General features: G+C 62.7%; 55 protein-coding genes and 1 tRNA gene (2 of these 56 cut by a window edge). 37 read left to right on the plus strand and 19 right to left on the minus strand.

Translation table 11 applies throughout. The features are described from left to right. Positions 1 to 682, minus strand: partial view of a CbtA family protein gene (locus ACL9RJ_RS25615; RefSeq protein WP_422765795.1) — the 5' portion only. It extends 47 nt beyond the left edge of the window; 682 of the gene's 729 nt are visible here — the first part of the coding sequence; it begins with the start codon at positions 680 to 682; its stop codon lies beyond the left edge, outside the window. 15 nt (positions 683 to 697) lie between these two features. Next, positions 698 to 916 carry a CbtB domain-containing protein gene (locus tag ACL9RJ_RS25620; protein WP_017126430.1) on the minus strand — a complete coding sequence of 73 codons (219 nt, stop codon included), beginning with the start codon at positions 914 to 916 and terminating at the stop codon, positions 698 to 700. 261 nt (positions 917 to 1,177) lie between these two features. On the opposite strand from ACL9RJ_RS25620, the gene ACL9RJ_RS25625 reads away from it, so the two are divergent. Next, positions 1,178 to 1,723 (plus strand): histidine phosphatase family protein, encoded by a 546-nt coding sequence (locus ACL9RJ_RS25625; protein ID WP_422765796.1) that lies wholly within the window; start codon positions 1,178 to 1,180, stop codon positions 1,721 to 1,723. 44 nt (positions 1,724 to 1,767) lie between these two features. Here the strand turns inward: ACL9RJ_RS25625 and ACL9RJ_RS25630 are convergent, their stop codons facing one another. The 6 genes from ACL9RJ_RS25630 to ACL9RJ_RS25655 form a co-directional block, all read right to left on the minus strand. Then, the gene (locus ACL9RJ_RS25630; RefSeq protein WP_042935401.1) at positions 1,768 to 2,847 is read right to left on the minus strand and encodes a nucleoside hydrolase; all 1,080 of its coding nucleotides are present in this window, start codon (positions 2,845 to 2,847) and stop codon (positions 1,768 to 1,770) included. A 90-nt stretch (positions 2,848 to 2,937) separates the two neighbouring features. Then, the gene (locus ACL9RJ_RS25635) at positions 2,938 to 4,248 is read right to left on the minus strand and encodes an MFS transporter (protein ID WP_017126433.1); all 1,311 of its coding nucleotides are present in this window, start codon (positions 4,246 to 4,248) and stop codon (positions 2,938 to 2,940) included. Between the two features lie 350 nt (positions 4,249 to 4,598). Further along, positions 4,599 to 5,231 (minus strand): N-carbamoylsarcosine amidohydrolase, encoded by a 633-nt coding sequence (locus tag ACL9RJ_RS25640; RefSeq protein ID WP_017126434.1) that lies wholly within the window; start codon positions 5,229 to 5,231, stop codon positions 4,599 to 4,601. A gap of 14 nt (positions 5,232 to 5,245) precedes the next feature. Then, on the minus strand, positions 5,246 to 5,998 hold the full coding sequence (locus ACL9RJ_RS25645) for a maleate cis-trans isomerase family protein (RefSeq protein WP_017126435.1): 753 nt from the start codon (positions 5,996 to 5,998) through the stop codon (positions 5,246 to 5,248). Between the two features lie 72 nt (positions 5,999 to 6,070). Further along, positions 6,071 to 6,880, minus strand: a complete 810-nt coding sequence (locus tag ACL9RJ_RS25650; RefSeq protein ID WP_177119045.1) for an alpha/beta fold hydrolase — start codon at positions 6,878 to 6,880, stop codon at positions 6,071 to 6,073. Continuing rightward, on the minus strand, positions 6,877 to 8,025 hold the full coding sequence (locus ACL9RJ_RS25655; RefSeq protein ID WP_017126437.1) for an FAD-dependent monooxygenase: 1,149 nt from the start codon (positions 8,023 to 8,025) through the stop codon (positions 6,877 to 6,879). The genes ACL9RJ_RS25650 and ACL9RJ_RS25655 overlap by 4 nt, the downstream gene beginning before the upstream one ends. A gap of 312 nt (positions 8,026 to 8,337) precedes the next feature. On the opposite strand from ACL9RJ_RS25655, the gene ACL9RJ_RS25660 reads away from it, so the two are divergent. The 4 genes from ACL9RJ_RS25660 to ACL9RJ_RS25675 all read left to right on the plus strand — a co-directional run bounded on the left by ACL9RJ_RS25660 (position 8,338) and on the right by ACL9RJ_RS25675 (position 14,637). Beyond that, complete coding sequence (locus tag ACL9RJ_RS25660) at positions 8,338 to 9,390, plus strand: 2,5-dihydroxypyridine 5,6-dioxygenase (RefSeq protein ID WP_177119046.1); 1,053 nt, start codon at positions 8,338 to 8,340, stop codon at positions 9,388 to 9,390. Positions 9,391 to 9,645: 255 nt separating this feature from the next. Further along, entirely contained in the window at positions 9,646 to 10,095 is a 450-nt protein-coding gene (locus ACL9RJ_RS25665) for a MarR family winged helix-turn-helix transcriptional regulator (RefSeq protein WP_017126439.1), read from the plus strand. A 494-nt stretch (positions 10,096 to 10,589) separates the two neighbouring features. Beyond that, a complete protein-coding gene (locus tag ACL9RJ_RS25670) occupies positions 10,590 to 11,066 on the plus strand; it encodes a (2Fe-2S)-binding protein (protein WP_017126440.1) in 477 nt (158 codons plus the stop codon). Between the two features lie 16 nt (positions 11,067 to 11,082). Then, positions 11,083 to 14,637, plus strand: coding sequence for a molybdopterin cofactor-binding domain-containing protein (locus ACL9RJ_RS25675; RefSeq protein ID WP_177119047.1), 3,555 nt, complete (start codon positions 11,083 to 11,085; stop codon positions 14,635 to 14,637). 261 nt (positions 14,638 to 14,898) lie between these two features. Here ACL9RJ_RS25675 and ACL9RJ_RS25680 read toward each other — a convergent pair whose 3' ends face one another. Next, entirely contained in the window at positions 14,899 to 15,540 is a 642-nt protein-coding gene (locus ACL9RJ_RS25680) for a TetR/AcrR family transcriptional regulator (RefSeq protein ID WP_177109658.1), read from the minus strand. Positions 15,541 to 15,822: 282 nt separating this feature from the next. On the opposite strand from ACL9RJ_RS25680, the gene ACL9RJ_RS25685 reads away from it, so the two are divergent. The 9 genes from ACL9RJ_RS25685 (at position 15,823) to ACL9RJ_RS25725 (ending at position 25,759) form a co-directional block, all read left to right on the plus strand. After that, positions 15,823 to 16,794 carry a 2-dehydro-3-deoxygalactonokinase gene (locus ACL9RJ_RS25685; protein WP_177085095.1) on the plus strand — a complete coding sequence of 324 codons (972 nt, stop codon included), beginning with the start codon at positions 15,823 to 15,825 and terminating at the stop codon, positions 16,792 to 16,794. A gap of 31 nt (positions 16,795 to 16,825) precedes the next feature. Then, positions 16,826 to 17,446 (plus strand): 2-dehydro-3-deoxy-6-phosphogalactonate aldolase, encoded by a 621-nt coding sequence (locus ACL9RJ_RS25690; protein ID WP_017123922.1) that lies wholly within the window; start codon positions 16,826 to 16,828, stop codon positions 17,444 to 17,446. A 55-nt stretch (positions 17,447 to 17,501) separates the two neighbouring features. Then, the gene (dgoD, locus tag ACL9RJ_RS25695; RefSeq protein WP_017123921.1) at positions 17,502 to 18,650 is read left to right on the plus strand and encodes a galactonate dehydratase; all 1,149 of its coding nucleotides are present in this window, start codon (positions 17,502 to 17,504) and stop codon (positions 18,648 to 18,650) included. 177 nt (positions 18,651 to 18,827) lie between these two features. Then, positions 18,828 to 20,138: an MFS transporter gene (locus tag ACL9RJ_RS25700; protein ID WP_103033036.1), complete on the plus strand. Its 1,311-nt coding sequence runs from the start codon at positions 18,828 to 18,830 to the stop codon at positions 20,136 to 20,138. 43 nt (positions 20,139 to 20,181) lie between these two features. Next, positions 20,182 to 21,000: an SDR family oxidoreductase gene (locus ACL9RJ_RS25705; protein ID WP_103033037.1), complete on the plus strand. Its 819-nt coding sequence runs from the start codon at positions 20,182 to 20,184 to the stop codon at positions 20,998 to 21,000. Between the two features lie 83 nt (positions 21,001 to 21,083). Then, positions 21,084 to 22,085 carry a substrate-binding domain-containing protein gene (locus tag ACL9RJ_RS25710; RefSeq protein ID WP_422765797.1) on the plus strand — a complete coding sequence of 334 codons (1,002 nt, stop codon included), beginning with the start codon at positions 21,084 to 21,086 and terminating at the stop codon, positions 22,083 to 22,085. Positions 22,086 to 22,229: 144 nt separating this feature from the next. Further along, positions 22,230 to 23,750, plus strand: a complete 1,521-nt coding sequence (araG, locus tag ACL9RJ_RS25715; RefSeq protein ID WP_177117713.1) for an L-arabinose ABC transporter ATP-binding protein AraG — start codon at positions 22,230 to 22,232, stop codon at positions 23,748 to 23,750. Positions 23,751 to 23,875: 125 nt separating this feature from the next. Continuing rightward, positions 23,876 to 24,841: an L-arabinose ABC transporter permease AraH gene (gene araH, locus ACL9RJ_RS25720; RefSeq protein WP_042934472.1), complete on the plus strand. Its 966-nt coding sequence runs from the start codon at positions 23,876 to 23,878 to the stop codon at positions 24,839 to 24,841. A gap of 108 nt (positions 24,842 to 24,949) precedes the next feature. Then, positions 24,950 to 25,759 carry an IclR family transcriptional regulator gene (locus ACL9RJ_RS25725; protein WP_177106748.1) on the plus strand — a complete coding sequence of 270 codons (810 nt, stop codon included), beginning with the start codon at positions 24,950 to 24,952 and terminating at the stop codon, positions 25,757 to 25,759. 131 nt (positions 25,760 to 25,890) lie between these two features. Here ACL9RJ_RS25725 and ACL9RJ_RS25730 read toward each other — a convergent pair whose 3' ends face one another. Next, on the minus strand, positions 25,891 to 26,943 hold the full coding sequence (locus tag ACL9RJ_RS25730) for an NAD(P)-dependent alcohol dehydrogenase (RefSeq protein ID WP_422765798.1): 1,053 nt from the start codon (positions 26,941 to 26,943) through the stop codon (positions 25,891 to 25,893). A gap of 180 nt (positions 26,944 to 27,123) precedes the next feature. Here ACL9RJ_RS25730 and ACL9RJ_RS25735 point away from each other — a divergent pair, with 180 nt between their 5' ends. Then, complete coding sequence (locus ACL9RJ_RS25735) at positions 27,124 to 28,023, plus strand: AraC family transcriptional regulator (RefSeq protein WP_017123914.1); 900 nt, start codon at positions 27,124 to 27,126, stop codon at positions 28,021 to 28,023. A 137-nt stretch (positions 28,024 to 28,160) separates the two neighbouring features. Here ACL9RJ_RS25735 and ACL9RJ_RS25740 read toward each other — a convergent pair whose 3' ends face one another. After that, positions 28,161 to 29,825: an electron transfer flavoprotein-ubiquinone oxidoreductase gene (locus tag ACL9RJ_RS25740; protein WP_017123913.1), complete on the minus strand. Its 1,665-nt coding sequence runs from the start codon at positions 29,823 to 29,825 to the stop codon at positions 28,161 to 28,163. Between the two features lie 541 nt (positions 29,826 to 30,366). Between ACL9RJ_RS25740 and ACL9RJ_RS25745 the strand changes: the two genes are divergently transcribed. The 14 genes from ACL9RJ_RS25745 (at position 30,367) to ACL9RJ_RS25810 (ending at position 42,138) form a co-directional block, all read left to right on the plus strand. Beyond that, positions 30,367 to 31,116, plus strand: coding sequence for an electron transfer flavoprotein subunit beta/FixA family protein (locus tag ACL9RJ_RS25745; protein ID WP_017123912.1), 750 nt, complete (start codon positions 30,367 to 30,369; stop codon positions 31,114 to 31,116). Between the two features lie 2 nt (positions 31,117 to 31,118). Next, the gene (locus ACL9RJ_RS25750; RefSeq protein WP_017123911.1) at positions 31,119 to 32,048 is read left to right on the plus strand and encodes an electron transfer flavoprotein subunit alpha/FixB family protein; all 930 of its coding nucleotides are present in this window, start codon (positions 31,119 to 31,121) and stop codon (positions 32,046 to 32,048) included. 130 nt (positions 32,049 to 32,178) lie between these two features. Next, a complete protein-coding gene (locus tag ACL9RJ_RS25755) occupies positions 32,179 to 33,000 on the plus strand; it encodes a substrate-binding periplasmic protein (RefSeq protein ID WP_422765799.1) in 822 nt (273 codons plus the stop codon). A 9-nt stretch (positions 33,001 to 33,009) separates the two neighbouring features. Further along, positions 33,010 to 33,366 carry a DUF4398 domain-containing protein gene (locus ACL9RJ_RS25760; RefSeq protein WP_422765800.1) on the plus strand — a complete coding sequence of 119 codons (357 nt, stop codon included), beginning with the start codon at positions 33,010 to 33,012 and terminating at the stop codon, positions 33,364 to 33,366. Beyond that, a complete protein-coding gene (locus ACL9RJ_RS25765; protein WP_212810702.1) occupies positions 33,363 to 34,178 on the plus strand; it encodes an OmpA family protein in 816 nt (271 codons plus the stop codon). Before ACL9RJ_RS25760 ends, ACL9RJ_RS25765 begins: the two co-directional genes overlap by 4 nt. 298 nt (positions 34,179 to 34,476) lie before the next feature. Further along, positions 34,477 to 35,919, plus strand: coding sequence for a PLP-dependent aminotransferase family protein (locus tag ACL9RJ_RS25770; protein ID WP_017123907.1), 1,443 nt, complete (start codon positions 34,477 to 34,479; stop codon positions 35,917 to 35,919). Between the two features lie 138 nt (positions 35,920 to 36,057). Further along, positions 36,058 to 36,576, plus strand: coding sequence for a hypothetical protein (locus ACL9RJ_RS25775; RefSeq protein WP_017123906.1), 519 nt, complete (start codon positions 36,058 to 36,060; stop codon positions 36,574 to 36,576). Positions 36,577 to 36,725: 149 nt separating this feature from the next. Continuing rightward, on the plus strand, positions 36,726 to 36,980 hold the full coding sequence (locus tag ACL9RJ_RS25780) for a YkgJ family cysteine cluster protein (protein WP_017123905.1): 255 nt from the start codon (positions 36,726 to 36,728) through the stop codon (positions 36,978 to 36,980). Positions 36,981 to 37,023: 43 nt separating this feature from the next. Beyond that, the gene (locus ACL9RJ_RS25785) at positions 37,024 to 37,632 is read left to right on the plus strand and encodes an START domain-containing protein (RefSeq protein WP_017123904.1); all 609 of its coding nucleotides are present in this window, start codon (positions 37,024 to 37,026) and stop codon (positions 37,630 to 37,632) included. Positions 37,633 to 37,886: 254 nt separating this feature from the next. Beyond that, the gene (locus ACL9RJ_RS25790; RefSeq protein ID WP_017123925.1) at positions 37,887 to 38,123 is read left to right on the plus strand and encodes a hypothetical protein; all 237 of its coding nucleotides are present in this window, start codon (positions 37,887 to 37,889) and stop codon (positions 38,121 to 38,123) included. 214 nt (positions 38,124 to 38,337) lie between these two features. Then, a complete protein-coding gene (locus ACL9RJ_RS25795) occupies positions 38,338 to 38,676 on the plus strand; it encodes a ribonuclease E inhibitor RraB (RefSeq protein WP_017123926.1) in 339 nt (112 codons plus the stop codon). 290 nt (positions 38,677 to 38,966) lie between these two features. After that, entirely contained in the window at positions 38,967 to 40,376 is a 1,410-nt protein-coding gene (locus ACL9RJ_RS25800; protein WP_017123927.1) for a circularly permuted type 2 ATP-grasp protein, read from the plus strand. An 11-nt stretch (positions 40,377 to 40,387) separates the two neighbouring features. Beyond that, the gene (locus tag ACL9RJ_RS25805) at positions 40,388 to 41,338 is read left to right on the plus strand and encodes an alpha-E domain-containing protein (RefSeq protein WP_042934473.1); all 951 of its coding nucleotides are present in this window, start codon (positions 40,388 to 40,390) and stop codon (positions 41,336 to 41,338) included. After that, positions 41,335 to 42,138, plus strand: a complete 804-nt coding sequence (locus tag ACL9RJ_RS25810) for a transglutaminase family protein (RefSeq protein ID WP_017123929.1) — start codon at positions 41,335 to 41,337, stop codon at positions 42,136 to 42,138. The genes ACL9RJ_RS25805 and ACL9RJ_RS25810 overlap by 4 nt, the downstream gene beginning before the upstream one ends. Positions 42,139 to 42,183: 45 nt before the next feature. On the opposite strand, the gene ACL9RJ_RS25815 is transcribed toward ACL9RJ_RS25810, so the two are convergent. Together ACL9RJ_RS25815 and ACL9RJ_RS25820 are read right to left on the minus strand one after the other, a co-directional pair. Beyond that, positions 42,184 to 43,008 carry a cytochrome c gene (locus ACL9RJ_RS25815; RefSeq protein ID WP_017123930.1) on the minus strand — a complete coding sequence of 275 codons (825 nt, stop codon included), beginning with the start codon at positions 43,006 to 43,008 and terminating at the stop codon, positions 42,184 to 42,186. Positions 43,009 to 43,017: 9 nt separating this feature from the next. Then, entirely contained in the window at positions 43,018 to 43,494 is a 477-nt protein-coding gene (locus tag ACL9RJ_RS25820) for a rhodanese-like domain-containing protein (protein ID WP_017123931.1), read from the minus strand. Between the two features lie 566 nt (positions 43,495 to 44,060). On the opposite strand from ACL9RJ_RS25820, the gene ACL9RJ_RS25825 reads away from it, so the two are divergent. From ACL9RJ_RS25825 to ACL9RJ_RS25835, 3 genes are all read left to right on the plus strand, one after another. Continuing rightward, entirely contained in the window at positions 44,061 to 45,266 is a 1,206-nt protein-coding gene (locus ACL9RJ_RS25825) for an acetyl-CoA C-acetyltransferase (protein WP_042934474.1), read from the plus strand. A gap of 19 nt (positions 45,267 to 45,285) precedes the next feature. Beyond that, on the plus strand, positions 45,286 to 47,427 hold the full coding sequence (locus tag ACL9RJ_RS25830) for a 3-hydroxyacyl-CoA dehydrogenase NAD-binding domain-containing protein (RefSeq protein ID WP_422765801.1): 2,142 nt from the start codon (positions 45,286 to 45,288) through the stop codon (positions 47,425 to 47,427). 142 nt (positions 47,428 to 47,569) lie between these two features. Further along, positions 47,570 to 48,298, plus strand: a complete 729-nt coding sequence (locus ACL9RJ_RS25835) for an amidotransferase (protein ID WP_017123935.1) — start codon at positions 47,570 to 47,572, stop codon at positions 48,296 to 48,298. 131 nt (positions 48,299 to 48,429) lie between these two features. On the opposite strand, the gene ACL9RJ_RS25840 is transcribed toward ACL9RJ_RS25835, so the two are convergent. From ACL9RJ_RS25840 to ACL9RJ_RS25850, 3 genes are all read right to left on the minus strand, one after another. Further along, positions 48,430 to 49,401: a magnesium and cobalt transport protein CorA gene (locus ACL9RJ_RS25840; protein ID WP_103033038.1), complete on the minus strand. Its 972-nt coding sequence runs from the start codon at positions 49,399 to 49,401 to the stop codon at positions 48,430 to 48,432. A 177-nt stretch (positions 49,402 to 49,578) separates the two neighbouring features. Continuing rightward, a complete protein-coding gene (locus ACL9RJ_RS25845) occupies positions 49,579 to 50,301 on the minus strand; it encodes a lysophospholipid acyltransferase family protein (protein WP_177085061.1) in 723 nt (240 codons plus the stop codon). Positions 50,302 to 50,517: 216 nt separating this feature from the next. Then, the gene (locus tag ACL9RJ_RS25850) at positions 50,518 to 51,207 is read right to left on the minus strand and encodes a crotonase/enoyl-CoA hydratase family protein (protein ID WP_103033039.1); all 690 of its coding nucleotides are present in this window, start codon (positions 51,205 to 51,207) and stop codon (positions 50,518 to 50,520) included. Between the two features lie 320 nt (positions 51,208 to 51,527). Between ACL9RJ_RS25850 and ACL9RJ_RS25855 the strand changes: the two genes are divergently transcribed. From ACL9RJ_RS25855 to ACL9RJ_RS25875, 5 genes are all read left to right on the plus strand, one after another. Continuing rightward, positions 51,528 to 51,617 (plus strand) — tRNA-Ser (locus ACL9RJ_RS25855). A gap of 392 nt (positions 51,618 to 52,009) precedes the next feature. Further along, the gene (locus tag ACL9RJ_RS25860) at positions 52,010 to 52,897 is read left to right on the plus strand and encodes an RES domain-containing protein (protein WP_146049231.1); all 888 of its coding nucleotides are present in this window, start codon (positions 52,010 to 52,012) and stop codon (positions 52,895 to 52,897) included. Positions 52,898 to 53,261: 364 nt separating this feature from the next. Further along, the gene (locus ACL9RJ_RS25865) at positions 53,262 to 53,546 is read left to right on the plus strand and encodes a hypothetical protein (protein WP_017123938.1); all 285 of its coding nucleotides are present in this window, start codon (positions 53,262 to 53,264) and stop codon (positions 53,544 to 53,546) included. A gap of 51 nt (positions 53,547 to 53,597) precedes the next feature. Continuing rightward, positions 53,598 to 53,843, plus strand: a complete 246-nt coding sequence (locus ACL9RJ_RS25870; RefSeq protein ID WP_017123939.1) for a hypothetical protein — start codon at positions 53,598 to 53,600, stop codon at positions 53,841 to 53,843. Beyond that, positions 53,840 to 54,091 (plus strand): hypothetical protein, encoded by a 252-nt coding sequence (locus tag ACL9RJ_RS25875; RefSeq protein WP_422765802.1) that lies wholly within the window; start codon positions 53,840 to 53,842, stop codon positions 54,089 to 54,091. The genes ACL9RJ_RS25870 and ACL9RJ_RS25875 overlap by 4 nt, the downstream gene beginning before the upstream one ends. Here the strand turns inward: ACL9RJ_RS25875 and ACL9RJ_RS25880 are convergent. The 3 genes from ACL9RJ_RS25880 to ACL9RJ_RS25890 form a co-directional block, all read right to left on the minus strand. Continuing rightward, positions 54,075 to 55,259, minus strand: a complete 1,185-nt coding sequence (locus ACL9RJ_RS25880) for an Arm DNA-binding domain-containing protein (RefSeq protein WP_017123941.1) — start codon at positions 55,257 to 55,259, stop codon at positions 54,075 to 54,077. The two genes, ACL9RJ_RS25875 and ACL9RJ_RS25880, sit on opposite strands and share 17 nt — an antisense overlap. A 109-nt stretch (positions 55,260 to 55,368) precedes the next feature. Next, positions 55,369 to 55,536 (minus strand): hypothetical protein, encoded by a 168-nt coding sequence (locus ACL9RJ_RS25885; protein WP_177116414.1) that lies wholly within the window; start codon positions 55,534 to 55,536, stop codon positions 55,369 to 55,371. Then, positions 55,529 to 55,644: the 3' portion of a hypothetical protein gene (locus ACL9RJ_RS25890; RefSeq protein WP_017123960.1), read on the minus strand. 151 nt of this gene lie beyond the right edge of the window; only the last 116 of its 267 coding nucleotides appear in the window; its start codon lies beyond the right edge, outside the window; it ends in the stop codon at positions 55,529 to 55,531. Before ACL9RJ_RS25890 ends, ACL9RJ_RS25885 begins: the two co-directional genes overlap by 8 nt.

Raw genomic sequence — 55,644 nt, forward strand, 5'->3', positions numbered from 1 at the left:
ACCAGCCGAACAGCAGGCCGAGGGTGGTCCACAGCACCAGCTGGATACCCAGGGCGGCGACGCGGAACTGCCACAGCACCACGGCCGAGAAGTCCGCCGGCACTTCATTGATTTCCGGGAACGCGTAATGGGCCACGGCGGCGATCACGATATACAGCGCGGCACCGGCCAGGGTGGCCGTCCAGGCACCGTGACGGGCGATCAGTTTGCGACCGAGGTTGATCGCGATCACCATCGCCGCGATCGACACCGCCAGCATCAGGAAGAACAGCTTGGTGCGCTGCTTGATGGTATCCGGGTCGCCCACCGACGGCGGGTTGGCCGGGTACTTGAGTTCCGGCACGAAAATCACCGCGATAAAGGCGGCCAGTGCCAGCAGGGCGGACAGGCCACGCGGCCCCATGCGACCGACGCGGCCCAGGGAATAGGCGAACACGAGGGCGAACAGGCCACCCATGGACGCGCTGTAGACCAGCACGCCGGTCAGCAGGCCGATGCTGCTCTGGGTTTCGCGGCTGACCAGCTCGGGTTCAGGCGCCTCGCCCTTCATGGCGTCCATTTTTTCTTCGAAGGCAATGGCCTTGTCGACCTGCGGCTCGCCAAAGACCTTGGCAAAGCCAAACGCCAGCAAGCCGGCTACGAGCCCCACGAGCATGCCGCGCAGCAGAAGTGATCCAGTCATGATGAGTTCTCGTGATCAGTGGCAGGGAAAGCCGAGCAAATGACGGCCATCGTGTACGAACTCATGCACGTACATGCCGGAGATCAGCGAGGTCGCGCCCTGTTCCGCGCCGACGAAGTAAATCGCCAGCATCAGCAGCAGGCCGCCGAAGATTGCCCAGGGCAGCAGTTCGCCGAGGGGAATGGTGGGGATCGATATGGAGCCGGGAGTATCGTATGTTGCGGTACTGGCCATCTGAAAAATCTCCAGGGATTGTGCGTCCGGTCTGAGAAGTGGAGTGTGCGTGGAAGGGTCTGACTCTCGGCATCTATGCTCTGTACGATAATCGCCTGTGCGACCCTCAGGCCGCCTTGCGAGTACTCGTACAGACCGTTTGAATGCGATTACAGTGGCGCAACCGTGCCGGGTTTCCACCGGCTTCCTTCCTTGTAACAAATTGATACAAGTGCTCGCGGAGTGTAATCCCCCGCGAGGCGTAACGGGAGAAAATTCCATATGCCGATCCGGCTCAGTGTTGTCTGCCATGCCCGCACCGAGGCCCAGCGCCTGGGGCGTTTTCCGCTGGATGAGCCGGTGGAACCCAAGGGCCTGGCCAAGGCTGCCGAGCTGGCGGCGCGGCTGAAAAAGCCGGTGCGGATTCTCAGTGCGCCGGAGACCCGCGCCTGGCAGACGGCCGAGGCCCTGGGCAGCGAGATCGAGATCGTTCCGGAACTGGGGGATTACGACTTTGGCGAATGGCAGGGCCTGGCCCTGGCGGATCTGCAGGAAAGCGATCCTGAGGCGCTGGCGGCCTGGGTCAGCCAGCCGCTGGTGGCAGCGCCGGCGGGCGAATCGGTGGAGGCGCTGTGTGCGAGGGTCGGAGCCTGGCTCGACGGTTTTCACGAGGACGGGCATTTTGTCGTCGTGACCCATCCCTTCGTGATCCGCGCGGCCATCCTGCATGCACTGCAGGCTGGCCCGGCTTCGTTCAACGCGATCGATATCGAGCCCTTGTCAGTGGTCGACCTGCGTCGCAACGGACGCTGGCGTCTGCGTTTCTGAGCGCAGGCCCGTTCCCACGCCGTGCGTGGGAACGAGTGTGTCGACTAGGGCTTTTTCACCGGCGTCGGCAGGGTCACCAGCGACACGTAGTCGTTCCAGAATTTCTTCTGGTCCACCGCGAACACCACCTTGGCTTTCTGCGTCCCCACCGGCGGGTTCTTCTTGTAACCCAGGGCACGCCCGTAGTCCGGACCGAAATGGGTGTCGACATCGACCCACATATCGCGCGATTCGGTGACGATTCCAGGCTCGGTCAGGAACAGCGCCGGCAGGCTGTCCCAGGTAAAGCTGTGGTAGCCGGGGTCCTTGGCGAACTCCGGCCCGAACACGCTCTTGTACAGTTCCGGCACCGCGCCCTTGGCGGCGATCACCCGCTTGTAGACCGAGGCGTCGAAGGTGACTTTCTCGCAGACATCGTTCGGGAAGATCACATGTTCGATCGGCGAGCGCAGGACGATCCGCGCCGCTTCCGGGTCGAACCACCAGTTGAACTCGGCGGCCGGGGTGGTATTGCCCGGGATCTCGATGGCACCGCCCATGTACACGATGCGCTTGATCAGCGGCACGATATCCGGCGCCTGGCGGATCGCCAGGGCCAGGTTGGTCAACGGGCCGATGGCCAGCAGGGTCACTTCGTGAGGATTCTTGCGCACGCTGTCGATAATGAACTGCGGGGCGGTTTCGCTGCGCAGTTGGGTGTGGGTCGCCATGCCATCGGGTGGCGCCACCAGTTGCGTGGCCGAGGTCGGTCGCGGGTTCTTGAACGCGCCGGGCCAGCCGGCGCCGAACATCGCCTTCTCCTGTGGATAAGTCGCGAAGTCATGCAGCAGCGGATACGCCGCGCCGGAGTAGACGCCGATTTCCTTTTCCACACCCATGCGCTCGACGGCCTTCAGTGCATCGACCTGTTCCTGGTCGACCCACGCATTGCCGCTGACCAGGGTCATCCCCAGCAGGTCGATCTTCTTCTGCGCGTGCAGTTGCGCCAGCATGATAAAGGCCTGGCCGTCGTCGTTGAGGACGTTGAAATCGGTGTCGAGAATGACTTTTTCAGCCGCCTGCAGCGAACCGGCCGACAAGCCGACAGCCAGCGCCAGCGCGCAGCCCTTGAGAAAGCGTTGCATGTTGATTTGCCCCAATGAGTTGTTGTTGTCTTGCGGTAGTCCAGCATGCCTGCCGACGCCTGGAAACGCCATCGGCAGGTAAGTGACTACTTAACGATTGACCAGTTTGGCCGGCAGTGCGATCACCAGGAAACTGCTCAGGATCAGGCAGCCGGCGAAGAACCAGAGCGCACCGGCACTGCTGCCGGTCAGGTCGATCGCCACGCCCATCAGCGAGTTGCTCACCAGTCCGGCGATGTTCGCCACCGAGCAGGCCAGGGCAAAGCCGGTGGCCGCCGCGGTGCCCTTGAGGAAGGTCGCCGGCAGGCTGAAGAACACCGGCACCGCGCCGATGATTGCCGCCGAGGCGATGGCGAACAGCGCCACGGTCGCCACCACGTTATGGGTGAAGAACGTACTGGTGGCCATGGCGGCGGCACCGATGAAGAACGGCACGATGATGTGCCAGCGGCGCTCGCGGTGGCGGTCGGAACTGGCGCCGATCAGCAGCATGCCCAGCAGTGCGGCGACACTCGGCAAGGCGGTCAGTACGCCGATATGGAAGGTGTCGGTGATGCCCGCGTTGCGAATGAACGTCGGCATCCAGAAACCCATGGCATAGGCGCTGAGCAGGATCGAGAAATCGATGCCGCCGAGCATCCACACCTTCAGGTTGAAGAAACCGTCGCGGAAATGCTGCTTGCTGTCCGGGCTGCTGGCCTCATCGGCCCGCAGCTCGTTTTCCAGTACATTTTTCTCGTCTTCGCTCAGCCATTTGGCCTGGCGGAAGTGGTTCGGCAGCGCCCAGAACGTCAGGATGCCGAGCAGCACGCTGGGAATCGCTTCGATCAGGAACAGCCACTGCCAGCCGCGCAGGCCGCTGACCTGGTCGAAATGGCCCATCACCCAGCCGGACAGCGGGCCGCCGATCACGCTGGAGAGCGGCAGGCCGATCATGAACAGGGCGATGATCCGTCCCCGTCGGTGGGTCGGGAACCAGGTGGTCAGGTAGAACAGCACGCCTGGCAGGAAACCGGCCTCCGCGGCGCCGAGCAGGAAACGCAGGATGTAGAACTGCGTGGTGGACGTGACCAGCATGGTGCAGGCCGAGAGCAGGCCCCAGGTGATCATGATCCGCGCGATCCAGATTTTCGCCCCGACCCGTTCCAGCACCAGGTTGCTCGGCACCTCGAACAGGATATAACCGACGAAAAACAGGCCGGCACCCAGGCCGAAGGCGGTTTCGCTGAAGTGCAACTGGTCGAGCATCTGCAGTTTGGCGAAACCGATATTGATCCGGTCGAGGTACGCGGCCAGATAGCAGAAGCACAGGAACGGGATCAGTTTCCAGGTGATCTTGTGGTAGAGCGCTTGGGTCGGGTCGGCGACCGAAGTCGCTGATGTTGCATTCGCAATGGGCATTGGTTGTCTCCTGGCGGTGACTTATTCGTGCCCCGTGAAAACTGCCGCGCTCGAAAATACTGCGTTGAAGACAGGTTCGGACTGCTCATTTACAACGTGTAAACTCCGCGTCCTCGCCTGTCTTCGCCTGGTATTGACTTCGCTCGCTACGTTTTCACGCGGCCCTCTTTGGTTTTTATTACAGCCGCTTTTGTTCCAGCACTTCGGAGTGCTGTGAAAGCGACTTCCAAAGGCAGTGTCAGAAGACTGGGAGCTCCCATAGTTGACCGGCTCTATTCAACAAGCCGTATGCCAAAGTGGGCTCTCAGTTTTTCAAGACCACGCTCTATGGCGCGGTTCTTCGTAAAACCTTATTGCTCCTTGAACTTCGAGATCGCTTCCTGTTTGCTGACGACATCGCCGTACTTGCTGTCGATGTCGAACAGATTCGCTTCATGGGGCGCTGGATGCCGGTCGCCCACGCATTCGCGTACCACGATGGTGCGAAATCCATGCTGGACGGCATCCACCGCCGTTGCGCGGATGCAGCCGCTGGTGGAACAGCCGGCCAGGACCACGGTATCGATACCCTGGGCGTGCAACTGCGAGGCCAGGCTGGTGCCGAAAAACGCACTGGCGTACTGCTTGCTGATCACCACTTCCGACGGCAGCGGCAGCACCGCTTCGCAGAAGGCCGCGAGCGGATTGCCCTCGACCATGTCCTTCATCACCGGGGCCTTGCGCACCCAGACGCCACCGTCGGCGAAGTGTCCCGGATGGTAGCGAATATTGGTGTGCACCACCGCAATCCCGTGACGCCTGGCGCTGTCGAGCAGGGCCACGCTTTCGGCCACCGCGCTGACCACGCCCGGAGCGAACAGCGGTGCACCCTCGGTGGTGTAGCCCTGCATGAAATCGATCATCAGCAGTGCCGGTTTGCGTCCGAAGCCGATGCGCTGGCCCCAGACTCCCTGGTAATTGTCATTGGCGCTTTGTTCGCTCATCTCGCGGACCCCGCTCAGTAGGCGCCGGACAACAGGGCACCGGCACCGGGCACGATCGGCTCCAGGTCCAGGGCCTTGAGCATGGCGTAGGTGGTGGCGATGGCGGCCGTCAGCACCGGCTTGCCGGTCTGTGCCTCGACCTTGGCGACGGCCGGCAGCGACTGCATCTGCACGCAGGCCGAGAGCACGATCACGTCGACGCCTTCGAGGTTCATCCCGGCGACGATGCCCGGCAGGTTGGCCGGATCGTGACGGGCCACTTCGAGGTTGTCGGGGATCTCCAGGGCGCGCCAGTCGACGACCTCGAAACCTTCCTCGCGGATGTAGTTCACCACCAGTTCGGTCAGCGGCTTCATGTAGGGCGCGACAATGGCGATGCGCTTGGCACCCATGACTTTCAGGCCCTCGATCAGGGCACCGGCGCTGGTGATCACCGGGGCATTGCCGTCGTTGTCGGCGGTGGCCTTGCGCAGGCGCGCCTCGGACTGGCGGTGATAGCCCAGGCCCATGGCCATGATCGCCACCAGGCAGGCGTAGCCGAGTACATCGACCTTGGCGTCGGACAGCTCGACGGCGCAGCGATCGGACTCGCCGTCCATCGCCGCCAGTTCTTCCTTGCGCACCTGCTTCATGCGCATGCGGCTGGAGTGAAAGGTGAAGCGTTCCGGACGGATCGCCTGGCGGGCGTTGAGCATCGCCGGGATCTCGGTTTCCATGGTGGTGTTCGAGCTCGGTACGATCTGACCGATGCGGTAAGGCTTGAGCATGCTTGTCTCCTTAAATCGATAATTCAGCCGATACATCAACCTGTGGGAGCCGGCTTGCCGGCTCCCACAGATTCAAGAGGTCAGGTGCGCGCCGAGGAAATCGCCGAAGGCGGCGAAGAAGCCGTCCAGGTCATCCCAGGGAATCATGTGCCCGGCATCGGCGACATGGGCGATGCGGATCGTCGGTTGCAGTTCGCGGATCTCGGCTTCGTCCTCGGGCTGGATCACGCCGCCGCGCCCGGCCACCAGCAGCAGGGCTGGCGCCTCGAGGCGCGGCAGGTCCTGGTGGAAGTCGACGTCATGGAAATCGTTGAAGGCCCGGACAATCGCCGGCTCGTAGCAGGTGTGCAGCCATTCGGCGCGCAGTTGCAGTTGTTCTTCGGTCCAGGTGGTGCAGAAGGCGCGCATCGCCTCGGCGTCCATCCCGACCAGCGACTGGCGGATCGAGTCGACGTACCACGGCAACTTGCTCGGGTACTCGCGACGGCCCGGGCCGGATACCGGCGGGTCGATCAGCACCAGGCTTTTCACTCCGGCGGGGCTGAGCACCGCACTGCGCACGGCAAAGCGTGCGCCCATGGAGTGGCCCACCAGGTGGTAGCTGTCCAGGCCCAGGGCCGCGGCAAACGCGGCGATATCGCTGGCGCAGGTCTCGGCGCTGTAGTCCAGTTCCGGGCCGCTGGAGGACAGGCCGCGGCCACGCACATCCAGCACATAGGTGTCGAAATACTTGCCGAAGCGCTCGGCGACGAATCCCCAGGTGATCGCCGGACTGGTGATGCCGGGGATCAGGATCAGCGCCGCGCCCTTGCCGCCGTAGCGCAGGTAGTGCTGGCGAATGCCGTTGGCCTGGACGTTGCCGCCATGGACGAAGGTGCTCACGCCGCCACCCCCGATTTCAGCTGTTGGGCATAGAGGTCGTAGCCGTAGACCCAGGCCGGATCTTCCTGGGTGCGCAGCCAGGTGTTGGCGTTGGATACCGATTGCACGCGGGACGCGCGGTCCTTGCGGTTGGCTTCATAGAGCTCGAAGGCGGTGCGGTAGTCGCCCAGACCGGTTTCCTGCAGGCAGCGGGTCAGCATCGCCGCGTCTTCGATGGCCATGCCGGCGCCCTGGGCCATGTGCGGCTTCATCGGGTGGCAGGCATCGCCCAGCAGCACCAGGCGCCCGCGGCTCCACAGCGGCAGTGGGTTGCGGTTGCGCAACGGCCATTTGGTCACGGTATCGGTGGATTCGATCAGCGCCTGCACGGTGGGGTGGTAGCCCTGGAAGGCTGCGAACATCTCTTCGCGGCTGCTGTCGACGAACGGACCGTCGAAGTCCAGTTCCGGGTGCGGCACGCCGGTGACGTAGTAGTACTCGTCGCGCTTGCCGGTGGTGTAGTAGACCATCATGTGTCGGTCCTCGCTCCACCACTTGATGCAGTCTTCGAAGTTCAGGTCGTAGCGGGCCAGCTTGTCGCGGGTGATCAGCGCGCGGTGGGCGACCCAGCCGCTGTACAGCGGTGCTTCCTGGCCCAGCAGCTCTTCACGGATCTTCGAGTTGATGCCGTCGGCACCGATGACGATATCGGCGCTGGCGTGGGTGCCGTCGGTGAACGTCAGGTGCACCTGGTCACCGCGGTCCTCGATGGTTTCCAGGCGCTTGTTGAAGTGCAGGGTGCCCGGCTTGATGGTGGACATCTGCAAGGCGTGCAGGTCGCCACGGTGCACAGTGATATAGGAAGCGCCGTATTCCTTGCGGGCGAACTCGCCCAGGGGAATGCGCGACAGGTAGTCGCCGCTCATGCCGTCCCGGCTGAACCAGTGGTCCGGGTGCGAACCCATCTGGTCGAGCTGCTGCTCGATGCCCATGCGCCGGAAGATCTTCATGATATTCGGGCCCATGTGGATCCCGGCACCCAGGCGGGAGAACTCCGGCGCCTGCTCGTAGATCGTCACGTCGAATCCCGCCTGTTGCAACAGGGTGGCGGCGGCCGCGCCACCCAGGCCCGCGCCGACGATGGCGATTTTTTGTGTGCTTGCCATGGGCATGCTCCTCGTTCCGAGTGAAGGTTGGCGGGGACGACCCGCAAGGTTTTTAAAGTGTATACGCTCTTTTTTTGAAAAGAGAAGATCCTCCGTAAAAATTAAAATTTTGCCGATATTTGGCTGCTGTAACGCTAAGTAACCTTATTTTGTTGGGTTTGTGTGGGTTGGTAACGTTTTGGTCTGGCTCTTGCAGAATGTCTTCAATTCGGGTCTTATCGGATTTAAATGGCGTATACGCTATAAAAATGCACTAGAGTGAAGCGCGACGCTTCTACTTGGTGCGTCGTGGGCGAATCGAGGAGAGAGGAAATGCCGGTAAGTGATTGCGAACTGACGCAGATGTTCGAGCACGTGTTGAAACTGTCGAAGGTCGACTCGACCCAGAGTGTCGCGGTGCTCAAGAGCCATTACTCCGACCCGCGCACCGTGCGTTCGGCGATGGAGGCTTCGCAACGCCTGGGGGCCAAGGTGTACGCGGTGGAATTGCCGTCCTTCAACCACCCGATGGCCATGGGCAATGACATGACCGCCTACTGCGGCGACACCGCGCTGACAGGCAATATCGCCGCCCAGCGGGCGCTGGAGGCGGCGGACCTGATCGTCGATACCATGATGCTGCTGCACTCGCCGGAGCAGGAGCAGATCCTCAAGACCGGCACGCGCATCCTGCTGGCGGTCGAGCCGCCGGAAGTGCTGGCGCGCATGCTGCCGACCGAGGCCGACAAGGTGCGGGTGCTGGCGGCGGAAGCACTGTTGAAGAAGGCGCTCTCGATCCATGTGAAGTCCCGTGCCGGCAGCGATTTCCGCGCGGCGCTGGGGCAGTATCCGTCGGTGACCGAGTACGGTTTCGCCGATGAGCCGGGGCGTTGGGACCACTGGCCGAGCGGCTTCCTGTTTTCCTGGCCGAACGAGGAAACCGCCGAGGGCGTGCTGGTGCTGGATATCGGCGACATCCTCCTGCCGTTCAAGACCTATACCCGGGAGAAGATTACCCTGGAGATCGAGAAGGGCTTCATTACCTCGATCCACGGCGGTTTCGAGGCCGAATACCTGCGCGACTACATGAAGTACTTCAACGATCCCGAGGTCTACGGCATCTCCCATATCGGCTGGGGCCTGCAGCCGAAGGCGCAGTGGACCGCCATGGGCCTGCACGACAAGAACGACGGCATGTGCATGGACGCACGGGCGTTCTATGGCAACTTCCTGTTCTCCACCGGGCCCAATACCGAAGTCGGCGGCACCCGCAAGACGCCGTGCCACATGGACATTCCGCTGCGCAATTGCGATGTCTACCTGGATGACCAGGCGGTGGTGATCGGCGGCGACGTGGTGGCCCCCGAGGCCTCGCGGGCCCGTTGAGTGGCGACCAGGATCGTTCCCACGCTCCGCGTGGGAATGCCTCTCTGGACGCTCTGCGTCCGCTGTAGATCTGTGACGCGGAGCGTCACGGGGTGCATTCCCACGCGGAGCGTGGGAACGATCTGGTGAGTGACAGAGGACTGCAGGAGCCGGGCTTGCCTGCAAAGGGGTCGGCCCGGACGACCTCACACTTGAGTCCGCCTCGCAACCTGTCCATCATGCCAGCCCATTCTCCATTGCCTTTTCGAGCCTGCCGTGCCGGATACTCCTGATTCCAATTCCTACGTCTTCTCCGAACAGGTCGGCCACCTGCTGCGCAAGGCCTACCAGCGACATATGGCGATCTTCCAGCAGAATGTCGGCGATTCGCAGCTGACGGCCGTGCAGTTCGTCACCCTGTGCGCGGTGCGTGACCACGGCCCCAGTTCCCTGACCGAGCTGGTCAAGGCGACCGCCGTCGACCAGGCCACCATCCGTGGCATCGTCGAGCGACTCAAGGCCCGCGAGCTGATCAGCCTGGAGCCTGACCCCGAGGACCGGCGCAAGGTCATCGTCGGCCTGACCGACGAAGGCGCCCGCCTGGTGCAGCAGACCGTGCCCTGTGCCGCGCGGATCAGCGAGCTGACCATGAGCAACCTCAACCCCGCCGAGCAGGTGGCGGTGCTGTTCCTGCTGCGCAAGATGATCGACGACCGCGACGAATAACCCATCCTGCACCGATGCTTGGGAGGGATCCCAGGGTGCAGGGCAACGGGTCCTGCCTTACCTGTGCCAACCTCGTCACCAGCAAGCGCAGCGTCGCCTGGCTGTCTCTCACAAATATCGCACCGCAAGCACTAACCCCGTAGGAGCGGGCTTGCCCGCGAAGGCGTCCGCCCAGTCGCTGCAGGACCACAAGAGCGCTGCAAGCCTCAAGGCCCTCTTCGTGGGCAAGCCCACTCCCACAGGGGTGTGTTTGATCGTTCCCACGCTCCGCGTGGGAACGCCTCTCCGGACGCTCTGCGTCCGCTGCGGACCCGTGACGCGGAGCGTGGGAATGATCGTGATCACCCGAACCCACGCCGCTGGCATCCTTCTTGCTCTCTGTTCATGTAGTAACCACTTCATCAGAAAAAGTGTGTCGTCAGGAGACACTGACGGCGTAGAGCCATGGCTTTTTCATGTAGTGATCACTTCATCAAATGAACTGAGCGCAGCCCATGACGACGCAGGAAATCACGGTAGCCCTTGAGGTCAACGGCAGCACCACTTCGGTCACCGCCATGGCGGACACGCCGCTGTTGCTGATCCTGCGCAACGACCTGCGGCTCAACGGCCCCAAGTACGGCTGTGGCCTCGGCGAATGCGGGGCGTGCACGGTGATCATCGATGGGGTGGCCGCGCGCTCCTGCGTGTTTCCCCTGGCCGGTGCGGTGGATCGGCAGATCGTCACCCTTGAGGGCCTCGGCAGCCGCGAGGCGCCGCACCCGGTGCAGCAGGCCTTTATCGACGAGCAGGCGGCCCAGTGCGGTTATTGCCTGAACGGCATGATCATGACCGCCAAGGCCCTGCTCGACCGCAATCCGCACCCCAGCGAGGCACAGATCCGCAACGAACTGTCCGCCAATCTCTGCCGCTGCGGCACCCATATCGAAATCCTTCGCGCGGTGCTGCGTGCCGCCCGTCAAACGCCTTGAACGTGGACCGACGACCATGACCGATGCCATCCCCACCCGTGATCAATTGCTGGCCAAGACCGGCGTCCTGCTGATTGTCGACGATATCCTGCCGCCCTCCGGCCCGGTGGCCAAGGGCGGTTCGCCGGTGGTCAAGCCCAAGGAGCTGGGGCTGTTCATCGCGGTCAGCGATGACGGCTGGGTCTATGCCTTCAACGGCCATGTCGACCTCGGCACTGGCATCCGCACCTCGCTGTCGCAGATCGTCGCCGAAGAGCTGGACCTGGAAGTGGCGCAGGTGCGCATGGTGCTCGGCGACACCGAGCGGGCACCGAACCAGGGCGCGACCATCGCCAGTGCGACCCTGCAGATTTCCGCGGTGCCCCTGCGCAACGCGGCGGCCGAGGCGCGGCGTTTCCTGCTGGCGCGGGCGGCGCGGCGTTGGGGGCTGACAGCGCAGGAACTGCGGGTCGAGCGCGGTATCGTCAAGGCGCCGGACGGCCGGGCCCTGAGCTACACCGAACTGGTGGCGGGCGAACACGATCAATTGCGCATCAGCGGTGACGCACCACTCAAGCCGGCCGCCGACTATCGGCTGGTGGGCAAGGGCGCGGCGCGGGTCGATATCCCGGCCAAGGCCACCGGCGAGCTGACCTATGTCCACGATATGCGCGTGCCGGACATGCTCCATGGCCGGGTGGTGCGGCCGCCCTATGCCGGGTTCGACAGCGGCGACTTTGTCGGCAACAGCCTGCTGGAGGTGGATGAGTCGTCCATCGCCCATATTCCCGGGATTGTCCGGGTGGTGGTGATCCGTGACTTTGTCGGGGTGGTGGCGCTGCGCGAGGAACAGGCGGCGAAGGCGGCCCAGGAACTGCGGGTGCGCTGGAAGGACTGGCGGCAGAAGCTGCCGGACCTGAGCGACGTCGAGCAGGCGATCCGCGACAACCCGCGGATCAAGCGCACGGTGCATGACCAGGGCCAGGTCGACGAAGCCCTGGCCGGTGCCAGCCAGCGCATGCCGCGCACCTACCTGTGGCCCTACCAGATGCATGCCTCGATCGGCCCGTCCTGCGGGCTGGCGGATTACCAGGCGGGCGGCATCCGGGTCTGGTCCGGCAGCCAGAACCCGCACCTGTTGCGGGCCGACCTGGCCTGGTTGCTGGAGTGCCCCGAGGAACATATCGAGATCATCCGCATGGAGGCCGCCGGCTGCTACGGGCGCAACTGTGCCGACGATGTCTGCGCCGACGCGCTGCTGTTGTCCCGGGCTGTCGGCAAGCCGGTGCGGGTACAACTGACCCGGGACCAGGAACACGTCTGGGAGCCCAAGGGCACGGCGCAACTGATGGATGTCGATGGCGGCCTGAATGCCGACGGCAGCGTCGCCGCCTATGACTTCCAGACCAGCTACCCGTCCAACGGCGCGCCGACCCTGGCTTTGTTGCTCACCGGGCGCGTCGAGCCGGTGGCGGCGATGTTCGAGATGGGCGACCGGACCTCGATCCCGCCCTACGACTACGAACATATGCGGGTCAGCATCAATGATATGTCGCCGATTGTCCGGGCCTCGTGGATGCGCGGGGTCTCGGCCTTGCCCAACACCTTCGCCCACGAATCCTATATCGACGAACTGGCCTTTGCCGCCGGCGTCGATCCGGTGGAATACCGCCTGCGCTACCTGCATGACGAGCGCGCCGTGGACCTGGTGAAATCCACCGCCGAGCGCGCCGCCTGGACCCCGCGCACCGCGCCGATGCAGACCCCCAACGACGACCATCTGTTGCGCGGGCGTGGCTTTGCCTACGCGCGTTACATCCACAGCAAGTTTCCCGGGTTCGGCGCGGCCTGGGCCGCCTGGGTCGCGGACGTGGCGATCGACCGACAGACCGGCGATGTCTCGGTGACCCGGGTGGTAATCGGCCATGACTCGGGGATGATGATCAACCCCGACGGCGTGCGGCACCAGATCCACGGCAATGTGATCCAGTCCACCAGCCGGGTGCTCAAGGAGCGGGTGACCTTCGAGGAATCGACGGTGGCGAGCAAGGAGTGGGGCGGCTACCCGATCCTGACCTTTCCCGAAGTGCCGAAGATCGACGTGCTGATGATGCCGCGCCAGAGCGAGCCGCCCATGGGTGCGGGGGAATCGGCCTCGGTGCCGAGCGCGGCGGCGATTGCCAACGCGATCTTCGATGCCACCGGGATCCGCTTTCGCGAACTGCCGATCACCCCGGAGCGGGTGTTGCAGGCGCTCAATGCTGGTACCGAGCAGGATCCGCCGAAGTCCCCGGCCAAGCGCTCGAAATGGTTGTTCGGTTCCTTGTTCGCCGCCTTTGGCGCGTTGCTGGGCATGGCTGCCACTGCCTGGCCCTGGCACGGCGAGATCGCCCCCATCGCGCCACCGAGCGCCGGCACCTGGTCGGCGGCCACCCTGGAACGTGGACGCCTGTTGGCAGCGGTCGGCGATTGCGCGGTCTGCCATACGGCGCCGGGCGGGGCGACCAATGCCGGAGGGCTGGCGATGGAGACGCCATTCGGCACCTTGTACAGCAGCAATATCACCCCGGATGTACAGACCGGCATCGGCAGTTGGTCGTATCCGGCCTTCGAGCGGGCGATGCGCGAGGGTATCGGGCGCGACGGGCGCAATCTGTATCCGGCGTTTCCCTACACGGCGTTTCGCAATATCAACGATGCCGACATGCAGGCGCTGTACGCCTACCTGATGTCCCAGGCACCGGTCAGTCAGCCGGCCAGGGCCAACGCCATGCGCTTTCCGTTCAACCAGCGGCCGTTGATGGCAGGGTGGAATGCGTTGTTCCTGCGCAAGGGGGAAATCCAGGTGCAGCCGCAACGCAGCGAGCAGTGGAATCGCGGGGCTTATCTGGTCAACGGCCTGGGGCACTGCGCGGCCTGTCATTCGCCGCGCAACCTGATGGGCGCGGAGAAGGGCGGCGCGGCGTTTCTGTCCGGCGGGCTGGTCGATGGCTGGGAGGCGCCGGCCCTCACCGGCTTGTCGAAGGCGCCGACGCCCTGGACCGAGGATCAGTTGTTCACCTACCTGAGCAGCGGCTATTCCGATGCCCATGGCGTGGCGGCGGGGCCGATGGGGCCGGTGGTCAGCGAACTGGCGAAGTTGCCGAAGGAAGACGTGCGGGCGATGGCGGTGTACCTGGCCTCGCTCAACGGCGCGCAGGACGAGGCGCGGGTGGTGGAGCGGGCAACCCGCCCGGCAGCGGTTGAAGCGTTGTCCCTGAGCAACGGGCAGCGGGTGTTCGAAGGCTCGTGCCAGGGCTGCCATGCCGATGGCCTGGGGCCGAAGCTGTTCGGGGTCAGCCCGTCGCTGGCGAGCAATACCAATGTGCACAGCGACCTGCCGGACAATCTGATCAAGGTGATCCTGCAAGGGATTGCGACGCCGGCGACCCGCGACCTGGGCTATATGCCGGGCTTCAAGGACAGCCTGTCCAATACCCAGGTGGCGGAACTGGCGGCGTACCTGCGCAGCCGCTTTGCCGGCGATGCGCCGCCATGGCAGGGGCTGGAAAAGACCGTGGCCCATGTACGCGCGAATCCGGGAACCCACTGATGGGCACTGTTGGTTGCCGCACCGCGAACCTGTAGGAGCTGGCTTGCCAGCGATGGCGGCCGGATGAGCGCTGCAGGACCACAAGAGTGCTGCAAGCCTCAAGGCCCTCTTCGTGGGCAAGCCCACTCCCACAGGGGGGGCCGTATATCCGCGGCTGAGCCGGTGATTGTGGGAGCGGGCTTGCCCGCGAAGGCGGCCGGATGAGCGCTGCAAGGCTTGATGGCCTTATCGCTGGCAAGCCGGCTCCCACAGGTTCTGCGTTTACGGCAGGCGCAATACCCCGCGAACCACCAGGTCGCTGATAAACGCCAGCCAGTCCTGCTGCTGGTGTTTCTCCGCCAGCGGCTCGCCGAGGAATGAACTCAGGGTGTGCTGGTTGGAATTATAGAAATAGCAGAGCGAGGCGATCATCAGGTACACGTGCTTGAGGTCCAGGTCCTCGCGAAAGATCCCCCGGGCCTGGCCCGCCTCGATGATCGGCCGCAACACGCCGACCGCTTCCCCCGACAGCCGCCGCAGTTCCCCGGACTGCTGGGCGTGCCTGCCCTTGTGCAGGTTCTCGATGCTCAGGATGGCCACGAATTCCGGGTGCTTGACGTAGTAGTTCCAGACGAAGGCCACCAGTTCCCGCAGGGCTTCCAGGGGCTGGTCCAGGTCCAGGCGCAGTTTGCTTTCGGCCTTGTTGAACTGCTCGTAGGTGTGTTCCAGCACGCAGATGAACAGCCGCTCCTTGCTGCCGAAGTAGTAGTAGAGCATGCGGTCGTTGGATTCGGCTTCGCGGGAAATGCTTTCCACCCGACCGCCGGAATAGCCGTCGCGGGTGAAAACCTTGACCGCCGCCTTGAGGATACGGGCGCGTGTCTGGTCGGCTTGCTGGGCTCTGATGCCGATTTTCTTGTTCACCGTCGGGCATTCCTTCGACAGGGCGGGGTGGGGCGCGAATATACCACGGCTGCCGTGACGGCCCCTTGTGGGAGCCGGCTTGCCGGTAAGGGGGGCCTCCTTGTCTGGCGCCGACCGTACGGCCGCCATCGCTGGCAAGCCAGCTCCTACAAGGTCGGTGTTGTTCTTAAGAGTTTAGTTTTTCCCACTATATGGGATTGATATTTATATATTGAGATTTTAAACGCGCCGGGTTTATAGTTCATCGCACTCACTGCCCAGAAAAACAAAACAGGTGAAGCGATGCAGGCGCAATTGATCGCGCTCGACTGGGGAACCACTTCCCTTCGTGCCTACAAGCTCGGTCCCCAGGGCCTGGTGCTGGAACAGCGCGCGCTGGCTTGCGGCATCATGCAATTGCCCAAGGTGCCACGGCTGGTAGCCGGCCAGTGGTGCAGCGACGGTTTTGAACTGGCATTCGATGAGGCCTGTGGTGACTGGCTCGATGCCTGTCCGCAACTGCCGGTGATCGCCTGTGGCATGGTCGGCAGCGCCCAGGGCTGGCGCGAAGCGGTCTATCGGGAAACCCCGGCCAGCCTTGCGGGCCTGGGCTCCAGTCTGCAAAGGGTCGCCACCTTGCGCGGTAGCGACCTGCATATCGTTCCCGGGGTCATCCAGCGCTCCCGCCTGCCCAACGTGATGCGCGGCGAGGAAACCCAGGTGCTCGGTGCCCTCGATGTGCTGGGCGACGACAGCCGGGTGCTGATCGGCCTGCCCGGCAGCCATTCGAAATGGGTCCAGGTGGTCGCCGGCAACCTCGTGCACTTCGACACCTTCATGACCGGCGAGCTCTTCGGTGCCTTGAGCGAGCACACCATCCTCGGCCGCACCCAGCAACGCAATGCGCCGTTCGACGCGCACGCCTTCGATCGTGGCGTGCAGGTGGCCTTGTCCGCCGAGGGCGAGATCGGCCCCTTGTCGACCCTGTTCAGTGCCCGCACCCTGGGCCTGACCGGCGAGCTGAGTCCTGCCGAGCAACCCAACTACCTGTCCGGCCTGCTGATCGGCCATGAACTCGTGGCGCTGCGCGCGTTGCTGCTCCAGCGCCACACCGGCAGCGAGCTGCCGGCAATCCTGCTGATCGGCAACGAACAACTCTGTGTCCGTTACCGGCGGGCCCTGGAGGCCTGCGGCTTTGCCTCGGTGAGCCTGGCCGAGCAGGCCACCGAACGGGGTTTATGGCAACTGGCCCAGGCGGCCGGCTTGCTCGACTGAAGCTTTCGACGATTCCTTTCAGAGGTTTGAGATGCTCAAGCAAGCGCTGGCAAAAAACGGTCTGATCGCCATCCTTCGCGGCCTGCGCCCGGAGGAGGCGAAGGCCATCGGCCGGGTGTTGTACGACGCCGGGTTCCGTACCCTGGAAGTGCCGCTCAACTCCCCGCAACCCTATGACAGCATCCGTATCCTGCGCGACAGCCTGCCCGCCGATTGCCTGGTGGGCGCCGGTACCGTGCTGACGCCGGAGCAGGTCGGGCAGGTGAAGGCGGCGGGCGGCCAGGTGATCGTCATGCCCCACAGCGACCCTGTGGTCCTGCGCGCGGCCAAGGCCGCCGGCCTGTACCTGTCGCCGGGTGTCGCCACGCCCACCGAAGCCTTTGCCGCCCTCGCCGAAGGTGCCGACGTGCTGAAGATGTTCCCCGCCGAGCAGATGGGCCCGGCCGTGGTCAAGGCCTGGCTCGCGGTGTTGCCGGCCGGGACCCTGTTGCTCCCGGTGGGCGGTATCACGCCGGACAACATGGCGGTATTCCTCGAGGCCGGCGTCGGCGGCTTCGGCCTTGGCTCGGGGCTGTTCAAGCCGGGCCTGAGCCCCGATGAGGTGGCGGTTCGCGCCAAGGCCTACATGACGGCCTGGAACACCTTTCGTTAAGACTGCCGGCGCCCAGGGCGTCCATCGACAAGCCCCATTACAAGAGAGATAAGCGATGAAAATCACCCAGCTCACCACCTACATCGTTCCACCGCGCTGGTGCTTCCTCAAGATCGAAACCGACGAGGGCGTCACCGGCTGGGGCGAGCCCGTCGTGGAAGGCCGTGCCCACACGGTGGCGGCGGCGGTCGAGGAATTGTCCGATTACCTGATCGGCAAGGACCCACGCAATATCGAGGATATCTGGACGGTGCTCTACCGCGGCGGCTTCTATCGTGGCGGGGCGATCCACATGAGTGCCCTGGCCGGGATCGACCAGGCGCTCTGGGATATCAAGGGCAAGGCCCTGGGGGTGTCGGTCAGCGATCTGCTGGGCGGTCAGGTGCGGGACAAGATCCGTGTGTATTCGTGGATCGGCGGCGATCGTCCGGCCGACACCGCGCGGGCGGCGAAGGAAGCGGTCAGCCGTGGCTTCACCGCGGTGAAGATGAACGGCACCGAGGAACTGCAATTTCTCGATACCCACGACAAGGTCGACCTGGCCCTGGCGAACGTCGCCGCGGTGCGCGATGCGGTGGGTCCGGATATCGGCATCGGCGTGGACTTCCATGGCCGGGTGCACAAGCCCATGGCCAAGGTGCTGATGAAGGAACTCGATCCCTACAAGCTGATGTTTATCGAGGAGCCGGTGCTCAGCGAGAACTACGAAGCCCTCAAGGAGCTGGCGCCGTTGACCAGTACGCCGATCGCCCTCGGCGAACGGCTGTTCTCGCGCTGGGATTTCAAGCGGGTGCTCAGTGAAGGTTATGTCGACATCATCCAGCCGGATGCTTCCCATGCCGGCGGCATCACCGAAACCCGCAAGATCGCCAACATGGCCGAGGCCTATGACGTCGCCCTGGCCCTGCATTGCCCGCTGGGGCCGATTGCCCTGGCGGCCTGCCTGCAACTGGATGCGGTTTGCTACAACGCCTTTATCCAGGAACAGAGCTTGGGCATCCACTACAACGAAAGCAACGACCTGCTGGATTACGTCAAGGATCCACGGGTGTTCGACTATGAGAAAGGCTTCGTGAAGATCCCCAACGGTCCGGGCCTGGGGATCGAGATCAACGAGGAATACGTGATCGAGCGGGCCGCCATCGGCCATCGCTGGCGCAATCCGATCTGGCGCCACGCCGATGGCAGCTTCGCCGAGTGGTGAAGCCTGATCGTTGCTTGATCGTTCACACGCTCCGCGTGGTAACGCTGCTCAGGACGCTCTGCGTCCGCTGTTGGAGGTGACGCGGAGCGTCACTGGATGCATTCCCACGCGGAGCGTGGGAACGATCATCAGGGATAGGCAAGCAGTCCTCAATAATCATAAGAAGAGGCACGCTCCATGCAATTCGAACGGCCCCAGGCCGCGGCGTCCCTGGTGACGCCCAGCCGCAAGCGATTCTTCATCATGGTGCTGTTGTTCATCACCGTGGTGATCAACTACCTGGACCGCAGCAACCTGTCGATTGCCGCGCCGGCCCTGACCAGCGACCTGGGCATCGACCCGATCCATGTCGGGCTGATCTTCTCGGCCTTCGGCTGGACCTACGCCGCCATGCAGATTCCCGGCGGCTGGCTGGTGGACCGGGTGCCGCCGCGGATTCTCTACAGCGTGGCGCTGCTGCTGTGGTCGGTGGCGACGGTGATGCTCGGTTTCGCCGCCAGCTTTATCGCCCTGTTCGTCCTGCGCATGGCGGTCGGCGCCCTGGAGGCCCCGGCCTATCCGATCAACAGCCGGGTCGTCACCACCTGGTTCCCGGAGCGTGAGCGGGCGACGGCCATCGGCTTCTACACCTCCGGACAGTTTGTCGGCCTGGCCTTTCTCACCCCGGTCCTGGCCTGGTTGCAGCACCGCTACGGCTGGCACATGGTGTTTGTCAGCACCGGCGTGGTGGGGATTCTCTGGGCGGTGGTCTGGTACGCGGTGTATCGCGAACCCCGGGACTTCAAGGGGGCGAATGTCGCCGAGATCGAACTGATCCGCGAAGGCGGCGGCCTGGTGGATATCCAGGCGCAAACGGCCCGGCGCAAGGCGCCGTTCAGCTGGACGGACCTGGGCATCGTGCTCAGCAAGCGCAAGCTGTGGGGCATCTACCTGGGGCAGTTCTGCCTGAACTCGACCCTGTGGTTCTTCCTGACCTGGTTCCCGACCTACCTGGTGAAGTATCGCGGCATGGACTTTATCAAGTCCGGTTTCCTCGCCTCGCTGCCGTTTCTCGCGGCCTTTGTCGGCGTGCTCTGCTCCGGGCTGTTCTCCGACTGGCTGATCCGCCGCGGTGTCGGCATCGGCCTGGCGCGCAAGCTGCCGATCATTGGCGGGCTGCTGATTTCCACCTCGATCATCGGCGCCAATTTCGTCGACTCCACGGCCCTGGTGATCGCCTTCCTCGCCCTGGCGTTCTTCGGCAACGGTCTGGCCTCCATCACCTGGTCGCTGGTCTCAACTCTGGCCCCGGCGCGTCTGCTGGGGCTGACCGGCGGGGTGTTCAATTTCATCGGCAACCTGTCGGCGATCACCACGCCGATCGTCATCGGTTTTCTCGCCAGCGGCGACTCGTTCGCCCCGGCCATTACCTATATCGCCGTGCTGGCGTTGATCGGCGCGCTGTCCTACGGGCTGTTGGTGGGCAAGGTCGAGCGGATCGAGCTGTAGCGCGCGTCACGGATTCATTCGATTTCATTCAGGAGTGTTTGAAATGGCAAAACCGCTGTCGTTACCCGAAGTCCCCGAGCCGAAGTACGGCGATCGCCTGAAAGACAAGGTGGTGGTGATCACCGGCGCGGCCCAGGGCATTGGCGAGGCGATCGTCGCCTGCTTCCAGGCGCAGCAGGCGAAGCTGGTGATCGGCGATATCCAGGCCGAAAAGGTCGAGCAGGTCGCCGCGCGCTGGCGTGGGCAGGGCGCGCAGATTCACGCGCAGGCCATCGACATCACCTCGCAGACGCAATGGCGCGCCCTGGTCGACCTGGCCATCGAACGCTTCGGCCGGGTCGACGTGCTGGTCAACTGCGCCGGCGTGAACGTGTTTCGCGATCCGCTGGAGATGACCGACGAGGATTGGCGGCGCTGTTTCGCCATCGACCTGGACGGGGCCTGGTTCGGCTGTCGCACCGTGTTGCCGCACATGATCGAACAGGGCATCGGCAACATCATCAATATCGCCTCGACCCATTCCAGCCACATCATCCCCGGCTGCTTCCCTTATCCGGTGGCCAAGCATGGCCTGCTCGGCCTGACCCGGGCACTGGGCATCGAGTACGCGCCCAAGGGCATCCGGGTCAACGCGATTGCCCCGGGGTATATCGAGACCCAGCTCAATGTCGACTACTGGAACGGTTTCGCCGATCCCGGGGCCGAACGCCAGCGGGCCTTCGACCTGCATCCGCCACGACGTATCGGCCAGCCGGTCGAGGTGGCGATGACGGCCTTGTTCCTGGCCACCGACGAAGCACCGTTCATCAACGCCACCTGCCTGATGATCGATGGCGGGCGCTCGGTGATGTACCACGACTGATCTGCGCGCCGGCCTTCGGGGCGACGTTTGTTGCACGCAGCGATTCAACAAGAACCGGTCAAACAAGAACAAGAGGGTTACCCATGCTTATTCAACGCAAGCTCCGTTCCCTGGCCTGTGCGGTCGCGGTAGTCGCCGCCGGTGGTCTTACCCATCTGGCAGCGGCCGAAGAAGTGAAAATCGGCTTTCTCGTCAAGCAGGCCGAGGAGCCCTGGTTCCAGACCGAGTGGGCCTTCGCCGAGAAGGCCGGCAAGGACAAGGGGTTCACGGTGATCAAGATCGCCGTGCCGGATGGCGAGAAGACCCTCGCCGCCATCGACACCCTGGCCGCCAATGGCGCCAAGGGCTTTGTCATCTGCCCGCCGGACACTTCGCTGGGCCCGGCGATCATGGCCAAGGCCAAGCTCAACGGACTGAAGGTGCTGGCGGTGGACGACCGTTTCGTCGACGCCAAGGGCAATCCGATGGAGGACGTGCCCTATGTCGGCCTGGCGGCGTTCAAGATCGGCCAGAAGCAGGGCGCGGCGATGGCTGAGGAAGCGAAAAGGCGCGGCTGGGACTGGAGCAGCACCTACGCGGTGATCAATACCTTCGACGAGCTGGACACCGGCAAGAAGCGCACCGACGGTTCGGTGGACGGCCTCAAGGCGGCGGGCCTGCCGGCGGATCATATTCTCTTCAGCCCGCTCAAGACCCTCGACGTACCGGGCAGCATGGACGCCACCAACTCGGCGCTGGTCAAGCTGCCCGCCGCGGCGAAGAACCTGATGATCGGCGGGATGAACGACAGCGCGGTGCTGGGCGGCGTGCGCGCCACCGAAAGCGCCGGCTTCAAGGCGGCCAATGTGATCGGTGTCGGAATCAACGGTACCGATGCCATCGGCGAACTGAAAAAGACCGACAGCGGTTTCTTCGGCTCGATGCTGCTGAGCCCGGACACCTCCGGCTATGAAACCGCCAGCCAGATGTACACCTGGGTCACCACCGGCAAGGAGCCGGCCAAGTACACCGCGCTGGACAACGTCACCCTGATCACCCGGGCCAATTTCCAGGCGGAACTGAGCAAGATCGGCCTGTGGAAATGAAAGGGGGGTTGAGGATCGTTCCCACGCTCTGCGTGGGAATGCCTCTCAGGACGCTCCGTGTCCGTTGTGGCGACGCAGAGCCTCACGGGCTGCATGCCTTTGCGGCATGTGGGAACGATCGGTGTCGGTGATTGGGGCGGGAGAATGACAATGATGGATGAACAGAACAGCGGCGCCAGTCTGCGCTTCAACGGCATCGGCAAGGAATTCCCCGGTGTCCGCGCCCTGGCGCAGATCAGCTTCGAGGCCCGGCCCCACAGCGTGCATGCGCTGATGGGGGAAAACGGTGCCGGCAAGTCGACCCTGCTGAAGATCCTGGGCGGCTTCTATGCGCCCAACAGCGGCCACCTGCAGATCGGCGGACAGACCCTGCACTTCAGGTCCGCCGCCGACAGCATCGCCAGCGGTATCGCGGTGATTCACCAGGAACTGCAACTGGTGCCGGAAATGAGCGTGGCCGAAAACCTGCTGCTGGGGCATATGCCGACGCGCTGGGGCGTGGTCAACCGGCGGGCGATGGTCCGTCGTGCCCGCGAGTTGCTCAAGGGCCTGGCCGACGAGATCGATCCCGATACCCGTCTCGGCAGCCTGTCCCTGGGCCAGCGGCAACTGGTGGAAATCGCCAAGGCGATGTCGCGCAACGCCCGGGTGATTGCCTTCGACGAACCCACCAGCAGCCTGTCGGCGCGGGAGATCGAACGGTTGATGGTGATCATCGCGCGCCTGCGGGACGAGGGGCGGGTGATCCTGTATGTCTCGCACCGGATGGAGGAGGTGTTCCGGATCTGCGACGCGGTGACCGTGTTCAAGGACGGGCGCTTTGTGCGCACCTTCGAGGACATGGCACAGCTGAGCGTCGATCAGCTGGTGAGCTGCATGGTCGGCCGCGATATCCAGGATATCTACAACTACCGGCCGCGCGAACACTTCGGCGAAGCCCTGCGGGTCGAAGGGCTGCTGGGGCCTGGCTTGCAGGAACCGGTCAGCTTCAGCGTCGCCAAGGGCGAGGTGCTCGGCCTGTTCGGTCTGGTCGGCGCCGGGCGCACGGAACTGCTGCGACTGCTGGCCGGGCTCGCCCGCGGCAAGGCCGGGCAATTGTTGCTGGAAGGGCGGGAGGTACGCTTGCGCTCGCCTCGCGATGCCATCGCGGCGGGGGTGTTGCTGTGCCCGGAGGACCGCAAGAAGGAAGGCATCGTGCCCCGCGCCAGTGTCGCGGAGAACATCAATATCAGTGCCCGCGCCCATCACGCCGGCTTCGGCTGCCTGATCCAGGGCGGTTGGGAACGGGACAACGCACAACGGCAGATCGCCGCGCTGAATATCCGCACGCCGTCGGCGGCGCAGCCGATTCTCTATCTGTCCGGCGGCAACCAGCAGAAGGCCATTCTCGGTCGCTGGCTGTCGATGCCGATGAAGGTCCTGCTGCTCGACGAACCGACCCGCGGCATCGATATCGGCGCCAAGGCGGAGATCTACCAGATTATCCACAACCTGGCCGCCAGGGGCATCGCGGTGATCGTGGTGTCCAGCGACCTGATGGAAGTCATGGGCATCGCCGACCGGCTGCTGGTGATGAGCGAAGGGGCGATCACCGGCGAACTGGCGCGCAGTGAGGCCGATGAGGCCCGGCTGTTGCAACTGGCACTCCCGCGGACGCGGGAATAAAGAACCACTCCCGCGAACGCGGGAATAAAGAGGCACTCCCGCGAACCCGGGAATGAACCACTCCCGCGCAGCGGGCCCCAAGAGACATTCCTGTGTTCGTGGAATTGAAGACTGACGAGGTGGCTATGTCACAGGTAAAAACGCCGGGCGCGTTCTGGCTGGGTCTGAATCAACGCAAGTTTTTCGACGATTGGGTGATGCTCCTGGCAGCGCTGGGGATCTTCCTGTTCTGCACGCTGTTCATCGACAACTTTCTTTCCCCGCTGAACATGCGCGGCCTCGGCCTGGCGATTTCGACGACCGGGATCGCCGCCTGCACCATGCTGTTCTGCCTGGCCTCGGGTCACTTCGACCTGTCGGTGGGCTCGGTGATCGCCTGTGCGGGGGTGGTGGCGGGGATCGTCATCCGCGATACCGACAGCGTCTTTCTCGGTGTCTCGGCGGCCCTGGCGATGGGCCTTTGCGTGGGGCTGATCAACGGGATCGTGATCGCCAAGCTGCGTATCAATGCGCTGATCGCCACCCTGGCGACCATGCAGATCGTCCGCGGCCTGGCCTATATCTTTTCCAGCGGCAAGGCGGTCGGCGTGATGGACGAAGGGTTCTTTGTCTTCGGCAACGGCCAGCTGTTCGGCGTGCCGGTGCCGATCGTGATCACCGTGCTGTGCTTCCTGTTCTTCGGCTGGCTGCTCAACTACACCACCTACGGGCGCAACACCATGGCCATTGGCGGTAACCAGGAAGCGGCGTTGCTGGCCGGGGTGCAGGTGGACCGGACCAAGATCATCATCTTCGCCGTGCACGGCCTGATCGGCGCGCTGGCGGGGGTGATCCTGGCCTCGCGCATGACCTCCGGCCAACCGATGATCGGCCAGGGCTTCGAGCTGACGGTGATTTCCGCCTGTGTGCTGGGCGGGGTATCCCTCAGTGGCGGGATCGGCCTGATCCGCCATGTGATTGCCGGAGTGCTGATCCTGGCGATCATCGAGAACGCGATGAACCTGAAGAATATCGACACCTTCTACCAGTACGTGATTCGCGGTTCGATCCTGCTGGTGGCGGTGATCATCGACCGGCTGAAACAGCGTTGACGCGCAGGGCATCGTCTCCTGTTCCCGAAGTCGGCTGGTCGTGCTCCACAGTCGGCAAGCGAAAGGCCATAATGGCCGCCGTTCTGGTACACCTCTCATAGGCTGGATATGCAGGAAGACGCTCCGATCTCCCCGACGAACACGGCCAAGGAGGCCACGCCCACCGGCACCCAGACCCTGCTGCGCGGCCTGGGCGTGGTGCAGGCGGTGGCCGCTGGTGCCCGTGATCTCAAGGAGATCGCCCGGCGCATCGGCACCACGCGCAGCACCACCCATCGCCTGGCCAGCTGCCTGGTGGAAGAACGCTATCTGCGGGTGGTGCCGCAGGTCGGCTACCTGCTGGGACCGAAGCTGATCGAACTGGGTTTCCAGGCACGGGAAGAACTGCCGCTGGTGACCCTGGCCGTGCCGTACCTGGACGAGTTGTCGAGCCTGACCGGCGACACCATCCACCTGGCGATCCGCGAGGACGACGATGTGCTGTACCTGCACAAGAATCCGGGGCGCAACGGCCCGGAGATGCGTTCGCGGGTCGGTCATCGCATGCCGTTGGCACGCACCGGGATCGGCAAGGCACTGCTGCTCGACGATACGGCACGGGAATGGCAACGGTTGTATGAAGTGAGCCTGCCGGCGGCGGGGAAAAATGCGCTGTGGCCGCAGCACCGGGAAGCATCCTGGGAGCAGTTCCTGCAGCGTATGCAGGAGTATGCGGCGGGCGGTTATGCGTTCGACCTGGAAGACAACGAACCGTCGATCCGCTGCGTGGCGGCGCCGATCCGCGATGCCGGCCGGCGCATTGTCGCCGGTATCAGTATCGCCAGTACCGTGCCTTACATGCCGCTGGAGAAGATGGTCGAGCTGATTCCGCTGATCAAGAAAGCCGCGGCGGGCATTTCAGCGGAACTGGGCGGCTGACCACCCCTGTGACCTCTGGGATTGAGCGTGTGGCACGAACCCTGTGGGAGCCGGCGTGCCGGCGATAGCGGCCGATCAGGCGCTGCAAGGCTTGCGGGCCTCTTCGCTGGCAGGCCAGCTCCCTAGGGGTGTCAGACCTTCAGCGTCGCCATATCGATGACGAAGCGGTATTTCACATCCCCGGCGATCATGCGGCTGTAGGCCTCGTTGATATCGCGGATATCGAGCATTTCGATGTCGCAGGTGATGTTGTGCTCGGCGCAGAAATCCAGCACTTCCTGGGTTTCGGCGATACCGCCGATCAGCGAGCCGGCCAGCACGCGGCGCTTCATCACCAGCTTGCCGGCATTCAGTGCCGGGTCCACCGGTTCGATCAGGCCCACCAGGATATGCACGCCGTCAAAGCGCAGGGTATCGAGGTAGGGGTTGAGGTCGTGTTGCACCGGGATGGTGTCCAGCAGGAAATCGAAGTGCCCGGCGGCGGCCTGCATCTGTTTGTCGTCGGTGGACACGATCACATGATCGGCACCCTGGCGACGGGCTTCCTCGGCCTTGCTGGCGGAGCGGGTGAACAGGGTGACTTCGGCGCCCACGGCCTTGGCCAGCTTGATGCCCATGTGCCCCAGGCCGCCCATGCCGAGAACGCCGACCTTGTCACCGGCCTTGATGCCGTAGTGCTTGATCGGCGAGTACATGGTGATGCCGGCGCAAAGCAGCGGGGCGGCGCTGGCCAGGTCGAGTTTTTCCGGGATACGCAGGACGAAGCGTTCGCTGACCACCACGCTGTCGGAGTAACCGCCCATGGTGAGACTGCCGTCCACGCGGTCGGCGCCGCCGTAGGTCATGGTCATGCCTTCCAGGCAGTATTGTTCCAGGTCGGCATGGCAGGCTTCGCAGTGGCGGCAGGAGTCGACCATGCAGCCGACGCCGACCAGGTCGCCGACCTTGTAGCGGGTGACATCGCCACCGACGGCGGTGACCTTGCCGACGATTTCATGGCCGGGCATCAGCGGGTAGACGGCGATGCCCCATTCGTTGCGGGCCTGGTGGATATCGGAGTGGCAGACGCCGCAGTAGAGAATCTCGATGGCGACATCGTCCGGTCGTGGCGCGCGACGCTGGAAGGTCATGGGGGCGAGGGGAGTGGTGGCCGATTGAGCGGCATAACCGATGGCGGTGTACATGGAGAAACCTCGCAAGGCAGTGACGGTTGAGGCGGGCCATTCTCTGCGTCGCCCGGCGAGCCGGCCATGACGATTCCTCCGAGTGTCATGCCTAATCCTCCGGCATCGGCGGCCGGCCACTTTCATGTCGCCCAGGACCTGCGATGATGTTTGCATCCCTTTTTCCGTGAAGTTTTTGCCATGCAGTTGACCCGTCATCTCGACGCCAATGCCACCCTGGTTTCATTGCTCCAGCCCCTGGCACCCCGTTCGGGCTTCCTGCCGACCCCGCTGTCCCAGGTGAACATCGTGGCGGCCTACGGCAATGTCTCGCGCTGCCCGCAGATCTACGAGCCGAGCCTGATGATCATCGCCCAGGGCAGCAAGCTCGCCTACCTGGGGCCGCGCATCCTCGAGTATGGGGCGGGGCATTACCTGATCCAGGCGCTGCCGGTGCCTTTCGAGTACGAGACCTTTGCCACGCAGGACGAGCCGTTGCTCGGCGTGTCCATCGGTATCGACCGGGCGATGTTGAGCGAGCTGGTGCTGGCCATGGGACTGGCGACGGAGCGCGGGGCTTCGTCGCAGACGCCGGAGTCGATGACCTCGGTGGCACTGGACGACGAGATGCGCCTGAGCGTGGAGCGCTTGTTGCGTTGCCTGCATGATCCGCTGGAGTGCCGGGTCATGGGACAGGCGCGCCTGCGCGAGGTGCTGTTCGCCGCGCTGCGCGGACCCCAGGCCGATGTACTGCGGGCGCTGGTGGAACAGCAGGGGCAGTTTGCCCGGCTGGCCGCCTCCCTCAGCCATCTGCACGAGCATTTCGCCGAGCCGCTGAACGTCGATACCCTGGCGGGTTACGCGAACATGAGCACCTCGACCTTCCACGAGCATTTCAAGCGCAGCACCCTGTTGTCGCCGGTGCAGTACCTCAAGCGCCTGCGCCTGATCAAGGCCCAGCGGCTGCTGGTCAGTGATGGTCTGGGCGTGGCCCAGGTGGCGCATCGGGTGGGCTACCAGAGCACGTCGCAGTTCAGTCGGGAGTACAAGCGTTACTTCGAGCACAGCCCGGTGGAAGAGGGGAGCCTGGCAGTCCAGTGATCGTTCCCACTCGCTGCGTGGGCAGGCGTCACCTGCAGAGCGGACGCGGAGCGTCCAGTGAGGTATTCCCACGCGGAGCGTGGGAACGATCATGCAAAAAGGCCCCCGAGGGGGCCTTTTCGTGACGGGCGGGCGAACTACATGTTCGGGTAGGTCGGTCCGCCAGCGCCTTCCGGAGTCACCCAGGTGATGTTCTGCGCAGGGTCCTTGATGTCACAGGTCTTGCAGTGCACACAGTTCTGGGCGTTGATCTGGAAACGCTTCTCGCCGTCTTCCCGGGTGATCACTTCATAGACCCCGGCCGGGCAGTAGCGCTGTGCCGGTTCGTCGTACATCGGCAGGTTCTTGCTGATCGGGATGCTCGGATCCTTCAGCTTCAGGTGGCACGGCTGCTCTTCTTCATGGTTGGTACCCGAGATGAACACCGAGCTCAGCTTGTCGAAGCTCAGCTTGCCATCCGGCTTCGGATAATCGATTTTCGTCGAGTCCTTGGCCAGCTTCAGGCAGGCGTAGTCCGGCTTGGTATCGTGCAGGGTGAACGGCAGCTTGCCGCCCATGATGTTCTGGTCGAACCAGTTGAAGCCCGCGCCGATGATCGGCCCGAACTTGTGCATCGCCGGACCGAAGTTGCGGCTGGCGAACAGTTCTTCGTACAGCCAGCTGGTCTTGAACGACTCGACGTAGCCGGTCAGCTGATCGCCACCCTCGGCGCCAGCCAGCAGCTTCTCGGCCACGGCTTCGGCGGCGAGCATGCCGGACTTCATGGCGGTGTGGCTGCCCTTGATCTTGGCGAAGTTCAGGGTGCCCAGGTCGCAGCCGATCAGCGCGCCGCCGTTGAAGATCATCTTCGGCAGCGAGTTCAGGCCGCCCTTGCAGATGGCGCGGGCGCCGTAGCTGATGCGCTTGCCGCCTTCCAGGTACTGCTTGAGCACCGGGTGATGCTTGAGGCGCTGGAACTCGTCGAACGGCGACAGGAAGGTGTTGCTGTAGGACAGGTCGACGATCAGGCCGACCACCACCTGGTTGTTTTCCAGGTGATAGAGGAACGAGCCGCCGGTGTTCTCGGCGCTCATGATGTCCAGCGGCCAGCCGGCGGTGTGCACCACCAGGCCCGGTTCATGCTTGGCCGGGTCGATTTCCCAGATTTCCTTCAGGCCGATGCCGTAGTGCTGGGCATCGGCGTCGCTGTCGAGCTTGAAACGCGAAATCAGTTGCTTGCCGATATGCCCGCGGCAGCCTTCGGCGAACAGCGTGTACTTGCCGCGCAGTTCCATGCCGGGGGTGTACAGGCCTTCCTTCGGGTTGCCTTCACGGTCGACACCGAGGTCGCCGGTGATGATCCCGCGGACCACGCCGTTCTCGTCGAACAGCGCTTCCTGGGCGGCGAAGCCCGGGTAGATCTCCACGCCCAGGTTCTCGGCCTGCTGGGCCAGCCAGCGGCACAGGTTGCCCAGGGAGATGATGTAGTTGCCTTCGTTGTGCATGGTCTTGGGCACAAAGAAGTCGGGGACCTTGGTTGAGGTCTCGCCGCTGCGCAGGACATAGATGTCGTCACGCTTGACGGGGGTGTTCAGCGGCGCGCCGAGTTCTTTCCAGTCCGGGAACAGTTCGTTCAGGGCCCGTGGTTCGAACACTGCGCCGGAAAGGATATGGGCACCGACTTCGGAGCCTTTTTCCACCACGCAGACGCTGATTTCCTGACCCGCTTCGGCCGCTTTCTGTTTCAGCCGGCAAGCGGCGGACAGGCCTGCGGGGCCGGCACCGACGATGACCACGTCGAATTCCATGTATTCGCGTTCCACAGACTCTCTCCTACTCAAGGCTCAACAGTTTTTCTAATGGTGGAGGTTTGGTGTCGCGCTCCAGTATTCCTGCCCCACGTCGGGAAGAGGATCACGGATGAGACATCTTTCTCTCTAGGCGGCGCATTATATCTACACCACCACCAGCGTCCAATACAAACGTTTGTTTGAAATCGCTGGAAGCCAGATAAATCAAAGTAGCGCGGCTTATGACTGGCCATTTTGCCGTATTGACCGGAATAGGCGTTCCGGTCAAGATACGGGCGGTTTTGCGTTCGCCGTAGGCTAAATGCGGCTCGCAGGAGTACGTCCAAAGACAGGGCGAAGGCACCCGAACGTGAAGCACCACGCCGGTTCGGCGCGGAGTTTACACGTCCCGACGACCCGTGACTGCATAGTCACGTCGGACGAACGGTAGTTATCGGGGAAAAAGGATCCGCTTTTCAGCGTGTCGGCGTTTTTGGAGGTCCTCCTGGGCCAATGAGCATCAACCGCCAGGTTCGCCTAGGCGACTTTCTTTTCACCGGAGAGTGAGGAATCCATGAAGGTTCTTGTAGCTGTCAAACGCGTTGTCGATTACAACGTCAAGGTTCGCGTCAAGGCGGACAATTCCGGCGTAGACCTCGCCAACGTCAAGATGTCGATGAACCCCTTCTGCGAAATCGCAGTGGAAGAAGCGGTACGCCTGAAAGAAAAAGGCGTGGCCACTGAAATCGTCGTCGTCTCCGTCGGCCCGTCCACCGCCCAGGAGCAACTGCGCACCGCGCTGGCCCTGGGTGCCGACCGCGCCATCCTGGTCGAATCGGCCGAAGAGCTGACCTCCCTGGCCGTGGCCAAGCTGCTCAAGGCTGTCGTCGACAAGGAACAGCCTCAGCTGGTGATCCTCGGCAAGCAGGCCATCGACAGCGACAACAACCAGACCGGCCAGATGCTGGCGGCCCTGAGCGGCTACGCCCAAGGCACCTTCGCGTCGAAAGTCGAAGTGTCGGGCGACAAGGTTGCCGTGACCCGCGAAATCGACGGCGGCCTGCAGACCGTTTCGTTGAGCCTGCCGGCCATCGTCACCACCGACCTGCGTTTGAACGAGCCGCGCTATGCGTCCCTGCCGAACATCATGAAAGCCAAGAAGAAGCCGCTTGAGACGCTGACTCCGGATGCTTTGGGCGTTTCCACCGCCTCCACCAACAAGACCCTGAAAGTCGAAGCGCCGGCTGCTCGCAGCGCGGGCATCAAGGTCAAGTCGGTTGCAGAACTGGTCGAGAAACTGAAAAACGAAGCGAAGGTAATCTGATCATGACTATCTTGGTAATCGCCGAACACGACAACAAGGTCGTGGCTCCGGCCACCCTGAACACCGTTGCCGCCGCCGCCAAAATCGGTGGTGACATTCACGTGCTGGTCGCAGGCTCCGGCGCTGGCGCCGTGGCCGAAGCCGCCGCGAAAATCGCCGGTGTGTCGAAAGTGCTGCTGGCCGACAATGCCGCCTACGCGCATCAACTGCCGGAAAACGTGGCTCCTCTGGTTGCTGAGCTGGGCAAGGGCTACAGCCACATCCTGGCTGCCGCCACTTCCAACGGCAAGAACATCCTGCCGCGCGTTGCCGCGCAGCTGGACGTCGACCAGATCTCCGAGATCATCTCGGTGGAAAGCGCCGACACCTTCAAGCGTCCGATCTATGCCGGCAACGCCATTGCCACCGTGCAATCGAACGCCGCCGTCAAGGTCATCACCGTGCGTGCCACCGGTTTCGATCCGGTTGCCGCTGAAGGTGGTTCGGCCGCGGTTGAAGCCGTTGCCGCGGCTCACGATGCAGGCAAATCGTCGTTCGTCGGCGAAGAACTGGCCAAGTCCGACCGTCCCGAGCTGACCGCCGCCAAGATCGTCGTTTCCGGCGGCCGTGGCATGCAGAACGGTGACAACTTCAAGCACCTGTACGCCCTGGCCGACAAGCTGGGTGCCGCGGTCGGCGCTTCCCGCGCTGCCGTCGACGCCGGTTTCGTGCCGAACGACATGCAGGTCGGCCAGACCGGCAAGATCGTCGCGCCACAGCTGTACATCGCCGTCGGTATCTCCGGCGCGATCCAGCACCTGGCCGGCATGAAGGACTCCAAGGTGATCGTCGCGATCAACAAGGACGAAGAGGCACCGATCTTCCAGGTGGCCGATTACGGCCTGGTCGCGGACCTGTTCGAAGCCGTACCCGAGCTGGAGAAGCTGGTCTGATCCAGCCACTTCACTTATAAAAGAGCCCGGCCTTCTGGCCGGGTTTTTTTTGCGATTTTTTTGCCGAACGTTCCCTTGTGGGAGCCGGCTTGCCGGCTCCCACAGGAGGGGCGGACAGGAGAACTGTGCCATGGACGTGCTTCGCGTCGTTACGTCATCACTGCTGTTGGGGTTGTTTGCGCTGCCCGCGTCGGCGTTTGCCGTGGGCAAATGCGAGCGCCTGATCGTCACCGGCAGCCCGGATGCGCCGCCGTACCTGTGGCGCGATCCCGAGGATCCGGTGCACCTGATCGGCGCGAGTGCCGACCTGTTGCGCCAGGTGGGCAGCGAGCTGGGGCTCAAGGTCGAGGTGCTGTATGGCGGCAAGCGCTCCCAGGCCCAGGAAGAAGTGCGCAGCGGGCGCATGGACCTGCTGGTGGATGCGCCGATTGCCCTCGACGAGCTGGATTCGCTGGATTACATCCACCCGGCGCTGGTGCAGAACGACTATCTGGTCTGGACCCGTAACGATTCGACACTCATCTATGACACCGCCACCGACCTGCACGGTCACCGCGGCGCTGTGTCGCAAAAGGCCCGGATGACCCAGCCGTTCGTGGCGTTCGCCAAGGAACAGCTGACGCTGCAATACACCCCGGCGTTGCCCCAGGCGTTCCACAAGCTGCTGCTGGGCGAGGTGGAGTATGTGTTGGCCGGGCGTTATGCCGGTATGGTCACCACCCAGAGCCTGGGCATGGCCAGGGACCTCGGCCCGCGGGCGCGACCGGTGGATCAGCCCGGCCTGTTCCTGGCGGTCTCGCACAACTCGGCCTGCAATGACGCCTGGTTGCGCGGACAGTTGGCGAAAAAGATGACAGAATTGCCCGCTTCCGGCCTGACCGAGGCCGTGTTGCAACGCAATCTGGAGCGTTGGAAGGCGCAGCTCCAACCGGTCAGCGCCCCAAAACAGTAGGAATTTCCATTGAGTATTCGACCTCTATTCGCTGCCCTGGCCGTTGTGGCTCTGGCGGGCTGCGCAGCCGTTCCGGCGCCGAATGAACAAATGCGTCTCACCGAGCGAGCCCTCGAACAGGCACGGGCGGTCGGTGCCAAGGCCGACGATGTCGCCGAGCTGAAACTGGCCGAGGGCAAGTTCGAACGTGCCCAATCCGACATGGCCGACCAGTCCTTCAAGAAAGCCCGCATGCGTGCCGAGCAGGCCGAACTGGACGCCCGCCTGGCCGAAGCCCGGGTATTGACCGAGAAAAGCCAGGAGCAACTGAAGGTGCTCAACACCCGCATCACGCGCTTGCGCAAGCAATTGGGGGACGCCCAATGATCTCTCCGGGCAAAATGGCCGGCGGCCTGTTGCTGGCGGCCTGCGCCAGCCTGTATGGCTGTGCCGGCCAGCAATCCAGTGATGCGGCCCTGCAGCAGGCTTCGGCCAGCTTCCAGAAGGTCAAGGAAGACACCAATGTGCTGCGCATCGCGCCCAAGGACGTGATCCGCGCCGGCGAGTCGCTGGCCCGCGCAGATCGGCTGTCCAGCTACTGGGGCAGCAACGCCGACGTGGTGCACTACGCCTACCTGAGCGAGCGTTATTCGCAGATCGCCCGCGAGCACACCGAACAGGTGCTCAACCAGGAACGTGCCGCCAAGCTGGAACTGGAGCGCCAGCGCCTGCAACTGGCCTTGCGTGAATCCAAGTTGCTCAGCGTGCAGCAGCAGGGCAAGTGGGTGGAAGAGCAGATCAACAGCCTGACCAGCATCCAGGCCGATCGCGGGCTGGTCATGACCCTGGGCGACGTGCTGTTCGACACCGGCGAGGCGGAACTGCAGAGTTCGGCCAATCGCACGGTCCTCAAGCTGGTGCAGTTCCTCCAGCTCAACCCCCGGCGCGTGGTGCGGATCGAAGGTTATACGGACAACACCGGGGACAAGGACTTCAACCTGCAGTTGTCCCGCGATCGCGCGCAGTCGGTGGCCGATGTGCTGGTGGACCTGGGCATCGATGAGAAGCGCATCCAGGTCGAGGGTTACGGCGACCAGTACCCGATCGACGTCAACGCCACCGAGCGGGGCAGGGCGCAGAACCGTCGGGTGGAGATCGTCTTCTCCGACGAGAAGGGCCAACTCGGTGCCGCACGCTGAGGCTTGACCTGCAGGCCCAGGTTCTTCTCGAGACAAACCCGGTATCCGCAAGGTGCCGGGTTTTTTCATGCCTCGATAATCGAAAGACCTGAGCGGGCGCGGAGCGTCCAGGGAGGCGCTGCCACGCCGGGCATGGGGACGATCGAGTCAATTGAGACGCCTGTCTGTGCCCGTACAGTTTTACTTCTCTTGTCACTGTATTGTCGACTATTGTAGAAACTGTGCCAGTACACTTTGAAACTGTTCCGGTATCGTTGCTTCCAAGAATAAAAATGCCGTTGAAACCGAGTGCTGCTTCATGACCAATCTATTGCTCTACCAACGTATTGCGCAGCAGCTGGCCGAAGATATCCGGCGGGGTGTCTATCAGCCGGGCGAGCGGGTGCCTTCGGTACGCAAGATGAGCTCGCAGCTCAATGTCAGCCATGCGACGGTGTTGCAGGCCTACGCCAACCTGGAAGACCAGGGGCTGATCCGTGCACGTCCGCAATCGGGCTACTACGTTCACCAGACCCCCGCGCTGACCGCGCCGACGCCGGATATCGCCCGGGTCGAGCGCCCGGGGCTGGTGACCCGCAGCAGCATCATCCAGCAGGTCCTGGTCGAGTCCCGTCGCGAAGGGGTGTTCCCCTTTGGCGCCGCGGTGCCGTCAGTGGATTACCTGCCGGTGCGGGCGCTGCACCAGCAGTTGGCCAAGGTCACGCGGTTTCATAGTCCGCGGGCCTTCAGCTACATGTTCAGCCCCGGCTTCGAGCCGTTGCGGCGCCAGGTGGCGATTCGCATGCGCGATGCCGGCGTGGTGGTCGATCCCTCGGAAGTGGTGATCACCCACGGCTGCGTGGATGCGCTGCAGATGTCGCTGCGGGTGCTGACCCGCCCTGGCGACCTGATCGCCGCCGAATCGCCGACCTATTACGGTCTGCTGCAACTGGCCGACCTGCTGGGTCTGAAAGTCATCGAGATCCCCAGCGATCCGGCCACCGGCATGAGCCTGGAGGCCCTGCAACTGGCGGCCAACCAGTGGTCGATCAAGGCCCTGGTGCTGACCACGCGGCTGAGCAACCCGCTGGGCGGGACCATGCCCGAGGAACGGCAGAAACAATTGCTGCGCCTGGCCTCGGACTTCGATATCCAGATCGTCGAAGACGATATCTACGGCGAGCTGATGTTCGAGGTCGGGCGTACCAAGGCCCTCAAGGCCTACGATCGGCTGGACCGGGTGATCTACTGTTCGAGCTTTTCCAAGACGCTGTCGCCCGGGGTGCGGATCGGCTGGATGATCGCCGGCAAGTTCCAGCAGGAAATCCAGCGCCTGCAGACCTTCAGTACCCATTCGGCGTGCAGCGTCACGCAGATGGGCGTGGCGGCCTACCTGGAAAACGGCGGTTATGACCGGCATCTGCGCTATATCCGCCAGGAATACCGCAAGAACCTGAGCGCCTTCCAGCTGGCGGTGCAGCAGTACTTCCCCGAAGGTACGCAGATGACCCGGCCGACCGGCGGTTTCATTCTCTGGGTCAGCCTGCCAGGCAGGGTCAATACCCAGGAGCTGCATGTGCGGGCGCTGCAACAGGGCATCAGCATCGCGCCGGGACTGATCTTCAGCAATACCGAGCAGTTCAACCACTGCATCCGGCTCAACTGCGGAATCCCGTGGAATCGCGAGGCCGACCGGGCGCTGATGACCCTCGGCATGCTGGCCAGCCAGCTCTGCCAGGAAACCGCCGCCGGGCTGTTCTGAGCCCCTGTGTCCGGGCGGCCGCCAGTGGCCGTTTCCGGGCACGGGGAGAGGTTGTCCGAACTCTTTACGTCTCTTTACTTGTCTTCAACTGCTCAACAAGCGAGCATATGACCCTCTGTTGTTTACGCCGTAGAGCCCATGACCGCCACTTTCCCTGTGCGCCTGCTGTTGATTGCCTTGCTGACCAGCCTGAGTGTTGGCGGTTCGGCAATGGTTCAGGCCCAGGAAGCGTCTTCGGCCAAGGCGTCGACGGCGACCAAGACCTCCACGGCGACCGCCAAGCCGACAGGCAAGGCCGGCAAGACCCCCGCGCCGCAAAAGAAACCCGCACCGAAAAACACCGCCCCGGTGAAAAAGCGGGCGCCTGTCGCGTCCAGGTCCAAGCCGGCCAGCGAGGTGGTGAAGACCCGCCTGCCACCGGCCAAGCTGGACCTGAGCCTGCCCCAGGACCTGGTCAACAAGATGCAGCCGGTGGGTACGGTGCCGCTGTCCAAGAGCCGCCCGCTGTTGCCGCAGATGTTCGGTGAGAAGCCTCCGGGCCAGACGCCGTTTCAGCTCAACGGTCGCTTGCTGAGCAATGAGATGGACCTGCAATTGCGCAACGAGAGCCGGCGGGAAGTGGAAGGCGCGGCCCTGGATTTCGAGTTCAAGCAGTAGATCCCTTCGTTCGGTCATGACACTTCGTCGGTGACTGACCGGTCATATAGCCTGTCATTGAAAAACAATTGTGCGACCAATTTTAAACAGCCGTTTTAGCGGTTACTCTGTCTTCCACACCCCGGGTCCGTTGCGAGGAGCGTGTCGTCATGAACTGCCGTGAAGGTTGTGGCGCCTGTTGCATCGCGCCTTCCATCAGCTCGCCGTTGCCCGGCATGCCGGACGGCAAGCCGGCGGGAGAACGTTGCCTGCATCTCTCGGTCGAACACCTGTGCGAGTTGTTCGGCAAGCCTGAGCGACCGGCTGTATGCGGTGGTTTCAAGGCCGATCCCGAGGTCTGTGGCGATAGCCGTGAAGAAGCCATTCGCCTGATCGGCTGGTGGGAGGAAATGACGGCGGCTTGAGGTGTGTTCAATGAACGGAACTTTGACAATAAGGAATAAAACAATGGGTTCGCTGCATCGAATGGCTGTGGTTTGTGGCTTGACTGTCCTGTTGACCGGTACTGCCTGCGCGGAAACCTGGGAAACGGCCAAGGACGAAAACGGGATCAAGGTTTCACTCAGCGAAGTGGCCGGTTCCAAGTACAAGGCCTATCAGGGCGTGACGACGATCAAGGCTTCGGTGGCCAGGATCCGCGCCTTGCAGGAAGACGTGGCCGGCGCCTGCTCCTGGATCCACGAGTGCAAGTCGCAGAAGCTGGTGGACAAGAAAGGTGACGAGAGCTGGACCTATACCCAGTTCAAGGCGCCGTTCCCGGTCACGGATCGCGACTCCTACCTGCATATCACCACCACCCAGGCCGCCGATGGCACCCTGACTCGCAAGCTGGAAGGCGTGCCGACCTACAAGCCGGAAGAGAAGGGTTATGTGCGCGTGGCCCAGGTCGCGGGCTTCTGGAAGCTGGTGCCCAAGGGGGACAACCTCACCGAAGTGACCTACCAGGTGCACACCGAGCCAGGCGGCAGCGTGCCTTCGTGGCTGGCGAACAAGTTCGTGGTGGATGCGCCGTACAACACCCTGCAAGCCCTCAAGGAACACGCCGAGAAGCCGTGAGTCGTTGAAGGGGGTTGTGGGAGTGGGCTTATGTGGGAGCGGGCTTGCCCGCGAAGCTTTTGCGCCCTTGAGGGCGCCTTCGCGGGCAAGCCCGCTCCCACAAGGTTCCCCACAAGGTTCCCCACAAGGTTCCCCACAAGGTTCCCCACAAGGTTCCCCACAAGGTTCATCCTCCGCAAGATCTCTGAACGATCCTCGCTGCCGAGCAGTCCAGATGTTGTAAGCCCGGCTTGGGCTTTATCGAGGAGACACCGATGAAAATGTGGGAAGTCACTTTCGTGGACGATCATGGTGTTCAGACCGTCGAGCACTTCGATTGTGAGCGCGAACCCAGCATGGAGGAGGCCGCGCAGCTGATTCGCGCCAAGCTGCTGCCGGTTCCGGCCGAGCTGGACCTCAACGACCTGGAGGGACGCCGGGCCGATCCAACGGTCAAGAGCCTCAAGGACCAGAACAGCATCCAGATCCTGCACATCGCACCGGCTTCATGAAACTGTATTTTTCCCTCTCGGACCCTCTGGCAGAGCTGCTGGCATCGCGCTACTCTGCAATCGAGATCAGCGAATGATTCGCTAAGGTGGTCTGATCTTGTCAGCTACATGCTTGTTTCCCGGTCGGCAGATACCTGTCGAACTGCCAGCACCGCCCGGTGCCTGGTTCGGGAGTACGGAAAGTCTATCCAACGCTTGCTGAGGAGGACGTTTCATGAGCACAGCCTATCAAGAAGACATCAGCAGCCAGGTGCTGCGCCGCATGAAAGAAGGCGGTTTTGATTTCGCACGCATCCATCCCATCGAGTTCTATGCCATTTTCCCGGACGAGGAGCGGGCACGCAGGGCAGCAGGCAAGTTTCGTGGTGAATCCTTGAATGCCCAGGTCAGTGCCAGGGACGACGGTGCCTGGTACCTGGAGCTGAGCAAGGTGATGTACGCCACCTATGGCGGCATCGATGACTTCGAGCACGACTTCGGGGCGGTGGTCGAACCCCTGGGTGGTGTGATCGAAGGCTGGGGCGTCAAACATCCGATACGTGCGCTCAACTGAACGCATCGATCTCCACACGGCAGCGGCTGACCTCGGGGTCGGCCGTTTTTGTTTGTAAAAAAACGCGCACAAAAAAAGGCCGCCCGGGCAGGCGGCCGAACGAGGGCTATGCTGGTTATAGCCATAAGCTTGCTTCGCAATGAAGCGCGGCTGATCGCATTGGGGCGTTTACTGCACAGCTATGGTGCGGCGCAGGTTGGATGTTTATCCAACTTATTGATATCTAAGCGTTTATGCCGATGGCACGGGCCTTGCGAAGGCTCTTGTGACCGGGTGACAAGGAGCACGGCATGATCCGCACCTATTTTGATGAGATGTACGATGCAGGCGGCCAGGTCCGCCCGCATTACCGGGAGTTTGCTCGTTGGCTGGCGGATACTCCGCAGGAATTGCTGGCCCAACGGCGACGCGAGGCCGATCTGCTGTTTCATCGCGCCGGGATTACCTTCACCCTTTATGGCGACGACCAGGGCACCGAGCGCCTGATCCCCTTCGACACGATTCCCCGCAGTATTCCCGCCAGCGAATGGCGGATCGTCGAGCGCGGCTGCATCCAGCGGGTCAAGGCGCTGAACATGTTTCTCGCCGACCTCTACCATGAGCAGCGCATCATCAAGGCCGGGATCATTCCCGCCGAACAGGTGCTGGCCAACGAGCAGTACCAGTTGGCGATGCAGGGCCTGAACCTGCACCGTGATATCTATTCGCATATTTCCGGGGTCGACCTGGTCCGCGATGGCGACGGTACCTACTACGTCCTCGAAGACAACCTGCGCACCCCCAGCGGCGTGAGCTACATGCTCGAAGACCGCAAGATGATGATGCGCCTGTTCCCCGAGCTGTTCGCCGCCCAGCGCATCGCCCCCATCGACCATTACCCGAACCTGCTGCTCGACACCCTGAAAAGCTCCAGCCCGCTGGATAACCCGAGCGTCGTGGTACTGACCCCCGGACGCTTCAACAGTGCGTTCTTCGAACATGCGTTCCTGGCCCGGGAAATGGGGGTGGAACTGGTGGAGGGTGCCGACCTGTTCGTGCGTGACGACAAGGTCTTCATGCGCACCACCGACGGCCCCAAGCAGGTGGACGTGATCTATCGCCGGCTCGACGATGCCTTCCTCGATCCACTGGCGTTCAATCCCGATTCGATGCTGGGCGTACCGGGCCTGCTGTCGTCCTATCGTTCCGGCAATGTCGTACTGGCGAACGCCATCGGCACCGGGGTCGCCGACGACAAGTCGGTGTATCCCTTCGTCACCGACATGATCCGCTTCTATCTGGACGAAGAGCCGATCCTGAAGAACGTACCGACCTGGCAATGCCGCAAGCCCGAGGAACTCTCCCACGTGCTGGCGCATCTACCAGAACTGGTGGTCAAGGAAACCCAGGGGTCCGGTGGCTACGGCATGCTGGTCGGCCCGGCGGCGAGCGCCGCGGAAATCGAAAATTTCCGCGCCCGGCTCAAGGCCAAGCCCCACGCCTATATCGCCCAGCCGACGCTGTCACTGTCGACCTGCCCGACCTTTGTTGAAAGCGGCATAGCTCCGCGCCACATCGATCTGCGCCCATTTGTCCTGTCCGGTCGTGAAACCCGTGTCGTGCCAGGCGGGCTTACCCGCGTCGCGCTGCGCGAAGGCTCCCTGGTGGTCAACTCGTCCCAAGGGGGCGGAACCAAGGACACCTGGGTGGTCGAGGATTAAGGAAGCCTGCCATGTTAAGTAGAACTGCCTCGGATTTGTACTGGATGTCGCGCTACCTGGAGCGAGCGGAAAACCTCGCACGGATGCTCGACGGGAGTTACTCGCTGTCGCTGATGCCGCAGGACGGCCGTGGCGATGGCCTGCACGAAATGGCCATGCCGCTGTTGATCACCGGCACCCTGGATGACTACCTGGAGCGCCATGGCGACCTGCACGCCGAACGGCTGCTGCACTTCTTCGCCCTGGACGCCGAGAACCCGGCCAGCATCTACAGCTGCCTGCGCGCCGCGCGGGCCAGCGCCCATGCGGTACGTGGGCGGATTACCGCCGACATGTGGGAAAACATCAACGCCACCTGGCTGGAGATCCGCGGCATCGCCGACCAGGGCCTGGGCAACTACGGCATGAGCCGTTTCTGCGAATGGATCAAGGAACGTTCGCACCTGTTTCGTGGCGCATCCTATGGCACCATCATGCGCAACGATGCGTTCCGCTTCATTCGCCTGGGGACCTTTATCGAACGGGCCGACAACACCCTGCGCCTGCTCGACGCCCGCTATGACATGGCCGGCGACCAGGCCGATGCCGTCAGCGACCACACCGCCCATGCGTATTACCAGTGGAGCGCCTTGCTGCGGGCCCTGTCGTCGTTCGAGGCCTACACCGAGATCTACCGCGACGCCCCCGGTGCGCGCCAGGTGGCCGAGTTGCTGCTGCTGCGTGCCGATGTGCCGCGTTCGCTGCGGGCCTGCACGGAAGAAATCGACCAGATCCTCGCCAGCCTGCCCGGCACCAACGGCCGGCCGGCGCAACGCCTGGCGGCCGAGATGGACGCGCGACTGCGCTATACCGGTATCGATGAAATCCTCGAAGAAGGCCTGCACGCCTGGCTGACCGAGTTCATTCCCCTGGTTGCCGAACTGGGCAACGCCATCCACAGTTCCTACCTGGAGGCTGCATGAGACTTTCCATTAGCCACGAGACCACCTATCACTACGCCGACCAGGTGCGGGCGAGCATCCAGTACCTGCGGCTGACCCCACACGACAGCGAGCGCCAGCATGTGCTCAGCTGGCAGTTGAACCTGCCGCGTCCGGTGCGCGCGCAGCTCGATCCGTTCGGCAATATCCTCCATGTGCTGACCCTCGACGAACCCCACGAAGCGATCATCATCGGTGCGCGCGGGCAGGTCGATATCGACGAGCAGCGCGAGGCCGAGCACGAGAGCCAGTCGGCCCTGCCGTTCCTGCGCATGACCCGCCTGACCGAACCGGATGACGCGCTGCGCGGCTTCGCCGACCGGCAATGCCGCAAGCGCCGCGACCGTTCGGCGCTGATCGACCTGATGCAGGCGCTGAACCAGCACATGGCCTATACGCCGGGCGTGACCGAGGTCGACACCAGCGCGGCCCAGGCTTTCGCCAAGCGTGCCGGGGTGTGCCAGGACCATACCCATGCGTTCCTGGCGTGCGCCCGCAGCCTGGGGATTCCGGCGCGGTACGTGTCGGGGTACCTGTACAGTGAAAACAGCGAGCACCTGTCCAGCCACGCCTGGGCGGAAGCCTGGCTGGACGACGCCTGGTACAGTTTCGACGTGACCAACCAGTTGGCCAGGCCGGAACGGCACCTGAAGCTGGCCGTGGGCCTGGATTACCTGGACGCCTGTCCGGTGCGCGGCATGCGCCGTGGCGGCGGTTTCGAGCAGATGCACGCCAAGGTGCTGGTGTCGCCGACACCGGTGTTGTCGGTACAGCAGCAGTAACCACGCCATACCGATCATTCCCACGCTCCGCGTGGGAATGATCGTCTATTGCGCGGGCACCTTGCGCTTGGCCATATGCTTGAGATAGCCCACCAGCAGATCCAGTTCGCCGTCCGGTAGCACGGCCGGGGCGAACGCCGGCATCTTCGCCTGCGGCCAGTGGCGCAGGCCCTGTGGGTCGCGGATATAGCGCTTGAGAAAACCCTCGGCGAAGTATTCCGTCGGACTGTACGGCACGTTCAGGTCCGGACCGACCTGCGCATCTCCCGCGCCATTGAGCTTATGGCATGCCAGGCAGTTCTTCTGGAACAGCGCAAAGCCCTTGTTCACCGGATCGTTGGCCGCCAGTTTCGGATCGGGCAACAGCGCCGGGAAACGTTCCGCCACCGACGTCAGGCGCTTGATACTGGCGACCTGGAAAGGCCATTGCTCGGGGCTGATATGGCCGGCCTGCGGATGGGTCCACACCAGGTAGAACGGTCCGGCGCCGGGCTTGCCCTCCGCCAGCGGCGGCCAGGGCCTGGCCGGGTCTTCCACCGCCAGCCACGCTTGCGCGCCTTTCTGGTTGAGCAGGGGCCCGGCGCTCAGCTCGGCGGCGAAACCGTCCAGCGCCACCGCCTGCAGGTGATCGTCGGCCTTGATGCCGTCCAGCAGCGCCGCGACCGGCACAGCGCGATAGGTCATCTGGCGTTTGTAGGAAACATCGTCATCGATGGTGATGGTCTGGGCCTGGGGATGGGCCAGCAACGCCTCGGTTTCCCAGGTGCGGCTGCCGGAGCCGAGGTCGAGGGTCAGTTGGGCGGCGTGCAGCGGAGCGCACAGCGGGACGATGCTCAGAAGGAAAGTGCTCAGCAGGGTCAATCGTTTCATGCGTTGGCTTTATTCCGTGGGAACGGCGGTAGGGGTGGCCTGGTCGGCGATATCGTCATCATTGTCGAAGGCCCAGGTCGGGGTGTCCTCGACGTGGTCGAACAGCGCATCGCGCAATTCGCTGTAGTTGCCACCGTTCACGATACCGAAATACCCGCGTTTGACCAGCGTGTCCTCGGCTTCCAGGGCGTGCTGGTCGGTGTCGCTGTAGATGACCACGGTGGCATTGGGGTCGAGTACGACCTGGCGCAACTGATAGGCCAGGCCTTCGGCGCTGATGCCGGTGCCGTCTTCCAGGGTCAGGTCGACTTGCAGGGAGTTGTGGATATTGCCGGCGGCGAAGTCGCTGTTATTGCGCAGGTCGAGGATCAGGGCGCCGTCGCGGATCTCGTCCACCGCCCGGTTTACATCGATGATGCCCGCGCGGGCGGAGAAACTGCCGAGCAATGTGGTTGCGACGGCTGCGGCGGCGATCCAGTGGCGCATGAACCTGTCTCCATCAAGTCATGGCTCAAGATTGGCACACAAAAACGCACCTCGACAGGGAATCGGGATGAGAATTTGTGGTGATGTTGAAAAAACGCCACAGCGTCTAGCCGATCACTTTGGTGAGGTTCGGCAGAATAAGCAGAAGCGTGGTGGCGAATACGATCAAACCGGCCTGGCGGACTTTCGAGTGCTTGAACATGGCTGACTGCCTTTTGTTGTTATTCCTGAAGACGACTGCTCAATAACCGTGTCGGATACCCCGGCAAAACCCGGCGGCAACTCCTACAGGGATAACCTTAGAGCCCGCGTCACACTTGTCTTAGAACCATTTCATATGGAAGCCGGCGAAATTATTTTTAAAAAGGCATGAGGCATATGGCCAGCTGGCTAGCGGGCCGTTTGCTAGACACGTGCGTCCACTAAAACGGTTAAGCGCTTAGCACACTACCGTTCGTCCGAGCGTGAGGGTCAAGGCCGGTGAGCGCTTCGGTCATTGAATCCTGGAGAGCGGAGCCTAAGGTGGGAACAGGGCTTTTTTCCTACCAGAGCGGTTCGAGGACGTCATGACAGAGGCTTTGATATTCGATGCGGTGCGCACGCCCCGGGGCAAAGGCAAGGCCGATGGCGCCTTGTACAGCGTCAAGCCGGTGAACCTGCTGGCCGGGCTGCTGACGGCGCTGCAGCAACGCCAGGGGCTCGATACCCGTGAAGTGGACGATATCGTGCTCGGCTGCGTGACGCCGGTGGGCGACCAGGGCGCCGATATCGCCAAGACCGCCGCGCTGGTGGCGGACTGGGACGTCAGTGTCGCCGGGGTGCAGATCAACCGGTTCTGTGCCTCGGGCCTGGAGGCGGTGAACCTGGGGGCGATGAAGATCCGCTCGGGCTTCGAGGACCTGGTGGTGGTCGGCGGCGTCGAGTCCATGTCGCGGGTGCCGATGGGCAGCGACGGCGGCGCCTGGGTACTCGATCCGCAAACCAATATGCACAGCCATTTCACCCCGCAGGGCATCGGTGCGGACCTGATTGCCACGCTGGAAGGCTTCAGTCGCCAGGATGTCGACCGCTTTGCCCTGCAATCGCAGCAGAAGGCCGCACGGGCCCGGGCGGCCGGGGCGTTTCGCAAGTCGCTGGTGCCGGTGGCGGATCAGAACGGCATTGTCCTGCTGGACCATGACGAGTTCATTCGGGCCGATTCGACCCTCGAAGGCCTGGGCAAGCTCAAGCCGAGTTTCGAAATGATCGGCCAGTTGGGTTTCGACGCGACGGCCTTGCGGGTCTACAGCCATGTCGAGCGCATCCACCATGTGCATACCCCTGGCAACAGTTCCGGGATTGTCGACGGCGCGGCACTGATGTTGCTCGGCTCTGAAGCCAAGGGCCGCGAGCTGGGCCTGCGGCCACGGGCGCGGATCGTCGCCACCGCCGTGACCAGCACCGACCCGACCATCATGCTCACCGGGCCGGCCCCGGCGACGCGCAAGGCCCTGGCCAGGGCCGGCCTGCGGATCGAGGACATCGATCTGTTCGAAGTCAACGAAGCCTTTGCCTCGGTGGTGCTGAAGTTCATTCGGGACATGGCCATCGATCCGGACAAGGTCAATGTCAATGGCGGCGCCATCGCCATGGGCCATCCCCTCGGCGCCACCGGCTGCGCGATTCTCGGCACCTTGCTCGACGAGCTTGAGGTCCGGCAGTTGCGCTATGGCCTGGCAACCTTGTGTGTCGGTGGCGGCATGGGTATCGCCACCGTTATCGAACGCCTTTGAACCGATCGGGAAACCTGCCATGACTGATGCCATTCGTTACGAAAAGGGTGCTGACCGGATCGTCGTCCTGACCCTGGACATGCCCGGCCAGACGGCCAACACCATGAACGCGGCGTACCGCGAGGCCATGGCCGCCTGCGTGGCGCGCCTGCAGGCCGAGCGCGATGAACTGGCCGGTGTGATCATCACCTCGGCCAAGCCGACCTTCTTTGCCGGCGGCGACCTCAACGAACTGATCAAGGTCACGCCGGCGCAGGCACAAGGCTTCCACGACGGCGTGCTCGAACTGAAGGCCCAGTTGCGCGCCCTGGAAACCCTGGAGCGGCCCGTAGTCGCGGCGATCAACGGTGCCGCGCTGGGCGGTGGCTGGGAGATCTGCCTGGCCTGCCAGCATCGCATCGCCCTCGATCACCCGGCCGTGCAACTGGGCTTGCCGGAAGTGACCCTCGGCCTGCTGCCGGGCGGTGGCGGGGTGGTGCGCATGGTGCGCCTGCTCGGGCTGGAAAAGGCCCTGCCGTACCTGCTCGAAGGCAAGAAGGTCTCGGCGCGACAAGCCCTGCAGGCCGGCCTGATCGGCGAGTTGGCGAGCGATACCGGGGACATGCTGGACAAGGCCCGGGCCTGGATCGCCGGGCATCCGACGGCCAGGCAACCCTGGGATCTGCCGGGTTATCGCTTGCCGGGCGGCACGCCGGCGGATCCCAAGGTGGCGCAGATGCTCGCCATCGCCCCGTCGATCCTGCGCGCCAAGACCCAGGGCTGCTTCCCGGCGCCGGAGAAAATCCTCTGTGCGGCGGTGGAGGGCGCGCAGGTCGATTTCGCCACCGCGCACCTGATCGAGACCCGCTACTTCACCGAGCTGACCACCGGCCAGGTGGCGAAGAACATGATCGGCACCTTCTGGTTCCAGCTCAACGAGATCAACGCCGGCGGTTCGCGGCCCAAGGGCTTCGCGCCATACACCACGCGCAAGGTCGGCGTGCTCGGCGCCGGCATGATGGGGGCCGGCATCGCCCATGTCAGCGCCGTGGCCGGGATCGAAGTGGTGCTCAAGGACATCAGCCTCGCCGCCGCCGAGAAGGGCAAGGCCCACTCGGCGGCGTTGCTGGAGCAGAAGATCGCCCGTGGTCAACTGACCGCCGAGCAGCGTGACGCCATCCTCGCGCGTATCCAGCCGACCGAGCAGGACAGCGACCTGGCCGGCTGCGACCTGATCATCGAAGCGGTGTTCGAAGACCGCGATCTCAAGGCCAGGGTCTCGGCCGCCGCGCAGCGTATCGTCGGCGACGCCGCGGTGATTGCCTCCAACACCTCGACCCTGCCCATTACCGGGCTGGCCACGGCGGTGCCGCAACAGGACAGATTCATCGGCCTGCACTTCTTCAGCCCGGTGGAGAAGATGCAACTGGTGGAAATCATCCGGGGCGCGCGGACCAGCGACGCAACCCTGGCCCGTGGCTTCGACTTTGTCCTGCAGATCCGCAAGACGCCCATCGTGGTCAACGACAGCCGTGGCTTTTTCACGTCGCGGGTCTTCGGCACCTTCACCAACGAAGGCATCGCCATGCTCGGCGAAGGCATCTCGGCGCCGATGATCGAAACCGAGGCGCGCAAGGCTGGCATGCCGGTGGGGCCGCTGGCGATTGCCGACGAAGTGTCGCTGAGCCTGATGAGTCATATCCGCCAGCAGACCGCCAGGGACCTGCAAGCCGAAGGCAAGGCCATGCCGCGGCATCCGGCGTTTGCGGTGATCGACCTGTTGCTGGAGTACAAGCGCCCGGGCAAGGCCGCCGGCGCTGGCTTCTACGACTACCCTGCGGGGGCACCGAAACACGTGTGGCCGGAGTTGAAGAGCCGCTTCGAGCAAGCCGGGCGGCAGATTTCGCCCCAGGATGTGCGCGACCGCCTGCTTTTCGTGCAGGTCCTGGAAACCGTGCGCTGCCTGGAGGAGGGCGTCTTGCAGTCGACGGCGGATGCCAATATCGGCTCGATCTTCGGCATCGGCTTTGCCGCCTGGAGTGGCGGGGCCCTGCAGTTCATCAACCAGTACGGCCTGGCGGACTTTATCGCCCGCGCCCGTTACCTGGCCGAGCAGTACGGCGAACGTTTCGCGCCGCCGGCGTTGCTGCTGGACAAGGCGGCCAGGGGCGAGAGGTTCTGAACGGCCGGGACCGGGCCTGATCCTGGCCGGGCCTGTTCTTCGCTGAATCAGGCCTGACAATGGCGCGTTCTGTGCTTGCCTTGAAAGGCCGTTTCAAGGCAGGCTCAGGCCTCACTCTTTGTCTTTTGTGCCAGGTACTTTTATGTCGTTACGCATCTGCATTCTGGAAACCGATGTCCTGCGTCCGGAACTGGTCGATCAATATCAGGGCTACGGGCAGATGTTCGAGCGTCTGTTCTCCCGTCAGCCGATTGCCGCCGAGTTCAGTGTCTACAACGTGATGCAGGGCGACTACCCGAGTGACGAGCTGACCTTCGATGCCTACCTGGTGACCGGCAGCAAGGCTGATTCCTTCGGCAGCGACCCGTGGATCCAGACCCTCAAGACCTATCTGCTCGATCGTTACCAGCGCGGCGACAAGCTGCTGGGCATCTGCTTCGGCCACCAACTGCTGGCGCTGCTGCTGGGCGGCAAGACCGAGCGTGCCAGCCAGGGCTGGGGCGTCGGCACCCACCAGTACAAGATGGCCGCCAAGGCACCGTGGATGAGCCCGGTGATGGAAGAGCTGACGTTGCTGATCAGCCACCAGGACCAGGTCACCGAACTGCCGGAAAACGCCACCGTGATCGCCAGCAGCGATTTCTGTCCGTATGCCGCCTATCACATCAACGACCAGGTGCTGTGCTTCCAGGGGCACCCGGAGTTTATCCACGACTATTCGCGGGCCCTGCTGGACATTCGCCAGCAGAACCTCGGCGAGCAGATCTATTCCAAGGGTATCGCCAGCCTGGAGCACGACCACCACGGCACCACGGTGGCGGAGTGGATGATGCGTTTCGTCGCCCACAAGCCGCAGGCCACTTCCGCCTGACAACGGCTACCTGATCGTTCCCACGCTCCGCGTGGGAATGCAGTCCGTGACGCACCGCGTCACCCGCAGAGCGGACGCGGAGCGTCCAGCGAGGCATTCCCACGCGGAGCGTGGGAACGATCTATGATCGATTACAGCCAGCCGGATTTCTTGAAGCTGGCCCACAAGCCCGTGCATCCCACGGCGATAAATCCCAGCACGGCAAAATAGCCGTAATGCCAGCTCAGCTCCGGCATGTTCTGGAAGTTCATCCCGTAGATTCCCGCCACCGCTGTCGGAAACGCCAGGATCGCCGCCCAGGCGGCAAACTTGCGCTGCACGATGCTCTGCCGGGCGGCCTCCAGCAGCACGCCGATCTCGATGGTCTGGCTGGCGATATCGCGCAGGGTCGAGAGGTCTTCCATCTGCCGCGTCACATGGATCTGCACGTCACGGAAATACGGACGCATGTTCTTGTCGATAAACGGGAAGTCCAGGCGCGAGACTTCCTCGCTGATCTCCACCATGGGCGCCACGTAGCGACGCAGGCGCAACACGTCCCGGCGCAGGTGGTGGATGCGCTGGATATCGCCTTCGTTCAGCGAACTGCTGAGCACGTTCCTTTCCAGCTCGTCGATTTCGGCATGGATGGCCTCGCTGACCGGCTGATAGCTTTCGGTGACGAAGTCCAGCAGGGCGTAGAGCACGAAGTCCTCGCCATGCTCCAGCAGCAGCGGGCGCGCCTCGCAGCGCTGGCGGACGTGGGCGTAGGACTTCGAGTGGCCGTTGCGGCAGGTGATGATGTAGCCATTGCCGGCAAAGATATGGGTCTCGATGAACTCCAGCTTGCCCTCATGGCGAATCGGCGAATAGGTGACGATAAACAGCGCATCGCCGAAGGTTTCCAGCTTCGGCCGGCTGTGTTTTTCCAGGGCGTCCTCAATGGCCAGTTCATGCAGGTTGAACTGTTTCTGCAGGTTGGCGAGTTCCTGGGCATTGGGTTCTTCGAGACCGATCCAGACAAAGTGATCGGGTTTCGCCGCCCAGGCGGCGCCCTCGTCGAGGGTGATGTTGGTGACCTTTCTACCGGCACTGTAAACCGCCGCGGCAACGACTCTACCCATAATGCTGATCTTCTTCTTTTAAAAGGGGAAAGACAGGCTGCAGCTTAGCCTGCCCAGGCTCTTCAGAGTCGGCAAAGCAGCGGGAGTTCGTGGAAAAACCGCAACTTTCATGTTGCGGCGCGCGGCTCCCCGGGGCGGGAGCCATGGTGGTCCGGGCCAGCGCGATCGGGCGCTCGATCAGGCCGCCTGCAACTGCCGATCCATCGCGGCGATACAGTCGCGCATCTGTTCCCGGCACTGGGCGATCAGCATCGGCATATCGTCCAGCGTCAGCCCGGCGGTGGGGATCGCCGGCAGCGAGCGGATCATCACCTTGCCGCCGTGCCAGCGGTTCAGGCGCATATGCCGGATATAGCTGCTGACACACACCGGCACGATGGGCACGCCGGCGGCGATTGCCATCTGGAAGGCGCCTTTCTTGAACGGCAACAGGTCTTCGCCAAGATTGCGGGTGCCTTCGGGAAAGACCCAGATCGAGGTGTCCTTGTGTTGCAGGGTCTCGGTGGTGGTCAGCATCGACTGGCGCGCCTTGAAGGCATTGCCGCGATCGATCAGCACATTGCCCGCCAGCCAGAACAACTGGCCGAACAGCGGCACCCACTTCAGGCTTTTCTTGCCGATGCACACGGTGCGGCGTGGCACCACGTTGCCGAACACGAACAGATCATAGTTGGACTGGTGGTTGGCGATGATCACGCAGCTTTGTGGCTTGTCCATCAATGGCCCGACCTCGGCCTTGACCCGCAGGCGCAGGATGCACATGGCCGGCCAGGCATACAGGCGGGCACACAGCCGGCTGTTATCCGGATTGAACGGGCGGCACAGCCCGAGCACCACGCCGATCACGCCGGCGACGATAAAATGCAGCCCCATCAATAACATACGCAACAGAAACAGCATCGAACGGGCCCGCCAGGACAAAAGGTGGCGCAGTGTACGGATGTGCACTGTTTTCGGCAATTAGTCCGATAGAGGCCGGAGATGGGCGATGTTTTAGCGCATGTTTCGCGCTACGGCGTCAGGCGCGGTCTAGAGCGGTTGCAGCGGGTACGAACGTACCTGTAGGAAAAAGCCCGACTTGAAGTCGGGCTGTTCCACAGGCGATGGCGGGGAGGATCAGCCCATATGGTCCTGATCGAGAATGATCGCGTGATCCAGGGTTTCCAGCAGCGCCTTGCGCACTTTCAGCTTGGTGTTCTTGTGGGCGTTCATATTGATCTTCTTCAACTGCCGGGCGGCGTTCAGGGCAGCTTCCTGCAGGGCTTCCGGCGCCACCACCTTGTCGAGGAAACCGGCGGCCACGGCGTCCTGCGGGTTGAACATCTCGCCGTTGATCACCGAGCGGTGAAAGGCGGCGCGGCCGAGGCGGTCGCGGGCGATCTCGATCCCGGCGTGGTGCATGGTCATGCCGATCTGCACTTCATTCAGGCCGATGCTGAACGGCCCGTCGACGCCGATGCGGTAGTCGGCCGACAGCAGCAGGAAGGCGCCCTTGGCCACGGCATGGCCGGGGCAGGCGACGATCACCGGGAACGGGTGGGACAACAGGCGACGGGCGAGGGTGGAACCGGCGGTCACCAGGCTGACGGCTTCCTTGGGGCCGGCGGTCATCACTTTCAGATCGTAGCCGCCGGAGAGGATGCCGGGCTGGCCGGTGATGATCACCACCGCGCGGTCGCTGGTGGCCTGGTCCAGGGCGGTGTTGAAGGCGGCAATCACGTCCGGGGAAATGGCATTGACCTTGCCATTGCTCAAGGTCAAGGTCGCGATACCGTCTTCGAGATGGTAGGAGATCAATTCACTCATGACGTAATTCCTTATAAAGAAGTGGCACAGACGTTACCCAGCCGCACGGGTGAGGTAAAGCGCCGTGACTGACTGGTGAGTCAGGCTTTTGCCGCCGCGACCGTGGCTGCGGGCTTTGCCAGCTGCCTGCGCTGCCTTTAGGCAAGGCGTTGGGCCGGGCCGGAGATTGGCGGGTTTGCCCTGACGGGTGGGCGGGGCGATGGCGCCAGGTCGGCTACCCGACTTAAGCGCATGAAAATTCTGAAAAAAACCTTTGCCATTGGAAAAGCTTTCGACTACATTAGCGCGCCTCGACAGACTGAATCGGTTTGACGAGATACGGTGAAGTGTCCGAGTGGCTTAAGGAGCACGCCTGGAAAGTGTGTATACAGGAAACTGTATCGAGAGTTCGAATCTCTCCTTCACCGCCAAATTGAATAAACGCAAGCCCCTGATTTTCCTCGAGAAAGTCGGGGGTTTGTGGTTTTTGGCGTCTAAAAAATAGCCCCATGGGACCACCATGGGACTGGTGCGCTATTTTGGTGCGGTAAGTAGAGGCAATGACTGAGCGGTCGGGTGCAGTTCATCTGCCCGCAATCGGCTTGCCAATATTGTGGCTACCTTCGATCATGGACAGACGCTCGCCAGTATTTTTGACGACTGCTTTTTTCCAAATAGGGCAATGATGCAGGTGGTGGGATGACGGTTCGAGAACGTTCGATGTAGGGAGCTACGAGTGAATTACAGTCTGAACAGGAATATTGGCATTCATTTTGCCAATCAGAATAAGATTACCACTTCGCCTTTTTAATGATGCTGATCTATGACTATTGAACGCACGAGCACAACTAAAATACGTGAAATAGTCACTTCGCTGAATCGTGCCGATTTCAGTGCTATCGATTATGAACATCTCCTGACTCAGGTGGGGGTATTGATCAAGGGCACTCCTATGAAGGTGCAATCTTTGCCTGTAGGAACCACGCTTTATCGTGGGGTAATTTACTCCGAACGGCCCAGTGAAGTGAGTTATTTAGGTAGTCCACCCGCTGCACTTGTGACCAATTTTCAACGTTGTAATGGTCCCGGCAAACCAATGTTCTATGCAAGTGTCGATATTGCTGCAGTATTCTCCGAACTAAACGCGGAAGTTGGCGATATAGTTTATCTATCAAGCTGGATTGTTGATCGAGAGTTTTTTTGCTTTCGAATTCCACCAGGTGCAGGTGAGGGGATGGAGGAGGACTTCGCGTTCTCAAAAATTGAAACGTTTTTTGAGACGCGATTCGCTCAACCTATTCATGAGACATTTTCAGCACAGTACAAACTGACCGCTGCTATTACCGAGAAATTGTCAACTGGTAACGTCTTGGGTCTTCCTGAGCTGATTAAAGGGCGGCCCTTTGGAGCTGTTATATATCCATCGGTTGCACACACCTCGCGCTCCGATAACATTGCGATTCAAACGTCAGTAGCACAGTCATGTCTGCGGCTTTCCGATGTCCGTGCAATTGAAGTTACGGAACGCCAAGCTGACTCACATACTGTGCGAGAGATCGATTTCAGCAGCGATTTTGAGGATGAACACATAAAATGGCTGGGTCGCCCGAGGCAGTGGACTTTAAATTCCATGGGGACTTTCAATTTCACCGTTGAGAACGGTATGTGGGTAGCGCGTACCGAGGACGGCACTGTCATAAATCCATCGTAGAACACAAACGCAGTGTAGGTAGCCTTCGATACTTCCTTGAACGGAGTACGTAACTATGAATCCGAGCTTCCGTTGATGAATCCTTGTCGACGTGAGGCAAGCGTCACCGCTAAGGCGCGATCTCCGGAGGTTAAGCTTTTTTCCTGTATGACCTCAAGGTGCTATCACGGCCGTTGAGTACAGATTGACTAAACGCAGGATTCGAATAACACCGCTTATGTCAAAAAAACCCCTACACTTACGCTAGGTGTGGGGGGCTTTTTTGTGGGTACCGGAAGCCAGGCCCCCCTAGATTGGTCGACCAGACTCCCTCCGTCTGGTATGACGCACCGTTATCCCTCCTTCATGGACAAGGTTGATACCGATGTACAAGCGGCTGACCCACCCCTTAGCGTTGGACAACGCTCAGCAGTTCTTCAATGACTTGGTGATCTTGAGCGATCCCGATTGCCTGCATGTTCGGGTGCGTCAGCATGTCGAAGCCTACCGCCTCATCGCGTTGGGCCAACACGTCCCCCCCAGCCTGTTCAACGAAATACGCGGCTTTCTTGATGGATTGGTGGCTTGCGACGTGTTGGGGGCGGAGCAGGGCCGTGAGCTCTATCAGCGCCTGGCACGGGGATGTGAGTCTAACTGGATGCATATATAAACAGTGCTTATTCCTATGACAGCGTCCGACTAATCGATCTGGAGTGCAGACATGAATGATCTGGACTTGTTGAGTGGGATCAGCTTGCCGGAGTTAATCCGTACTCTTGCGCAGAACCATCTCGCCCACCTCGTTTGCGCCGAGGATCAACGAAACCTCGACCTAGCGGTGGAGCGGGCGGAAGGTTTTATCGAAGGGCTGGACGCTGCCCGGGTGCTGAAGCCGGCGATTATTGATGCGCTGTATATGGCGGTCGACCGGGCGGCCAGGGCACGTGAAGCGGAACTTGCTGTATGAGTGGGTATGCCATTCAATTGGATGTGCTCAAGGCCCTGGTCAGTCAGCAGGCGACCCGTGAAGCCGTGGTCGGCGGGATGCAAGGCGATAACTCCAAGTGGACGTTATCGGTGCGCCTGGGCGCTCCCACGGCGCGACTGGTAGCGGTGCGCTCCCGGCGTGAACCGGTGCGAACCTGGGCCAGTCTGACGGCCGTGGGGCGATTCGCCGAAGCGGTGGGGATCGCGGTGTTCAGCGTGGAGCTGTGAGCGGTTCGAGCTTCAGCGCCAGTTGCAGCATTCCGACCACGTCGGGCCCATCCTCATTAATCCATGTCCCATAGTGCTGACGGATCATATTGCCGTTGGTATGACCCATCTGCTCGGCGATCCAGTCGATCGAGGCTACCCCCGTGGTCAGCAACTGGCTGGCGTAGGTGTGCCGGCACTGGCCGGGCCCTCGATAGCGAACCCCCGCCTCGAGCAAATGCGCCTTGAAAAAACGGTCACGGACCACGAAGTCGTTGGCATGCGGCAAGCCGCTTTTGGTGTTCAGGAAGACAAAGTGCAGTGTGTGTTGTCGCACGGTCTTGTTGTCCCGTTCAACCACGTCGACCGTTTCGGCCTTCTTGTTTCGGTTCAGGGCATCGAGCTTGCGCAGCGCGTCCCAAGCAGGGGGGAGCAAGCGGACTTTGCGCGTCGATCGCCGGGTTTTCGTTACCCGGTACGCGCCGCGTACCTTGGACCGGCGGAATGTCACGGTGCCGCGCTCCAGGTCGACATCCTCCCAGGCTAGGGCAATGGTTTCTGACACCCGCGGCCCGGCCCACAGCATGAACTGAACCATCAACAGCTCTTGAGTGCGGTGGGTTGGCGTGTCGAGGATCTGCTTGATCTCTGCTCGGGTAAACGGGTCGGGTGCCTCCGGATCCGGCAGCCGTACCATCAGCCCCTCAGTAGGATCGTGCGCGACTTTCATCCTGGTACGATACAGCCTGAACACTTGTCGAATGTTGCTGATGATGTCGCGGATGGTCTTGTTTTTCAGTGTCGTGGATAGGGTGCCCTGGATCCACTCCTGCAGGTCCAGGTGATCGATCTGGTGGATCTGGACTTTGCCCCAGCGTGGCCGCACATGGACCTCGGCCTTGTTGGCGTAGCCTCGATAACTCGACGCTGCCACGCTGTTGGCTTTGATCCTCAACCACAGGTCCAGGTAATGACCAAAGGTGTTTTCGACGAGCCTGGCCGAGTGTGGGAAGTGCCGTGCGTAATCAAATGTGCCGGACTGGATTTCGTACTCGATGATGGCGATCAGACGTTTTGCCTGGGCCACGATGGCCGGTGTGTTCCCCCCTGGGATGGCCTCCCGGCACTTTTCCCCGTTGTATTGAAAATAGATTCTCACGGAATTCCCGCGAGCTTCGACCCCACTCATGTAAACCCCTAACGCTGTACTCGTGTATCGACAGTCTGACGATCGGAAACAAAAAGGCCCGTTTCCGGGCCCAGTATCTTGATGCGCATCTTCTAGTGGACGCTGTTCGTTACTTCGGCTGTGGCGTGCGTAGATGGGCGTTCATCACCTGGCGCCGGCGGCTGCATTTCACATGGCTGCCTTGGGTGCGCCACCGGCCGCACAGGTCGCAAACGCTGGTGTAGTCGATGTTCCAGGGGAAGCGCCGGCTCCTGATGTCTGCAGGTCGGTTAGGCATGGTGATCGTCCTCCGGGAGAGCAGAGCTGGGGTGCGTGGGTGGCTGGGTGAGCAGACGGGCCACGACCGCCGCGTCACGATCGCTCAGTTCGCCCAGGGTGCTGGCCA

The organism is Pseudomonas sp. Mn2068 (assembly GCF_049319725.1).
Lineage (GTDB): Bacteria > Pseudomonadota > Gammaproteobacteria > Pseudomonadales > Pseudomonadaceae > Aquipseudomonas > Aquipseudomonas gingeri.

Coding starts and splice junctions, on each gene's coding strand:
- dgoD (WP_017123921.1), top strand. CDS start 17,502: ATGAAAATCACCCAGCTCACCACCTACATCGTTCCACCGCGCTGGTGC.
- ACL9RJ_RS25800 (WP_017123927.1), top strand. CDS start 38,967: ATGATCCGCACCTATTTTGATGAGATGTACGATGCAGGCGGCCAGGTC.
- ACL9RJ_RS25725 (WP_177106748.1), top strand. CDS start 24,950: ATGCAGGAAGACGCTCCGATCTCCCCGACGAACACGGCCAAGGAGGCC.
- ACL9RJ_RS25815 (WP_017123930.1), bottom strand. CDS start 43,008: ATGAAACGATTGACCCTGCTGAGCACTTTCCTTCTGAGCATCGTCCCG.
- ACL9RJ_RS25880 (WP_017123941.1), bottom strand. CDS start 55,259: ATGAGTGGGGTCGAAGCTCGCGGGAATTCCGTGAGAATCTATTTTCAA.
- ACL9RJ_RS25810 (WP_017123929.1), top strand. CDS start 41,335: ATGAGACTTTCCATTAGCCACGAGACCACCTATCACTACGCCGACCAG.
- araG (WP_177117713.1), top strand. CDS start 22,230: ATGACAATGATGGATGAACAGAACAGCGGCGCCAGTCTGCGCTTCAAC.
- ACL9RJ_RS25845 (WP_177085061.1), bottom strand. CDS start 50,301: ATGCTGTTTCTGTTGCGTATGTTATTGATGGGGCTGCATTTTATCGTC.
- ACL9RJ_RS25775 (WP_017123906.1), top strand. CDS start 36,058: ATGACCGCCACTTTCCCTGTGCGCCTGCTGTTGATTGCCTTGCTGACC.
- ACL9RJ_RS25730 (WP_422765798.1), bottom strand. CDS start 26,943: ATGTACACCGCCATCGGTTATGCCGCTCAATCGGCCACCACTCCCCTC.
- ACL9RJ_RS25630 (WP_042935401.1), bottom strand. CDS start 2,847: ATGCAACGCTTTCTCAAGGGCTGCGCGCTGGCGCTGGCTGTCGGCTTG.
- ACL9RJ_RS25675 (WP_177119047.1), top strand. CDS start 11,083: ATGACCGATGCCATCCCCACCCGTGATCAATTGCTGGCCAAGACCGGC.
- ACL9RJ_RS25685 (WP_177085095.1), top strand. CDS start 15,823: ATGCAGGCGCAATTGATCGCGCTCGACTGGGGAACCACTTCCCTTCGT.
- ACL9RJ_RS25645 (WP_017126435.1), bottom strand. CDS start 5,998: ATGCTCAAGCCTTACCGCATCGGTCAGATCGTACCGAGCTCGAACACC.
- ACL9RJ_RS25625 (WP_422765796.1), top strand. CDS start 1,178: ATGCCGATCCGGCTCAGTGTTGTCTGCCATGCCCGCACCGAGGCCCAG.
- ACL9RJ_RS25795 (WP_017123926.1), top strand. CDS start 38,338: ATGAGCACAGCCTATCAAGAAGACATCAGCAGCCAGGTGCTGCGCCGC.
- ACL9RJ_RS25655 (WP_017126437.1), bottom strand. CDS start 8,025: ATGGCAAGCACACAAAAAATCGCCATCGTCGGCGCGGGCCTGGGTGGC.
- ACL9RJ_RS25700 (WP_103033036.1), top strand. CDS start 18,828: ATGCAATTCGAACGGCCCCAGGCCGCGGCGTCCCTGGTGACGCCCAGC.
- ACL9RJ_RS25750 (WP_017123911.1), top strand. CDS start 31,119: ATGACTATCTTGGTAATCGCCGAACACGACAACAAGGTCGTGGCTCCG.
- ACL9RJ_RS25710 (WP_422765797.1), top strand. CDS start 21,084: ATGCTTATTCAACGCAAGCTCCGTTCCCTGGCCTGTGCGGTCGCGGTA.
- ACL9RJ_RS25745 (WP_017123912.1), top strand. CDS start 30,367: ATGAAGGTTCTTGTAGCTGTCAAACGCGTTGTCGATTACAACGTCAAG.
- ACL9RJ_RS25735 (WP_017123914.1), top strand. CDS start 27,124: ATGCAGTTGACCCGTCATCTCGACGCCAATGCCACCCTGGTTTCATTG.
- ACL9RJ_RS25620 (WP_017126430.1), bottom strand. CDS start 916: ATGGCCAGTACCGCAACATACGATACTCCCGGCTCCATATCGATCCCC.
- ACL9RJ_RS25690 (WP_017123922.1), top strand. CDS start 16,826: ATGCTCAAGCAAGCGCTGGCAAAAAACGGTCTGATCGCCATCCTTCGC.
- ACL9RJ_RS25765 (WP_212810702.1), top strand. CDS start 33,363: ATGATCTCTCCGGGCAAAATGGCCGGCGGCCTGTTGCTGGCGGCCTGC.
- ACL9RJ_RS25770 (WP_017123907.1), top strand. CDS start 34,477: ATGACCAATCTATTGCTCTACCAACGTATTGCGCAGCAGCTGGCCGAA.
- ACL9RJ_RS25785 (WP_017123904.1), top strand. CDS start 37,024: ATGGGTTCGCTGCATCGAATGGCTGTGGTTTGTGGCTTGACTGTCCTG.
- ACL9RJ_RS25870 (WP_017123939.1), top strand. CDS start 53,598: ATGAATGATCTGGACTTGTTGAGTGGGATCAGCTTGCCGGAGTTAATC.
- araH (WP_042934472.1), top strand. CDS start 23,876: ATGTCACAGGTAAAAACGCCGGGCGCGTTCTGGCTGGGTCTGAATCAA.
- ACL9RJ_RS25875 (WP_422765802.1), top strand. CDS start 53,840: ATGAGTGGGTATGCCATTCAATTGGATGTGCTCAAGGCCCTGGTCAGT.
- ACL9RJ_RS25790 (WP_017123925.1), top strand. CDS start 37,887: ATGAAAATGTGGGAAGTCACTTTCGTGGACGATCATGGTGTTCAGACC.
- ACL9RJ_RS25635 (WP_017126433.1), bottom strand. CDS start 4,248: ATGCCCATTGCGAATGCAACATCAGCGACTTCGGTCGCCGACCCGACC.
- ACL9RJ_RS25835 (WP_017123935.1), top strand. CDS start 47,570: ATGTCGTTACGCATCTGCATTCTGGAAACCGATGTCCTGCGTCCGGAA.
- ACL9RJ_RS25850 (WP_103033039.1), bottom strand. CDS start 51,207: ATGAGTGAATTGATCTCCTACCATCTCGAAGACGGTATCGCGACCTTG.
- ACL9RJ_RS25820 (WP_017123931.1), bottom strand. CDS start 43,494: ATGCGCCACTGGATCGCCGCCGCAGCCGTCGCAACCACATTGCTCGGC.
- ACL9RJ_RS25840 (WP_103033038.1), bottom strand. CDS start 49,401: ATGGGTAGAGTCGTTGCCGCGGCGGTTTACAGTGCCGGTAGAAAGGTC.
- ACL9RJ_RS25640 (WP_017126434.1), bottom strand. CDS start 5,231: ATGAGCGAACAAAGCGCCAATGACAATTACCAGGGAGTCTGGGGCCAG.
- ACL9RJ_RS25805 (WP_042934473.1), top strand. CDS start 40,388: ATGTTAAGTAGAACTGCCTCGGATTTGTACTGGATGTCGCGCTACCTG.
- ACL9RJ_RS25885 (WP_177116414.1), bottom strand. CDS start 55,536: ATGCCTAACCGACCTGCAGACATCAGGAGCCGGCGCTTCCCCTGGAAC.
- ACL9RJ_RS25860 (WP_146049231.1), top strand. CDS start 52,010: ATGACTATTGAACGCACGAGCACAACTAAAATACGTGAAATAGTCACT.
- ACL9RJ_RS25670 (WP_017126440.1), top strand. CDS start 10,590: ATGACGACGCAGGAAATCACGGTAGCCCTTGAGGTCAACGGCAGCACC.
- ACL9RJ_RS25865 (WP_017123938.1), top strand. CDS start 53,262: ATGTACAAGCGGCTGACCCACCCCTTAGCGTTGGACAACGCTCAGCAG.
- ACL9RJ_RS25705 (WP_103033037.1), top strand. CDS start 20,182: ATGGCAAAACCGCTGTCGTTACCCGAAGTCCCCGAGCCGAAGTACGGC.
- ACL9RJ_RS25755 (WP_422765799.1), top strand. CDS start 32,179: ATGGACGTGCTTCGCGTCGTTACGTCATCACTGCTGTTGGGGTTGTTT.
- ACL9RJ_RS25660 (WP_177119046.1), top strand. CDS start 8,338: ATGCCGGTAAGTGATTGCGAACTGACGCAGATGTTCGAGCACGTGTTG.
- ACL9RJ_RS25830 (WP_422765801.1), top strand. CDS start 45,286: ATGACTGATGCCATTCGTTACGAAAAGGGTGCTGACCGGATCGTCGTC.
- ACL9RJ_RS25780 (WP_017123905.1), top strand. CDS start 36,726: ATGAACTGCCGTGAAGGTTGTGGCGCCTGTTGCATCGCGCCTTCCATC.
- ACL9RJ_RS25825 (WP_042934474.1), top strand. CDS start 44,061: ATGACAGAGGCTTTGATATTCGATGCGGTGCGCACGCCCCGGGGCAAA.